At 70.7% G+C, this 56453-nt stretch carries 53 protein-coding genes and 4 pseudogenes (1 of these 57 running past the window's edge); 19 read left to right on the top strand and 38 right to left on the bottom strand.

Features of this window, described 5'->3' with window-relative positions; translation table 11 throughout:
* Window positions 1-35: 35 nt before the first annotated feature.
* Both ACI2L1_RS27830 and ACI2L1_RS27835 read right to left on the bottom strand, forming a co-directional pair.
* Window positions 36-1241 (bottom strand): cytochrome P450, encoded by a 1206-nt coding sequence (locus ACI2L1_RS27830; protein ID WP_404742113.1) that lies wholly within the window; start codon window positions 1239-1241, stop codon window positions 36-38.
* Between the two features lie 9 nt (window positions 1242-1250).
* Window positions 1251-1409, bottom strand: a complete 159-nt coding sequence (locus ACI2L1_RS27835) for a DUF397 domain-containing protein (RefSeq protein WP_404742114.1) — start codon at window positions 1407-1409, stop codon at window positions 1251-1253.
* Between the two features lie 70 nt (window positions 1410-1479).
* Here ACI2L1_RS27835 and ACI2L1_RS27840 point away from each other — a divergent pair.
* From ACI2L1_RS27840 to ACI2L1_RS27850, 3 genes and pseudogenes are all read left to right on the top strand, one after another.
* A pseudogene (locus ACI2L1_RS27840) lies at window positions 1480-1722 on the top strand (ATP-binding protein); the annotation flags it as partial.
* Window positions 1723-1815: 93 nt separating this feature from the next.
* A complete protein-coding gene (locus tag ACI2L1_RS27845; protein ID WP_404742115.1) occupies window positions 1816-2118 on the top strand; it encodes a hypothetical protein in 303 nt (100 codons plus the stop codon).
* Entirely contained in the window at window positions 2115-2366 is a 252-nt protein-coding gene (locus ACI2L1_RS27850) for a hypothetical protein (protein ID WP_404742116.1), read from the top strand. Before ACI2L1_RS27845 ends, ACI2L1_RS27850 begins: the two co-directional genes overlap by 4 nt.
* Window positions 2367-2392: 26 nt before the next feature.
* Here the strand turns inward: ACI2L1_RS27850 and ACI2L1_RS27855 are convergent, their stop codons facing one another.
* From ACI2L1_RS27855 to ACI2L1_RS27885, 7 genes and pseudogenes are all read right to left on the bottom strand, one after another.
* Window positions 2393-3058: a response regulator gene (locus tag ACI2L1_RS27855; protein ID WP_404742117.1), complete on the bottom strand. Its 666-nt coding sequence runs from the start codon at window positions 3056-3058 to the stop codon at window positions 2393-2395.
* Window positions 3055-4425 carry a histidine kinase gene (locus ACI2L1_RS27860; RefSeq protein ID WP_404742118.1) on the bottom strand — a complete coding sequence of 457 codons (1371 nt, stop codon included), beginning with the start codon at window positions 4423-4425 and terminating at the stop codon, window positions 3055-3057. The genes ACI2L1_RS27855 and ACI2L1_RS27860 overlap by 4 nt, the downstream gene beginning before the upstream one ends.
* A 98-nt stretch (window positions 4426-4523) precedes the next feature.
* Window positions 4524-5207: a response regulator gene (locus tag ACI2L1_RS27865; protein ID WP_404742119.1), complete on the bottom strand. Its 684-nt coding sequence runs from the start codon at window positions 5205-5207 to the stop codon at window positions 4524-4526.
* 647 nt (window positions 5208-5854) lie between these two features.
* Window positions 5855-7180: pseudogene (locus ACI2L1_RS27870) on the bottom strand (sensor histidine kinase); the annotation flags it as partial.
* 13 nt (window positions 7181-7193) lie between these two features.
* Window positions 7194-8414, bottom strand: a complete 1221-nt coding sequence (locus tag ACI2L1_RS27875) for an acyltransferase (protein ID WP_404742120.1) — start codon at window positions 8412-8414, stop codon at window positions 7194-7196.
* Window positions 8407-9459 carry an alpha/beta hydrolase gene (locus ACI2L1_RS27880; RefSeq protein ID WP_404742121.1) on the bottom strand — a complete coding sequence of 351 codons (1053 nt, stop codon included), beginning with the start codon at window positions 9457-9459 and terminating at the stop codon, window positions 8407-8409. The genes ACI2L1_RS27875 and ACI2L1_RS27880 overlap by 8 nt, the downstream gene beginning before the upstream one ends.
* Window positions 9460-9644: 185 nt before the next feature.
* Window positions 9645-10652 (bottom strand): alpha/beta hydrolase, encoded by a 1008-nt coding sequence (locus tag ACI2L1_RS27885; RefSeq protein WP_404742122.1) that lies wholly within the window; start codon window positions 10650-10652, stop codon window positions 9645-9647.
* 207 nt (window positions 10653-10859) lie between these two features.
* Between ACI2L1_RS27885 and ACI2L1_RS27890 the strand changes: the two genes are divergently transcribed.
* Window positions 10860-11468, top strand: coding sequence for a TetR/AcrR family transcriptional regulator (locus ACI2L1_RS27890; protein ID WP_404742164.1), 609 nt, complete (start codon window positions 10860-10862; stop codon window positions 11466-11468).
* A 49-nt stretch (window positions 11469-11517) separates the two neighbouring features.
* Here ACI2L1_RS27890 and kynU read toward each other — a convergent pair whose 3' ends face one another.
* From kynU to ACI2L1_RS27945, 11 genes are all read right to left on the bottom strand, one after another.
* On the bottom strand, window positions 11518-12720 hold the full coding sequence (gene kynU / locus ACI2L1_RS27895; protein ID WP_404742123.1) for a kynureninase: 1203 nt from the start codon (window positions 12718-12720) through the stop codon (window positions 11518-11520).
* Window positions 12713-13555 carry a tryptophan 2,3-dioxygenase family protein gene (locus tag ACI2L1_RS27900; RefSeq protein ID WP_404742124.1) on the bottom strand — a complete coding sequence of 281 codons (843 nt, stop codon included), beginning with the start codon at window positions 13553-13555 and terminating at the stop codon, window positions 12713-12715. Before ACI2L1_RS27900 ends, kynU begins: the two co-directional genes overlap by 8 nt.
* 148 nt (window positions 13556-13703) lie before the next feature.
* On the bottom strand, window positions 13704-14117 hold the full coding sequence (locus tag ACI2L1_RS27905; RefSeq protein ID WP_404742125.1) for a DUF3151 domain-containing protein: 414 nt from the start codon (window positions 14115-14117) through the stop codon (window positions 13704-13706).
* A 469-nt stretch (window positions 14118-14586) separates the two neighbouring features.
* On the bottom strand, window positions 14587-16056 hold the full coding sequence (locus tag ACI2L1_RS27910) for an MFS transporter (RefSeq protein WP_404742126.1): 1470 nt from the start codon (window positions 16054-16056) through the stop codon (window positions 14587-14589).
* A 66-nt stretch (window positions 16057-16122) separates the two neighbouring features.
* Window positions 16123-17154 (bottom strand): class II fructose-bisphosphate aldolase, encoded by a 1032-nt coding sequence (gene fbaA, locus ACI2L1_RS27915; RefSeq protein WP_404742127.1) that lies wholly within the window; start codon window positions 17152-17154, stop codon window positions 16123-16125.
* Window positions 17155-17343: 189 nt separating this feature from the next.
* Window positions 17344-17892, bottom strand: a complete 549-nt coding sequence (pyrE, locus tag ACI2L1_RS27920) for an orotate phosphoribosyltransferase (RefSeq protein ID WP_404742128.1) — start codon at window positions 17890-17892, stop codon at window positions 17344-17346.
* 10 nt (window positions 17893-17902) lie between these two features.
* The gene (locus tag ACI2L1_RS27925) at window positions 17903-18691 is read right to left on the bottom strand and encodes an aldose 1-epimerase (RefSeq protein WP_404742129.1); all 789 of its coding nucleotides are present in this window, start codon (window positions 18689-18691) and stop codon (window positions 17903-17905) included.
* 13 nt (window positions 18692-18704) lie between these two features.
* Complete coding sequence (locus tag ACI2L1_RS27930; protein WP_404742130.1) at window positions 18705-19457, bottom strand: SRPBCC domain-containing protein; 753 nt, start codon at window positions 19455-19457, stop codon at window positions 18705-18707.
* A 70-nt stretch (window positions 19458-19527) separates the two neighbouring features.
* Window positions 19528-21162 (bottom strand): polyamine aminopropyltransferase, encoded by a 1635-nt coding sequence (locus tag ACI2L1_RS27935; protein ID WP_404742131.1) that lies wholly within the window; start codon window positions 21160-21162, stop codon window positions 19528-19530.
* Window positions 21163-21197: 35 nt separating this feature from the next.
* On the bottom strand, window positions 21198-21740 hold the full coding sequence (locus ACI2L1_RS27940) for a DUF2617 family protein (RefSeq protein ID WP_404742132.1): 543 nt from the start codon (window positions 21738-21740) through the stop codon (window positions 21198-21200).
* A gap of 391 nt (window positions 21741-22131) precedes the next feature.
* A complete protein-coding gene (locus tag ACI2L1_RS27945) occupies window positions 22132-22452 on the bottom strand; it encodes a hypothetical protein (RefSeq protein ID WP_404742133.1) in 321 nt (106 codons plus the stop codon).
* A gap of 129 nt (window positions 22453-22581) precedes the next feature.
* Here ACI2L1_RS27945 and ACI2L1_RS27950 point away from each other — a divergent pair, with 129 nt between their 5' ends.
* A complete protein-coding gene (locus ACI2L1_RS27950; RefSeq protein WP_404742134.1) occupies window positions 22582-23772 on the top strand; it encodes a pyridoxal phosphate-dependent aminotransferase in 1191 nt (396 codons plus the stop codon).
* A 90-nt stretch (window positions 23773-23862) separates the two neighbouring features.
* On the opposite strand, the gene ACI2L1_RS27955 is transcribed toward ACI2L1_RS27950, so the two are convergent.
* On the bottom strand, window positions 23863-24417 hold the full coding sequence (locus ACI2L1_RS27955) for a Uma2 family endonuclease (protein ID WP_404742135.1): 555 nt from the start codon (window positions 24415-24417) through the stop codon (window positions 23863-23865).
* 173 nt (window positions 24418-24590) lie between these two features.
* Here ACI2L1_RS27955 and ACI2L1_RS27960 point away from each other — a divergent pair.
* Window positions 24591-25028: pseudogene (locus ACI2L1_RS27960) on the top strand (aminotransferase class I/II-fold pyridoxal phosphate-dependent enzyme); the annotation flags it as partial.
* A gap of 169 nt (window positions 25029-25197) precedes the next feature.
* Here ACI2L1_RS27960 and ACI2L1_RS27965 read toward each other — a convergent pair.
* Window positions 25198-25461, bottom strand: coding sequence for a type II toxin-antitoxin system RelE/ParE family toxin (locus ACI2L1_RS27965; RefSeq protein ID WP_404742136.1), 264 nt, complete (start codon window positions 25459-25461; stop codon window positions 25198-25200).
* Window positions 25454-25723, bottom strand: a complete 270-nt coding sequence (locus ACI2L1_RS27970) for a type II toxin-antitoxin system Phd/YefM family antitoxin (protein WP_247486646.1) — start codon at window positions 25721-25723, stop codon at window positions 25454-25456. The genes ACI2L1_RS27965 and ACI2L1_RS27970 overlap by 8 nt, the downstream gene beginning before the upstream one ends.
* Window positions 25724-25834: 111 nt before the next feature.
* Here ACI2L1_RS27970 and ACI2L1_RS27975 point away from each other — a divergent pair.
* A pseudogene (locus tag ACI2L1_RS27975) lies at window positions 25835-26474 on the top strand (hypothetical protein); the annotation flags it as partial.
* An 11-nt stretch (window positions 26475-26485) separates the two neighbouring features.
* Here ACI2L1_RS27975 and ACI2L1_RS27980 read toward each other — a convergent pair.
* Window positions 26486-27010 (bottom strand): YbjN domain-containing protein, encoded by a 525-nt coding sequence (locus ACI2L1_RS27980; RefSeq protein WP_123990645.1) that lies wholly within the window; start codon window positions 27008-27010, stop codon window positions 26486-26488.
* Window positions 27011-27150: 140 nt separating this feature from the next.
* On the opposite strand from ACI2L1_RS27980, the gene ACI2L1_RS27985 reads away from it, so the two are divergent.
* Complete coding sequence (locus tag ACI2L1_RS27985; RefSeq protein ID WP_404742137.1) at window positions 27151-27639, top strand: hypothetical protein; 489 nt, start codon at window positions 27151-27153, stop codon at window positions 27637-27639.
* A gap of 33 nt (window positions 27640-27672) precedes the next feature.
* Here ACI2L1_RS27985 and clpB read toward each other — a convergent pair whose 3' ends face one another.
* A complete protein-coding gene (gene clpB, locus ACI2L1_RS27990) occupies window positions 27673-30270 on the bottom strand; it encodes an ATP-dependent chaperone ClpB (protein ID WP_404742138.1) in 2598 nt (865 codons plus the stop codon).
* A gap of 130 nt (window positions 30271-30400) precedes the next feature.
* Between clpB and ACI2L1_RS27995 the strand changes: the two genes are divergently transcribed.
* Entirely contained in the window at window positions 30401-30814 is a 414-nt protein-coding gene (locus ACI2L1_RS27995; RefSeq protein WP_404742139.1) for a pyridoxamine 5'-phosphate oxidase family protein, read from the top strand.
* 128 nt (window positions 30815-30942) lie between these two features.
* Here ACI2L1_RS27995 and ACI2L1_RS28000 read toward each other — a convergent pair whose 3' ends face one another.
* Both ACI2L1_RS28000 and ACI2L1_RS28005 read right to left on the bottom strand, forming a co-directional pair.
* The gene (locus ACI2L1_RS28000) at window positions 30943-31278 is read right to left on the bottom strand and encodes a hypothetical protein (RefSeq protein WP_028807949.1); all 336 of its coding nucleotides are present in this window, start codon (window positions 31276-31278) and stop codon (window positions 30943-30945) included.
* A gap of 5 nt (window positions 31279-31283) precedes the next feature.
* Entirely contained in the window at window positions 31284-31490 is a 207-nt protein-coding gene (locus tag ACI2L1_RS28005) for a hypothetical protein (RefSeq protein ID WP_404742166.1), read from the bottom strand.
* Between the two features lie 152 nt (window positions 31491-31642).
* On the opposite strand from ACI2L1_RS28005, the gene ACI2L1_RS28010 reads away from it, so the two are divergent.
* The 3 genes from ACI2L1_RS28010 to ACI2L1_RS28020 all read left to right on the top strand — a co-directional run bounded on the left by ACI2L1_RS28010 (window position 31643) and on the right by ACI2L1_RS28020 (window position 34821).
* Window positions 31643-32617 (top strand): helix-turn-helix transcriptional regulator, encoded by a 975-nt coding sequence (locus ACI2L1_RS28010; RefSeq protein ID WP_404742140.1) that lies wholly within the window; start codon window positions 31643-31645, stop codon window positions 32615-32617.
* A 216-nt stretch (window positions 32618-32833) separates the two neighbouring features.
* Window positions 32834-33832, top strand: a complete 999-nt coding sequence (locus ACI2L1_RS28015; protein WP_404742141.1) for a helix-turn-helix transcriptional regulator — start codon at window positions 32834-32836, stop codon at window positions 33830-33832.
* On the top strand, window positions 33829-34821 hold the full coding sequence (locus ACI2L1_RS28020) for a helix-turn-helix transcriptional regulator (RefSeq protein ID WP_404742142.1): 993 nt from the start codon (window positions 33829-33831) through the stop codon (window positions 34819-34821). Before ACI2L1_RS28015 ends, ACI2L1_RS28020 begins: the two co-directional genes overlap by 4 nt.
* On the opposite strand, the gene ACI2L1_RS28025 is transcribed toward ACI2L1_RS28020, so the two are convergent.
* The gene (locus ACI2L1_RS28025; RefSeq protein WP_404742143.1) at window positions 34784-35812 is read right to left on the bottom strand and encodes a LuxR C-terminal-related transcriptional regulator; all 1029 of its coding nucleotides are present in this window, start codon (window positions 35810-35812) and stop codon (window positions 34784-34786) included. The two genes, ACI2L1_RS28020 and ACI2L1_RS28025, sit on opposite strands and share 38 nt — an antisense overlap.
* Before the next feature lie 306 nt (window positions 35813-36118).
* Here ACI2L1_RS28025 and ACI2L1_RS28030 point away from each other — a divergent pair, with 306 nt between their 5' ends.
* The 3 genes from ACI2L1_RS28030 to ACI2L1_RS28040 are packed head-to-tail and all read left to right on the top strand — an operon-like array spanning window position 36119 to window position 39434.
* Window positions 36119-37660: a circularly permuted type 2 ATP-grasp protein gene (locus ACI2L1_RS28030; RefSeq protein WP_404742144.1), complete on the top strand. Its 1542-nt coding sequence runs from the start codon at window positions 36119-36121 to the stop codon at window positions 37658-37660.
* Complete coding sequence (locus ACI2L1_RS28035) at window positions 37657-38595, top strand: alpha-E domain-containing protein (RefSeq protein WP_404742145.1); 939 nt, start codon at window positions 37657-37659, stop codon at window positions 38593-38595. Before ACI2L1_RS28030 ends, ACI2L1_RS28035 begins: the two co-directional genes overlap by 4 nt.
* Entirely contained in the window at window positions 38592-39434 is an 843-nt protein-coding gene (locus tag ACI2L1_RS28040) for a transglutaminase domain-containing protein (RefSeq protein WP_404742146.1), read from the top strand. Before ACI2L1_RS28035 ends, ACI2L1_RS28040 begins: the two co-directional genes overlap by 4 nt.
* Before the next feature lie 46 nt (window positions 39435-39480).
* On the opposite strand, the gene ACI2L1_RS28045 is transcribed toward ACI2L1_RS28040, so the two are convergent.
* Window positions 39481-40584, bottom strand: coding sequence for a sugar ABC transporter substrate-binding protein (locus ACI2L1_RS28045; protein ID WP_404742165.1), 1104 nt, complete (start codon window positions 40582-40584; stop codon window positions 39481-39483).
* Window positions 40585-40824: 240 nt separating this feature from the next.
* Between ACI2L1_RS28045 and ACI2L1_RS28050 the strand changes: the two genes are divergently transcribed.
* The gene (locus ACI2L1_RS28050; RefSeq protein WP_404742147.1) at window positions 40825-42480 is read left to right on the top strand and encodes a PA14 domain-containing protein; all 1656 of its coding nucleotides are present in this window, start codon (window positions 40825-40827) and stop codon (window positions 42478-42480) included.
* A gap of 69 nt (window positions 42481-42549) precedes the next feature.
* Here ACI2L1_RS28050 and ACI2L1_RS28055 read toward each other — a convergent pair whose 3' ends face one another.
* The 5 genes from ACI2L1_RS28055 to ACI2L1_RS28075 all read right to left on the bottom strand — a co-directional run bounded on the left by ACI2L1_RS28055 (window position 42550) and on the right by ACI2L1_RS28075 (window position 47820).
* On the bottom strand, window positions 42550-42996 hold the full coding sequence (locus tag ACI2L1_RS28055; protein WP_404742148.1) for a heat shock protein transcriptional repressor HspR: 447 nt from the start codon (window positions 42994-42996) through the stop codon (window positions 42550-42552).
* A 6-nt stretch (window positions 42997-43002) separates the two neighbouring features.
* On the bottom strand, window positions 43003-44187 hold the full coding sequence (dnaJ, locus tag ACI2L1_RS28060) for a molecular chaperone DnaJ (protein WP_404742149.1): 1185 nt from the start codon (window positions 44185-44187) through the stop codon (window positions 43003-43005).
* Window positions 44188-44223: 36 nt separating this feature from the next.
* A complete protein-coding gene (gene grpE, locus ACI2L1_RS28065; protein WP_404742150.1) occupies window positions 44224-44865 on the bottom strand; it encodes a nucleotide exchange factor GrpE in 642 nt (213 codons plus the stop codon).
* Window positions 44862-46706, bottom strand: a complete 1845-nt coding sequence (gene dnaK, locus ACI2L1_RS28070; protein WP_404742151.1) for a molecular chaperone DnaK — start codon at window positions 46704-46706, stop codon at window positions 44862-44864. The genes grpE and dnaK overlap by 4 nt, the downstream gene beginning before the upstream one ends.
* A gap of 94 nt (window positions 46707-46800) precedes the next feature.
* Window positions 46801-47820, bottom strand: coding sequence for an MraY family glycosyltransferase (locus ACI2L1_RS28075; protein WP_404742152.1), 1020 nt, complete (start codon window positions 47818-47820; stop codon window positions 46801-46803).
* Between the two features lie 196 nt (window positions 47821-48016).
* Here ACI2L1_RS28075 and ACI2L1_RS28080 point away from each other — a divergent pair, with 196 nt between their 5' ends.
* Window positions 48017-50299: a (Fe-S)-binding protein gene (locus tag ACI2L1_RS28080; RefSeq protein ID WP_404742153.1), complete on the top strand. Its 2283-nt coding sequence runs from the start codon at window positions 48017-48019 to the stop codon at window positions 50297-50299.
* Between the two features lie 66 nt (window positions 50300-50365).
* Here ACI2L1_RS28080 and ACI2L1_RS28085 read toward each other — a convergent pair whose 3' ends face one another.
* Entirely contained in the window at window positions 50366-50542 is a 177-nt protein-coding gene (locus ACI2L1_RS28085; protein WP_404742154.1) for a hypothetical protein, read from the bottom strand.
* Window positions 50543-50544: 2 nt separating this feature from the next.
* Window positions 50545-51504: a hypothetical protein gene (locus ACI2L1_RS28090; RefSeq protein WP_404742155.1), complete on the bottom strand. Its 960-nt coding sequence runs from the start codon at window positions 51502-51504 to the stop codon at window positions 50545-50547.
* Window positions 51505-51614: 110 nt separating this feature from the next.
* Between ACI2L1_RS28090 and ACI2L1_RS28095 the strand changes: the two genes are divergently transcribed.
* Together ACI2L1_RS28095 and ACI2L1_RS28100 are read left to right on the top strand one after the other, a co-directional pair.
* Entirely contained in the window at window positions 51615-52931 is a 1317-nt protein-coding gene (locus ACI2L1_RS28095) for an FG-GAP repeat domain-containing protein (protein ID WP_404742156.1), read from the top strand.
* A gap of 35 nt (window positions 52932-52966) precedes the next feature.
* Window positions 52967-53956, top strand: a complete 990-nt coding sequence (locus ACI2L1_RS28100) for a YIP1 family protein (RefSeq protein ID WP_404742157.1) — start codon at window positions 52967-52969, stop codon at window positions 53954-53956.
* Between the two features lie 69 nt (window positions 53957-54025).
* Here the strand turns inward: ACI2L1_RS28100 and ACI2L1_RS28105 are convergent, their stop codons facing one another.
* Together ACI2L1_RS28105 and ACI2L1_RS28110 are read right to left on the bottom strand one after the other, a co-directional pair.
* Window positions 54026-54502: a hypothetical protein gene (locus ACI2L1_RS28105; protein WP_404742158.1), complete on the bottom strand. Its 477-nt coding sequence runs from the start codon at window positions 54500-54502 to the stop codon at window positions 54026-54028.
* Window positions 54499-56453: the final stretch of a polymorphic toxin-type HINT domain-containing protein gene (locus ACI2L1_RS28110; protein WP_404742159.1), read on the bottom strand. It continues 1990 nt past the right edge of the window; the window shows 1955 of its 3945 coding nt (coding positions 1991-3945); its start codon lies off the right edge, out of view; its stop codon occupies window positions 54499-54501. Before ACI2L1_RS28110 ends, ACI2L1_RS28105 begins: the two co-directional genes overlap by 4 nt.

Raw genomic sequence — 56453 nt, forward strand, 5'->3', positions numbered from 1 at the left:
ACGCCTGATCACCTGGTGACCAGCCGAACGAGTGATCACATCACCTCGACGCCCAGCCCCTCCAGCCCCCGGATCACGAAGTTCGGCTTGCGCTGTGGCTCGGACGCCAGGGCCAGTGTCGGGGCCTTCTCCAGTACGGCCGTCATGGAGGCGGCGAGTTCGATACGGGCCAGGGGGGCGCCGATGCAGTAGTGGATGCCGGCGCTGAAGGAGATGTGCGGGTTGTCCGTGCGGGTGAGGTCGAGGTGCTCGGGGTTCTCGAACACCTCCGGGTCGTGGTTGGCGGAGCCGAAGAGCATGGCAATCTCGGCGCCCCTCGGGACGGTCGTGCCGTCGATCTCGATCTCGTCCAGGACCCAGCGTTCGAAGAGCTGGAGCGGGGTGTCGTAGCGCATGAGCTCCTCGACGGCGCGGGGCACCAGGGAGTGGTCCGCGCGCAGCGCGGCCAGCTGCTCCGGATTGCGGAACAGGGCGTACCAGCCGTTGACCGTGGCGTTCACGGTGGCCTCGTGGCCCGCGTTGAGCAGCAGGACGCAGGTGGAGATCATCTCCTGCTCGGTGAGCCGGTCGCCCTCGTCGTACGCGGCGATGAGCCCCGAGATGAGATCGTCGCCGGGCTGCTTGCGCCGCTCGGCGATGAGGTCGCGCAGGTAGTCGGAGAACTCGACGGACGCCCGTACGGCTCTTTCGGCCACGTCCTCCGGCGGGTTGAGCTCGTACATCCCGCAGATGTCGGCCGACCAGGGCCTGAGCGGAGCCCGGTCCGCCTCCGGAATCCCCAGCATCTCGGCGATCACCGCGACGGGGAGGGGCTCGGCCACGTCGGTGAGCAGATCACCGCCGCCCTCCGCGACGAGCCGGTCCACCAGCTCACCGGCCAGCTTGGTCACGTACGGCTTGAGCCGCTCGACCGTGCGCGGGGTGAACGCCTTCGACACCAGACGCCGGATCCGGGTGTGGTCCGGTGGCTCCAGGTCGAGCATCCCGTGGTCGTTGAGCGTGTGGAACGGCTCGTGCGCGGCGGGCGGCGCGGTCCGCCCGAAGTCCTCGTGCGTGAACCGGTGCTGATACGTCCGCCCGAGCCTGCGGTCCCTGAGCAGCGCGGAGACGTCCGCATGGTGCGGTACGAGCCACTGGTCCGTCGGCTCGAAGTAGTGCACACGGCCCTTGGCACGCAGCTCGGCGTAGGCGGGGTAGGGGTCGGCGAGAAACGCCGGGTCCCAGGGATCGAAGGCTGCCATGCGGGGACGCTAGCCGCTGATACGGGCGTCTGACCAGGGGTGTTCCTTCAGGTGCTCGACGAGCGCGGCGAAGGAGGCCGTCGGGAAGGAGAGGGTGGCTCGGGTGGGGGCCTTGGAGTCGCGGACGGCTATGCGGGTGGGGAGGGGGGCGATCTTCAACTTGGGCACAGGACCTCCCAGGTACATCATTGACGCACCGGTACCACCGAAGCCGTCCTGGTCGATGGGGATGACACGGACGGTGGGCCCCGCCGCCCTACGAGTGCACTGGTCGCCCCCGGGAACACTCCGCCTCGGCGCGTGGGACGCGGACCCCGAGCCACCCGAGTCACCCAAGTCACCGAGGCCCCTGACCCACCTCACCGAGAACGGCCGCGGCCTCGCCCTGGTCCGCGCCTGCGCCGACGTATGGGGCTGGCAGCCGCTGTCCAGAGACGGCAACGACGGCAAGTACGTCTGGTGCGAACTGGCCGCGGCATGAGCCGGCCGCGACGAACGCGGTACGCGAGCCGGAGCCGGTGGAGGAACCGTCCGGGTACGGTGAAAGCGCCACTGCGAAAGGGAGCCGAGCGCCATGACCACCCGCCCGGCGGGGTCCGGCCAACCCCACCTCCCCCCCATGCGCACCATCGGGGAGCTTCGTGCCGCCCTGACCATGGGCTACGGCTTCCCCGGCGACGCCGACGACTTCGAGGCCGAGCTGGCCCGTGAGATCAACCACGCCGATCCGGCGGACCTCTCCGGGGTCGTCCGCCTCGTCGAGGAGTTCCGCGGCCGGGTCGCCGCCCGTCAGGATCCCGACTTCGACTCGGCCGTCGCCGCGGCCGTCGCCGCGGCCGTCGCCGAAATCCGCACGGCCCGGGGCAACGATCGGTGAACGACGACCAGCAGACGGTCGTCGCCGAGATCACTCGCGAGGCCCGCACCCGCTGCCTCGGCCTCGGCCTCGGACACGGAACGCTCGAAGCCGTCGAAACCCTCCGAGCCGAACTCGAAAAGAACCCGACACTCGGCCGACGAGCACAGAGTGCCGTCGGAGACCTGAAGGTCTATACGACGCGCCTCGAAGGTACGGACGCACTCGTGTCACCCGTACGTTTCGCCGGTGGCGGCACCGAGTTCTGACTCGGTGGGTGTGACAGTCGTCCTCGTCAGCCCGGTGTCACCAGTCGCGCTTCGTACGCGAACACCGCCGCCTGGGTTCGGTCTCTCAGGCCCAGCTTGACCAGGATGCGGCTGACGTGGGTCTTGATCGTGGACTCGGCCACCACCAGGCGTTCGGCGATCTCCGAGTTCGACAGGCCCTGGGCGATGAGGATCAGGACCTCCGTCTCGCGGTCGGTCAGGTCGCCGTAGGCCGCGTGGGCGGAGGTCATGAGGCGGGGGGACTCGGAGAGTTTGGAGAACTCCGTGATCAGGCGGCGGGTGACGGAGGGGGCGAGGAGTGCCTCACCGGAGGCCACCACCCTTACCCCGTCGGCGAGTTGGCGGGCCGAGGCGTCCTTCAGGAGGAAGCCCGAGGCTCCCGCGCGCAGTGCCTGGTAGACGTACTCGTCGAGGTCGAAGGTCGTCAGGACCAGGACCTTCGCCGTGCCGTCCGCCGCGACGATCTCCCTGGTCGCCTCGATGCCGTTCAGCTCGGGCATGCGGATGTCCATCAGGACCACGTCGGGGGCGAGTTCACGGACCCGGTCCACCGCCTCGCGGCCGTTGACGGCCTCGCCGACCACCTCGATGTCCGGCATCGCGTTCAGGAGGACGGAGAAACCCTCGCGGACCATCATCTGGTCGTCCGCGACCAGGACACGGATCGTCATGCCTCACCTTCGTCCATGAGCGGCACCGGCAGGAACACCACCACCTCGTACCCTCCCTCATCCGTGGCCCCCGCCGTCATCTCGCCGCTCAGCATGGAGACCCGCTCCCGCATGCCCGTGATGCCATGGCCCGCTCCCGGCGACGGCTTCACCAGCGACGGCTGGGGCAGCGGGCCGTTGACTATGCGCAGGCCCAGGCCGCCAAGGACGTATCCGATCTCGACCCGTGCGCTCGCCCCGGGGGCGTGGCGCAGGGTGTTGCTCAGGGCCTCCTGGACGATCCGGTACGCCGACAGCTCGACGCCCTGCGGGAGTTCGCGCACCGCCCCGGTGACCGCCTTCTCGACGCTCAGGCCCGCTTCCCGCACATTGTCGAGCAGCGCGTCGAGGTCGGCCAGGGTGGGCTGCGGGGCGTCCGGCGCCTCGTAGTCCTCGGCGCGGACCACTCCCAGGACCCTGCGCAGCTCGGTCAGGGCCGCCACCGCGTTCTCCCGGATGGTGGCGAACGCCTTCTCCAGCTCCGGTGGCGGGTTCTCCACCCGGTAGGGCGCGGCCTCCGCCTGGATGGCGACGACCGACATGTGGTGGGCGACCACGTCGTGCAGCTCCCGGGCGATGGTCGTGCGCTCCTCCAGCAGGGTGCGGCGGGAGCGTTCGTGCGCGGTCACCGTCTGCTGGGCGGTCACCGTCTGCTGGGCGTCCCGGCGTATGTGCCAGACGCTCACGACGAGCAGGGCCAGGGCGGAGATGAACAGCAGCTCGATGGTGTTGGAGCCGTAGTAGTGCGGGCCGCCCAGCCCGCCTTCCCACAGCAGGCTGTACGCCCCGGTCAGCAGCCACATCCAGGCCGCCGTGCGCGGGCGGGTGCGTATCGCCACGACCGTGAGCACCACGAGGTGGCAGGCGAAGCTGCCGGCCATCCACGGCCATTCGTCGGACGCGCCGTTCAAGAGCTGGTAGGTGATCGCGGTCCCGCCGAGCGACAGCCAGAAGGCGAGCACCGGCCGCACCATGGTCAGCAGGATCGGGGCGAGGGCGAGCACACCGACGAAGAGGTTGGTGACCGCGCCGTGCCCGGAGTTGTCCGAGGCGATGAGCATCGCGAGCAGGCCGGCCGCGGTGATCAACGCATGGGGTGTCCAGGCCGCGTACTCCCGCAGTCGGCCGGACAGGCGGCGGGAGAGCCCCTTGTCGACGCGCATGGGAGGCAGCGGGTGGTAGGCGAAGGCTTCGCTGATCAGGTCCTGCCGCAGGCCGCGCAGGGCGTCCACGGCGGCCCTGAACTCCGGGCTGTGGGGCATGTACGCGTCGTACCCGCCGCTGCCGCCCCGCGGAGGTGTCGTGTGCGTCTCGGTCGTATCGGTCACAGTCAAAACGGTAGGTGTGGGCGAGGGTCACCGTCGTCACCAGTGAGAGGGGTCCTTCGGTATCCCTCTCAGGTACTACGGGTCTGCGGGGGGGGTGATCAGTAGCCGGACGGCCGCACCAGGCCCGACTCGTACGCGAACACCGCCGCCTGCGTCCGGTCTCTGAGCCCCAGCTTCACCAGGATGCGGCCCACATGGGTCTTCACCGTCTGCTCGGCCACGACCAGCCGCCCGGCGATCTCCGCGTTCGACAGGCCCTGTGCGATCAGGGCGAGGACCTCCGTCTCCCGCTCGGTCAGCACCCCGACCCGGCTCTTGAGCGGGGCCCGGGGCCGGTCGCCGAGACGGGAGAACTCGGCGATCAGCCGACGGGTGATACCGGGCGCGAGCAGTGCGTCCCCGGCCGCCACCACCCGCACGGCCTCGGCGAGCTGCTCCGCGGAGGCGTCCTTCAGCAGGAACCCGGACGCTCCGGCCCGCAGCGCCTCGTAGACGTACTCGTCGAGGTCGAAGGTGGTCAGCACCAGGACCCTGATCTCCGGACGCTCGCCCGTGATGCGGCGGGTGGCCTCGATACCGCCCAGCTCGGGCATGCGGATGTCCATCAGGACGACGTCCGGGACGAGTTCGGCGACCTTGGCGACGGCGTCCAGTCCGTCGACCGCCTGCCCGATCACCTCGATACCGGGCTGAGCCCCCAGCAGCACGCTGAAGCCCTGCCGGACCATCTGCTGGTCGTCGGCGATGAGTACGCGGATGCTGCCGTTCGTCCCGCTCGTCATGCGTTGTCGTCCTTCGGGTCGTGGGCCGGTGCGGTGGCCGGGGGTGCGGGGGCGGGGGTCCCGGGCGTTGAGGTCTCGGGCGTTGAGGTCTCGGGTGCCGGGTTGGGGGATGCAGGGGCCTCAGGTGCGGGGGTCGCGGATGCGGGGGCCTCAGGTGCGGGGGGCGCGGATGCGGGGGCCTCAGGTGCGGGGGGCGCGGACGCGGGGGCCTCAGGTGCGGGGCTCGGGTATACGCCCGTCTCCGCTCCCGCGTCCTCGTCGGTCGGGGTCTCGGGTGCAGGGGCCTCAGGTGCGGACGCCGAGCTCCCTGGCGCCGGGGTCCCGGACGCCACGGTCTCGGGTGCGGGGCTCGGGTATGCCGAGGTCCCAAGCGCCGGGCTCCCGGGCGCCGGAGTTTCGGGTGCAGGCGTCTCGGACGCCGAGGTCCCAGGCGTCCGAGTCGCAGCTGCAGGGGCCTCAGACACGGGGGTCACGGACGCCGGGATCCCGGGGGCAGGCGTCGCGGGCGCCGAGGTCCCAGGCGCCGGGGTCCCGGACGCCGGGGGCTCAGGCGCAGGCGCCGCGGACGCCGAGGCCCCAGGTATCGAGGCCCCCGGCACCGAGGCCCCAGGCATCGCGCTCTCCCCCGCCGCGCTCCCGGATGCGCCCGGCTCCGCTTCCGCGTCCTCGTCGGTCGGGGACGCCGGGAGGTAGGCGTACACCTTGTAGCCGCCCTCCTGCTGAGGGCCCGACAGCAGGGCGCCGCCGAGCATCGTCGCCCGCTCCCGCATGCCGAGCAGCCCGTGGCCCGTGCCCTGGGACGGCGGTGCGGGGCCCGTCGGCCGGGTGTTGGCGACCTCCACGACCACGCCGATCGACAGGTACTTGATGTGGACGCGGGCCTGCGCGCCCGGTGCGTGCCGCAGGACGTTGCTGAGCGCTTCCTGCGCGATCCGGTACGCCGACAGCTCCACGCCCGACGGCAGCGACCACCGCTCACCGCTGACCTGGAGCGTCACGACCAGTCCCGCCGCCCGGGTGTTCTCCACGAGCGCGTCGAGGCGGTCGAGGGTGGGCTGCGGGGCGTGCGGGGCGGTGCCGGTGGCGGGGTCGACGGACTGCTCCACCGCCTCGGGGTGCTCGGCGCGCAGCACACCCAGGACCCGGCGCAGCTCGGTCAGGGCCTCCAGCGCGTTCTGCCGGATGCCGGCGAGGTTCTCCTGGAGTTCGTCGGAGGGGTTCTCCACGAGGTGCGGGGCGACCTGCGCCTGGATCGAGATGACGGACATGTGATGGGCGACGACGTCGTGCAGTTCGCGCGCGATACGGCTGCGCTCCTCCAGCAGGGTGCGCCGGGCCCGCTCCTCCGTGGTGAGGGTGGTCTGCTCGACGAGCGCCTTTCTGGCCTCACGGCGACCGCGCAGGGCGGTGCCGAGCACCACCACCACGGTGAACAGGGTGACCGCGAGGACCCCGGTGGGCTGGAAGGCGGCCGCACCCAGCACCCCCTCGATGAGATACGTGAGCAGCAGGGTCACCGCCAGCGCCTCGACGGCCACCCGAGTGGGCACCCGCAGGGCGAGCAGCAGCAGCACGGCCATGTGCCCGATGAGTCCGCCCGCGCTCCACGGCCAGGTGAAGCCGTGCGCGGCACCGTCCAGCAGCTGTCGGCGCACCTCGATGGCGCCGACCACCATCGCCGCGGTCGAGAACCACCACGCCGGAATGGGCCGCCACAGCGCGAACACGACGGCGGCACCCTCGGCGAGAGCGATCACGAAGGCGAGTGCGCTCCCCACCCCGTTGTCCATGAGCAGCCCCGCGTCGCCGGCCGTGACCCCGAAGGCAACCAGGCACAGCACACCGTGCGGCAGCCAGCGCAGCCAGACCGACGGGGGCAGCGGATCGGCCCGCAGCGTGCACAGGTCCTCGCGCAGTACGTGCAGCCACCGCCGTACGCGGTCGGCCACCACCCGCTGGATCCCCGTCTCCATCACGCCGACCACCCTAGGCACGACGCACCTCCTCCGCTGCCGCCTGATCCGTACGACGGTGGACGCGGATCACCCGTGACGGGCGGCCCCCGACCCTGCGCGGCCCCTGTTCGAAGGACCGGAAGGCCGCCCAGCAGACCACGAGGACGAGGGCGAACACCGGCAGCCAGGCCAGCCGGACCGCCACCCAGCCCAGTCCGTCGGGAACGGTGTGCAGACCGAGCAGCCGGCCCACCGCGAGACCCGTGGCCGTGGTGGCCATCAACGCCGTCTGGTGCCACAGGAAGACGGTCATCGCGGAGAGGTTGACCAGCGCCACCGCCGCCCAGGCCAGGGGCCGTCGCATGCCGCGGCGCAGCCGGTCGCGCAGCAGCAGCGCGAGGCCGCACTGGGCCAGGCCGAAGGTGACCGCGGCCAGCGTCGGCGGGTTCAGGTTGGAGACCTGGGCGCCCGGCACCCCGACCATCGACGCCGGATAACCCGCCCACAGGACGAGCACCGCGGTCACCGCCGCACCGCCGCCGAACAGCACCCACCCCGCGCGCCTCCCCTCCAGCCCGCCCCGCGTCCAGGCCGCACCCAGGGTGTACGGCACCAGCCAGCCCGCCGCCAGGTTCACCCAGCCGAGCCAGTCCGGACCGCCGAACCCGAAGCGCACGACGTCCACGTGCAGGACGACGGCCAGCGGCCACAGCGGGTGGAGCCGCCGCACCAGCGGGGTCGCCGCCGTCAGCGCGCCGAAGACCAGAAGGAACCACAGCGGGGACAGCGCGAGCTTGACCAGCGTGCGGACCGTCGCGAACGGGGCGCCCGTCAGCAGCAGGGCCGTCGCCGCCACCGCCCACAGCGCGAGAACGGCTGCGACCGGCTTGAACAGCCGCGACAGACGGGCCGTCAGCCACTGCCGGTACGTCGTCCCGCGAGCGCGTGCCGAGGTGCAGCCGCGGGTCGCCACATGGCCGCCCACCAGGAAGAACACGGCCAGTGTCTGGAAGGCCCAGGAGATCGGGGCCAGCCACGGCATGTGCTGCAGCGGGCTCGCGGTGTGCAGTGCGCCGCCGTCGGCGACCAGGGCCGTCACCAGCCAGTGGCCGAGGACGACACCGAGGATCGCGAAGGCGCGCAGGGCGTCGACGGCACGGTCCCGTCCGGGAGGTGTCGCCTCGTCGACCTTGGCGGCTGCCCGGCGTATGCCGTCGCGCACGCCGCCCCGGGTGTGGTGGGTCTCAGGCACGGGTCACCTCCGCGGAGTCTCCGAGGACGATCCGGGCGAGGTTGGTCAGGGAGACCGAGCCCGGCGTGAAGTAGTCGCTGTGGCCGCCCTTGCCGGCGGCGAAGACATGGGCGCCGAAGGCCGGGGAGACCGGGTCGGTGCCGAAGCCGACGGTGACGCCGAAGAGGTTGGTCCGCGCATGGGGGACCTCGGCGACCCAGTCGTCCTGGCCCCTCGCCGCCCAGACACGGGCGGTGGTGTGCAGGCCCGCGGCGGTGTGGGAGCCGGTGCCGGGGCTGCCGATGAGAGCCAGGTCGTCGATGTCCAGGTGGGCGACGGCACGAGCGCAGACGACCGTGCCGTAGGAGTGGCAGAGGAGGGAGACGGGCGCCGCGGGGCCCACGATGCCGTGGAGCCGGCGTATGAACGCGCGCAGGTGCGGGGCCGCTTCGTCGGCTCGGTCGGTGGTGAGGACCGTGGTGCTGATCGTGTCTGGGGTGCGGTAGCCGAGCCAGGCGACCACCGCGGTGCGGGTGCCTCGGGCGGCGGTGCTCGTGAGTTGCCGGTGGAGGGCCTCCGCGGCCGCCCGGAAGCGGGGGTAGGTGTCCAGGGAGGTGTCGGAGCCGGGGACCAGGACGGCCACGTGGTCGGCGTGGGCGAGGTCGCCGAAGACCTCCGTCGCCATGCCCTGGCCTCGGCCGTCGAAAGCGAGGAGGTGACGGGCGGGGTCGGCCATCTCCCGGTCCGCCCGGGCGCGGTGGGTTTCGCCGTGGGCCGCGGCCATGCGGGCGGCGGCCGCGGCGTTGGCGCTGTTGGCCGCATAGGCCCAGTCGAGGGTGGAGGCGGTGGGCTTCGGGAGGGCGGCGGGGAGTGGGGCGGGAATCTCCGGACGGGCCGCCGCGGAGAGCGGGGCCACCACCGCGGTGGTGATCAGGGCGGCGAGGAGAGCCCGGCGCCACTTGTGAGTGCGGCGGCGCGGACCCTTCTCACGGTCGTCCTCCGCATGCTGCCCCGCGTCACCGCGCCCCTCGCGCCAACCCCTCCGACCCCTCCCACTGCTCCCCACGTCCCCGTCCCTTCCAGTCCGCCCGGCCATCGGGCTTGTCTGGAAAGGAAGTTACGGAGCGTGCCTCGTCGTCCGCGTCACGCCAGGGAGCTCTTCCGGTTGGTAGCTCTCAGGTATTACGGGTATCACCGGGAGGGGCAAAACAGCCGCCGTAACCGAGGCATCAAGCCACCGAAGCACCGAATTCACCACGCCAGCTGTGCGATCTCCTCCGCCACCACCGCGCACGCGTCCGCCGCCGGGTCGATCAGCGGAAAGTGGCCGACGTCCTCCAGCAGCGTCAGACCCACCACCTCGCCCGCCTTGGCCGCCGCATCGGCGTAGGCCTCGGCGACCGCCTGCGGGACGACCGTGTCGGTGCGGCCCTGGACCAGGGTGGTCGCGATGCCGGTGGGGAGCAGGAGCGCGGGGTCGGCGTACGGCAGCCGCGCCGCGAACCCCTCCTCCCCTCCCAGGAGTTGACGGCACGCCCCACCGCACACGTCCAGTTTCTCGGCGACCGTGAAGTCGGCGATCGGGGCGAGGGCGACGACTCCGCGCAGGGGCGCCGGACGGCCGGTGCGCCACGCGGCGTCGGCGGGCAGGAGATGACGCGCCGCGGCCCACAGCGCCAGGTGGCCGCCCGCGGAGTGACCGGTGACCACCATGCGGCGCGGGTCGGCCTGCGGGAGGGACTCCCGTACGAGCCCGGGAAGCGCGTCCATCGCGGCGGCCACGTCATCGAAGGTCTCCGGCCACCGCCCGGCAACCGGCCCCACGCCAGCACCGACGCCCGGACCGACGTCAGCACCGGCCACCGGCCCGGCGTCACCACCGACGCCCGGCCCCACGCCACCACCACCAGCGACCGCGTCAACAGCCTTACCCTGCACCGGAATCGATGCCCCGCCCCGCCGGTACTCCACATTGGCCACAGCGAACCCCCGCCGCGCCAGGAAGTCCGCGAACGGCGTCACATGGCGCCGGTCGTACGGCGCCCGCCACGCCCCGCCGTGCAGGACGACGACGAGGGGCGCGAGCACGCCACCCGGCGCGCCCTCCCCGCGCGGGGCGTAGAAGTCGATCACCTGGTCGGGGTCTTCGCCGTACGAGACGGTGACGTCGGGGTCGACCGCCGGGTGCGAGAAGGCCGACTCCTCCTCGGCCGCGGCGCGGGCTTCTGCGGCGGCTCGGGCTGCGGCGTCGTCCGGCATGCTCCAACCTCTCAGCGATGAAACGGATTTGACGGACCGGCAAAGCATCCTGGAAGAGAATTCGGCCGTTGGCCGGGACGCTATCAGGCCGATGACGTGCGCGGACACGGGGATGTCACGCTCGGTGAGGGTTAAACGGTTCTGCTGTTTCGTTACGCTGGCGAGGTGTCCGCTTCCGCGGATCCGGAGCGCACCGAGGAGGCCGTCATGTCCGCCGATCCCGGCACCGTCCGTCCCGGAGGGCGTACCGCGCGTGTCCGTACGGCCGTGCTGCGGGCGGCGGGAGATGTGCTCGCCGAGCAGGGGTTCGACCGCCTCGACCTCGCGGAGGTCGCCCGCCGCGCGGAGGTCGGCAAGACGACCGTGTACCGGCGCTGGGGGACGGTCACCGCGCTGGTGGCCGATCTGCTCGCCGACATGGCCGAGCAGTCGCTGCCCCGCACCCGCACCGGCTCGGTCCGCGACGACCTGCGGGCCAACGCCGCCCTGGTCCGGCGGACGCTCGCCGATCCCCGGCAGGGCGCGCTGTTCCGCGCGGTCATCGCCGCGGCGACCTGCGACGACCGTACGGCCGAGGCGCTGCGCCACTTCTACGACGTACGGGTCGCCGAGTGGGCCCCCTGCGTCGCGGAGGGCGTCACCCGCGGGGAACTGCCCCCCGGCACGGACCCGGCGACCGTCGTACGGGCGGTCTCGGCCCCCCTCTACTACGGCCTCCTCAGCACCGGGACCACCCCCGACCCCGCCGCCGCCGAACGCGCGGCCGACGCGGCGCTCGCGGCGGCGAAGGCGGGGGTGTACGTCACCCGGGACTGACGGCCGGCCGGACCGACCACTGGACTCCAGGACCCGGACCGCTTCCGCATCACCGAGCGTCCCCGAGGACCTCCCCCAGCACCCGCGCCGCCCGCTCCACGTCCGCGAACCCGACGTACAACGGCGTGAACCCGAACCGCAGCACGTCCGGATGCCGGAAGTCGCCCACCACACCCCGCTCGATGAGCCGCTTCATCACCTCACCGGCGTCGTCGCAGCGCAACGCGACCTGGCTGCCCCGCTCGGCGTGCGCCAGGGGTGTCACACACTCGACGCGGCCCTCACCGACGTACGACGAGACGCACTCCAGGAAGAAGTCCGTCAGGGCGAGGGACTTGGCGCGCACCGCCTCGACCGACACCCCGTCCCAGACCTCCAACGCCGCCTCCAGAGCGAGCATGGAGAGGATGTCCGGCGTGCCGACGCGCCCCCGCAGCGCGCCCGGCGCCGGCTCGTACGACGGTCGCATCCCGAAGGGCTCCACATGGGAGTTCCAGCCGGGCAGCGGGGAGTCGAAGCGGTCCTGGAGTTCGCGGCGCACATACAGGTACGCCGGTGAACCCGGGCCGCCGTTCAGGTACTTGTAGGTGCAGCCGACCGCGAGATCGACGCCGTGCGCGTCCAGCCCGACCGGCAGGGCACCCGCGCTGTGGCACAGGTCCCAGACGGCGATCGCGCCCGCGGCGTGCACGGCGGCGGTGAGTCCCGGCAGGTCATGGAGGCGGCCGGTGCGGTAGTCGACGTGGTTGAGCAGTACGGCCGCCGTACGGTCGCTCAGCACGTCCGGCACCTCCGCCGGAGTCACCGCGCGCAGGGTGCAGCCCGTCATCCGGGCCGCGGACTCGGCGATGTACCCGTCCGTGGGGAAGGTGGTCGCGTCGACCACGACCTCGTCCCGACCGGAATCCGGACCGCCGGCGAGCCGCACCGCCCCCACAAGTGCCTTGAAGACATTGACACTTGTCGAGTCGCCGACCACGATCTGCCCGGCCGCCGCCCCGACCAGCGGGGCGATCAGGTCACCGATCCGCTCGGGCGCGGTCCACCAGCCGCTCTCGTCCCAGGACCGGATCCGCAGGGCCCCCCACTGGCGCCGTACGACATCCTCGACACGCCCCGGTACGGCGGCCGGAAGCGCGCCGAGCGAGTTGCCGTCCAGGTACACCACGTCGTCGAGCACGAACCGGGAGCGCACGCCCGCCAGTTCATCACCGGCGTCCAACTCCTGTGCCTTGAAAGCGAGTTCAGACATGGGACCGTGCCGTCCACAGCTCCGGGAACACGTTCTTCTGCGCGCGCTTCTCCAGCCAGGCCACCCCGGCGGAGCCGCCCGTGCCGGCCTTGGCGCCCATCGCGCGCCGGGTGGCGACGAGATGGTCGTTGCGCCACCGCCACACCAGCTCGGCCACATCGGTCAACGCCTCGCCGAGACGGGCGAGTTCGTCGTCCTCCGGGCCGGAGTAGAGGGCCGTCCAGGCCGCCTCGACCTCCTCCGACGGCTCGTACCGCCGCGAGACGTCCCGCTCCAGCACAGCGACCGGAATCGCGTGCCCGCGCCGCGCGAGCAACCGCAGCACCTCGTCGTACAGACTCGGCTCGTGCAGCGCCTTCGCCAGCTCTGCGTGGACGCGGGGCGCGCCCCGGTGCGGGACGAGCATGGACGCGGACTTGTCGCCGAGCAGGAACTCCAAACGCCGGTACATCGCCGACTGGAACCCGGAGCCCTCACCGAGGGCGCCGCGATACGCGTTGAACTGCGCCGGGGTCAGCTGGCCGAGCGGCTTCCAGGAGGCGTTCAGCGCCTCCAGCTCCCGTACGGATCGTTTGAGCGCGGCGACCGCCGTCGGCACGTCGTCGCAGCGCAGCGCCTCCGCCGCGGTCTCCCACTCGTGGACGATGACGGTGAACCACAGCTCCATCACCTGGGTCGTGACCAGGAAGACCATCTCTCCGGGGTCGTCGGAGAGGGTGTGCTGGAGGTGGGTGAGCACGTCCGCCTTGACGTAGTCCTCGTACGGCGTCGTGCCTTGGAAGTCGAGATGCGGGGTCTCGGGCTCCTGCGATTCCTGAGCCTCATGGGACGACATCGCTGTCTCCTGTATTACTCCGGGTAGCGGTCCGCCCCTGCCGTCATCGACAGGGCGCCCCGGTCCCCGCGGCAAATCCTCTTCGATGGTCCCGCGAAATGGCAAGGTCCGCCTGCGCAGTCAGACGGACCTCACACCGGTCCGACGCTCAGCCCAGCGTCTGGGCCGCCGTAGCCGAGGAGTCCTTCAGGAACTGCGTGCAGCGCTCGTACTCCTCCTGCTCGCCGATGGCTCCGGCGGCACGGGCGAGGGCGTGCAGGGCACGCAGGAAGCCGCGGTTCGGCTCGTGCTCCCACGGGACCGGCCCGTGGCCCTTCCAGCCGCTGCGGCGCAGCGAGTCCAGGCCGCGGTGGTAGCCCGTACGGGCATACGCGTACGACTCCACGACGCTGCCCCGCTCGAACGCCTCGTCGGCCAGCTGCGCCCAGGCCAGCGAGGAGGTCGGGTACTGCGCGGCGACATCCGCGGGCGCGGTGCCGTTCGCCAGGAGCTCACGGGGCTCCGGGTCGTCGGGGAGGTGAGTCGGGGGCGGGCCCCCGAGGAGGTTTTCGTGAATCGACATGGGTCCAGTCTCCCTCGCCTGGGGCATGGTTTCGTCTGCGGGCCGGTGGGGGCCGGTCGCGCAGTTCCCCACGCCCCTGTGTGGGTGCGGTCACGGATGCCTGGCAGTGACCGTCTTGAGGGGCGCGGGGAACTGCGCGACCAGCCACAACGCACCCGCAGCCGCCCCCGTGCGCGGGCACAGCTCAACCCGCTTCACCACACCCACCCAGGCGGCGCGGGGAACTGCGCGACCAGCCCCCACCGGCCCGCGGACGCACCACGACAACCGCCCCCGTGCGCGAGCACAGCCCAACCCGCTTCACCACACCCACCCAGGCGGCGCAGGGAACTGCGCGACCAGCCCCCACCGGCCCGCGGACGCACCACGACAGCCGCCCCCGTGCGCGAGCACAGCCCAACCCGCTTCACCACACCCACCCAGGGGCGCGGGGAACTGCGCGACCAGCCCCCACGCACCCGCAGACGAACTACGACACCCTCCCCCGAGCCCTCTCCCCCTCCAGCGGCGGCGCCACCACCGCCCCGTGCGTCCGGCACTCCGGCCGACGGCACCCCGCCGGCAGCGCCCGTACCGTCGCGAAAGCCACCACGGAACCCACCACCAGCACCCCCGCACACACCGTCATCGCCCGCCCGAACGCACTGTCGAACGCCGTAGGCGACCGGTACGCCTCCTCGCCCATCCCCGTGACCAGCGGCAGCGCGGCCACCGCGATCAGGCCCGCCGCCCGGGCCGCCGCGTTGTTGATGCCGCTGGCCAGGCCGGCCCGCGAGGCGTCCACCGAGCCCAGCACCGTCGCCGTCAGCGGCGCGACCAGCGTGACCATGCCGGCGCCGAGGACCAGCAACGCGGGCAGCACATCGGTGAGATACGACGCCCCCGCCCCGACCCGCAGCATCAGCAGCATCCCCGCCGCGCACAGCAGCGGGCCGACGGTGAGCGGGATGCGCGGCCCGATGCGGTCGGCGAGGGCGCCCGAGCGGGCCGAGAACAACAGCATCAGGGCGGTCGTCGGCAGCAGGGCCGTACCGGCCTGGAGGGCCGAGTAGCCGACGACGACCTGGAGCTGGAGCGCGGCCAGGAAGAAGAACCCGCCGAAGGCCGCGTAGACGCAGAGGGTGACCAGGTTGACCGCGGTGAACTGCCGGGACGCGAAGATCCCGAGCGGCATCATCGGATCGGGTCGCCGCTTCTCCACGGCGACGAAGGCCACCCCGGCGGCCACGCCCGCGACCGCCGTGACGGCGACCACCAGGGAGCCGGAGCGGGCCTCGATCAGCGCGTACGTCACCAGCGCGAGGGCAAGCGCGCCGAGGACCGCGCCGAGCACGTCGAAACGTCCGTGGTCGGACCGTCCGTCCGCCGACTCCGGCACATGCCGTACGGCGATCGGCGCACACACCAGCGCCAGCGGGACGTTGAGCAGGAACACCCACCGCCAGCCCGGACCGTCCACCAGCCAGCCGCCCACGAACGGCCCGACGGCCGCCCCGATGCCGCCGAACCCGGACCACAGGCCGACGGCCCGGCCCCGGTCGTCGGGATGGAAGGAGGCCTGGATCAGGGCCAGCGACCCGGGCGTGAGCAGTGCGCCGCCCACCCCTTGGAGGGCCCGGGCGGCGACGAGGACGCCGGCGCCGGGGGCGAGGCCGCACAGCAGGGAGGCGGCCGCGAACCACACCACCCCGATCACGAAGACCTTGCGGCGGCCGTACCGGTCCCCGAGGGAGCCGCCGATCAGGATCAGCCCGGCCAGCGTGAGCATGTACGCGTTGACCGTCCACTGCAGGGCGGCGAGGTCGGCGTCCAGGTCGCGGCCGATGCGCGGCAGGGCGACGTTGACGACGGTCGAGTCCAGCATCGCCATGCTGGAGCCGAGGACGGTGGTGAGCAGGATCCACTTGCCCTGCGGTGAGGCCAGCCTGACGTCGGGCATGACCCCAGATATACAACGAGCCCGGTGCCGTGGCACCGGGCTCATCGCAAACAGCCGTGACGAGGCCTACTTGATCTTCGTGCCCGCCGAGCGCAGGTTCTGCGTGGCCTCGACGACACGGGCGGCCATGGAGGCCTCCGCGAGCTTGCCCCAGGTGCGCGGGTCGTAGGTCTTCTTGGAGCCGACCTCGCCGTCGACCTTCAGGACGCCGTCGTAGTTGCGGAACATGTGGTCGGCGACCGGACGCGTGAAGGCGTACTGCGTGTCGGTGTCGATGTTCATCTTGACCACGCCGTTCTCCAGCGCGGTGCGGATCTCGTCCTCCGTGGAGCCGGAGCCGCCGTGGAAGACGAAGTCGAACGGCTGGGAGCCGGCCGGCCTGCCGAACTTGGCGGCCACGCCGTCGTTCAGCTCCTTCAGCAGGTCGGGGCGCAGGACGACGTTGCCCGGCTTGTACACACCGTGGACGTTGCCGAAGGAGGCGGCCAGCAGGTAGCGCCCCTTCTCACCGAGGCCGAGCGCCTCGACCGTGCGCACCGCGTCGTCGACCGTCGTGTACAGGGAGTCGTTGATCTCGTGCGAGACGCCGTCCTCCTCGCCGCCGGTCGGGGTGATCTCGACCTCAAGGATGATCTTGGCGGCGCGGGCGCGCTCCAGGAGCTCCTGGGCGATGGAGAGGTTGTCGGCGAGGGTTTCCGCCGAGCCGTCCCACATGTGCGACTGGAACAGCGGGTTGCCGCCGGCCTTCACGCGCTCCTCGGAGACGGCCAGCAGCGGGCGTACATACCCGTCCAGCTTGTCCTTGGGGCAGTGGTCGGTGTGCAGGGCGACCGTGACCGGGTACTTCTCGGCGACGATGTGCGCGAACTCGGCGAGGGCCACGGAGCCCGTGACCATCTCCTTGCTGTACTGACCGCCCAGGAACTCGGCACCGCCGGTCGAGATCTGGATGATGCCGTCGCTCTCGGCCTCCGCGAAGCCGCGCAGCGCAGCGTGCAGGGTCTGGGTCGAGGTCACGTTGATGGCCGGGTAGGCGAACTTGCCTGCCTTCGCCCGGTCGAGCATCTCGTTGTAGACCTCGGGGGTTGCGATCGGCATGTGTCCGCTCCTTGTGTCTGCGGGTTGGCGTACTGCGTGCTTACGGCCCTGACCTAGACCTTGTGTGGGGGTTCGACGTCATCGTCGGCCCCATCTTTCCAGACGTACCCGGATGCTTCGCCCGAGGTGTCCAGCCTGTGGGCTGCGCTCCCTGGGGGATAACCCCCAGAGCCCCAGCAGAAAAGACTGTCAGTCGAGCCCCAGCTCGTCCTTCGAGTACGCGAAGAGGTACGGGACGCCCGCGCCCTGTTCGATCTTCTCGGCGGCGCCGGTCGCCCGGTCCACGATCGTGACGACGGCGACGACCTCCGCGCCGGCCTCGCGCACCGCTTCGACCGCGGTGAGCGGGGAGCCGCCGGTGGTGGAGGTGTCCTCGACGACCAGCACCCGGCGGCCGGCGATGTCGGGGCCCTCGACCCGTCGCTGCATGCCGTGCGCCTTGGCCGCCTTCCGTACGACGAAGGCGTCCAGGCGCTGCCCGCGCGCGGCGGCGGCGTGCAGCATGGCTCCGGCGACCGGGTCGGCGCCCATGGTCAGCCCGCCGACCGCGTCGAACTCCAGGTCCGCGGTCAGGTCCAGGAGCACCTGCCCGACCAGCGGGGCCGCTTCACCGTCGAGGGTGACGCGGCGAAGGTCGACGTAGTAGTCGGCCTCAAGGCCCGACGACAGGGTCACCTTGCCGTGCACCACGGCCTTGTCGAGGATCTGCTGCTTCAGGGCGGCGCGTGCGTCAGTCATGCCTGCCAGCTTAGAGGCGCCGCCAGCTCCAGGTCGTCGAGGCCTCCAACGGCTCCAGCGGCGTGACCAGGCGCGGCAGTGTGTTCAGGCCGTTGGGCGGCCCGGTCTGCGGCTCCACGCAGACGGCGGCCTCCTGCTCGTCGTAGACCACGACCCATTCCTCGCGGCTCGCGACCTTCAGCTCCAGCTGCCTGGGCCAGGTGAGTGTGACGTCCACACCGTCGGGCATGCCGAAGCAGTCGTCCCAGGGGCTCGGCTTCGGGTCGACGCGGTTGCCGGTGGGCAGGTGGTCCTCGCCGCGCTCCTCCTGCCAGGCGGGGGTGAAGTCGAGCTGTACGCCCTCGCCGCCGAGGTTGCGGTTGAACCAGGGGTGCCAGCCGATCTGGGCCGGGAAGGAGGAGTCGTACGTCTCCACGGACATCGTGAGCGTCAGGGCGTCCGGGGTGAGCAGCGCGAGCTGGGTGATGCGGCCCTGGTAGGGCCAGGGCTCGACGAGGTCGTACGTGAGGACGGCCTCGTCGGTGGTCGTGCGGGCGACGCTCCAGGCGCCGTCGCGGGCCGTGCCGTGGATGGCGTGGGGCGGGGAGTTGAGCGGCATCTGGTGCAGGTCGGCGCCGTCGCGGAACCGTCCGTCACGGATCCGTCCGCACCAGGGGACCATCGGGAAGCAGCCGAAGCGCTCTCCCTGCCGCAGCAGTTCGACACCCCCGACCCGAAGTCCCCCGACCCGTCCGCCGTTTCCCGGCTGCAAGGTCACTTCCGCGTCGCCCGCGGTCAGTGTGATGTCTTCGTGGCTCACGGGATGACAGTACTCAACGGCGTTTTCTCAGTACCCGGGTCACCACGATCGCCGACGCCAGGACCACTGCCGCCGCCGGTGCCGCCCAGCGGAGGGTCGCGCCCGAGGCCACCGTCTGGGGGGCCGGGACCGGGGCGTAGCGGCCCCTGGGGGGTGCGTGGTCGACCTCCTCGGCGCTGCGGCCGATCATCGTGCGGCGGGCGTGGGCGGCTTCGGCCGGGGGGCCGGCGGGTTCGGTGAAGTCGTCGGCGACGGGTGCCGGGAGCTCCTCCGGGGGCTCCGCCACCTTCGGGGACTCCACCGGGGGCTCCACCGCCTCCGGGATCTCCACGGGCTCCGGTTCCTCCTCCGTCTCGGCCAGGGCCTCCGCGAAGCGGTTCAGCAGGCGTACGACCGCGGAGCCCACCGCGTCCTGGGGGAGTTCCGTGACGCGGCCGTCGGCCGTCGCGGTGCCGTCGAAGGTGAGGGTCGTGCCGCCGTCCGTGTCGCGCAGGCGAAGGGCGAGGGCGAGCTTGACCGAGCCGGTGCCGCGGGTCTCGGTGGCGTCGCCCTCGACGGCGTAGGAACCGTCGTCCCGGCCGGAGACGTGGACCGTGCCCCGGTAGGTGATGGAGTGGCTGCCGACCCGCACCTTGAGGCGCCCGGTGATGGGTTCCGCGCCGGCGTCCTGCTGGAGCCCGGGAACCGCCCGGGCGACCCTGACGGGATCCCCCAGCGCCTCCCTCAGCCGCTCGACCGGAACCGGAACGAACACCTCATGCTCCATGGTTGCCGAGCCTACCCAGGGGCGACCGCCGTGCACGCCCGTTGGTGGAAAGTGACCGCGCCCGTCCGTCTCAGTACCGCGGATGCACCAACGTCGAGGCCGTCAGACCCTTGATCCTCGTCGCCTCCGCCGCCCTCTGCGCCGCTCGCAGCGACTCCTGGGTCAGGGTCGCCGGTCCGGGCCCGCGGGGGTCCAGGCCGGGCTCCGGGCTCGCTCCCCGCGCCGCCAGCACGAAGCCCCAGTCGCGCGGGGCGCGGGACGCCGTGCGGTCGGGGCCCGCGGCGAATCCGGAGTCGCGGCCGCCGACGCTGTAGGGCGTGGTGTGCAGGCCGGCCGCGCGCATGGTCGCGTCCACGGTCCAGAAGGCGCGGCAGCGGGAGGTGACCGGCCCTGCGCGCACGACGAGGCGGCCGTCCGGGGTCAGGAGGCGGCGGACGAGGCCGTAGAACTCCTCCGAGTACAACTTGGTGCTCGCGGTGATGCCGGGGTCGGGCAGATCGGCGATCACCACGTCGTACGCCGGCACGGTCGCCGCCGTCCGCAGCCACCAGAACGCTTCCGCCGTGGTGACGTGCAGGCGCGCGTCGCCGTACACATGGCCGTTGAGCCGGGAGAGCGCCGGGTCGCGGCGGGCCAGGTCCACCACCGCGGGGTCGAGTTCGACGACGTCGACCCGCCGTACGCCCCGATGGCGCAGCACCTCGCGAGCGGCGAGGCCGTCACCGCCGCCGAGGACGAGCACACGCGCGTGGAGGCCGTTCATCGCGGGGTGGACGAGGGCCTCGTGGTAGCGGTGCTCGTCGCGGCCGCTGACCCTGAGGCGGCCGTCGAGGAAGAGGGAGAGGGGGCGGCCGTGGGTGCCGCCGGTGAGGACGACCTCCTGGAGGCCGGTCTGCATCGCGACGCGTACGTCGTTGCCGTAGACCGCCTCCCGCGCGGCCCGTTCGAAGTCGTCGACGAGGACGGCGGCGGTGGCGAGGACGCCGAGCACGGCAAGGTTGGCGGTCAGCAGCAGCCAGCGGGCCCGGCGGGTGAGGTCGCGTCGGAACAGGCCGAGGACCAGGGCGCCGCCCGCGACCGCATTGACGGTGCCGGTGAGTATCACGCCGGTCAACTGGCCCAGCAGGGGCAGCAGAAGGAAGGGGAAGGCCAGGCCGCCGACCAGCGCGCCGACGTAGTCCGCCGCGAACAGGTCGGCCACCGCGCCGCCCGCGTCCTGGCGGCGGATGCGCTGGATCAGTTCCATCAGCAGAGGGACTTCGGCGCCGATGAGCAGGCCGATGGCCAGGGAGAAGGCGACCAGGAGCCAGCGCGGGCCGCTCGCCCACAGACCGTCCCAGTCACCGGTCCACGCGAAGACGGCGTACAGCGCCATCGCACTGCAGCCGCCGACCAGGGCGAGCAGCGCCTCCAGCACGCCGAAGGCCGCCGCCGCCCGCCAGCGCAGCCCCTTGGCCGCGAGCGAGCCGATGCCCATCGCGAAGACCATGACGGACAGCACCACCGAGGCCTGGGTGACCGAGTCGCCGATCAAGTACGAGGCGAGCGCGACCAGTTCGAGCTCGTACACCAGTCCGCAGGCCGCGCAGACGAAAACGCAGGCGAGGACCATGAACCGCCCCGTCCCCTGCCGGAGCGGCAGCCGCGCGGGCCCGGCCCAGGGCGGCGGAGCGCCGGGCGGGGCGGGAGCGTGCGGCTCGATCACGTTGCGACGTTACGTCACGGCTACGGCACGCTTTGTCACCCACACGTGTGGAACTGACCCGTGCACTCCACCGGAACCCGGACCCCGACCCGAGTCCGCGTGGCCACCAACTGCCCGTCCTGCGGGTACGCATGCCAGGTCCGCCAGTGCACCTGCCCCTCGTACCGCTGAGCCAGCATCGCCGTGAAGGCGTGCGGGCTGCCCGGAAAAACCCCGGCAAGCCCGTTCGGATGATCGGACACCAGCGCCAGCAACTCCTGTGCCCGTCCGGCGAACTGCCCCGGCGACAACCGCTCAAGCCGGGCGGCGAACTCGTACTCCCAGTCCCCAGACCGCTTGGCCACGCCCAGCGGCAACGGCGTACTGCTGCCGGCGATGCACGCCACCGTCTCCGAGCACGTGCCCCGCTCCTCCTCCAGAAGTACCTGGTGGGAGGCGCCGAGGAGTCTCAACTGAAGCTTCGTCCCGGCGAGTTCGAGGTCGAGCGTGGCGAGGGCGGGCAGCGGCTCGCGCCCCAGGGCCCAGGCGAGGTCGGCCGCGCGCGTGTCGGTATAGGAAGTGTTCAGGGTCGTGAGCATGGGTCGGCTCCGCTGGCACGCAAAGAAAGGGTGGAGTGGGGTTCCGGCACACCCGGGCGACTGTGGGGGGATCGGCCCGGTCAGCCCAGTCGGGACGTCAGGAGGTGTCCGTGGGACGTCCGAGGGGCTGCGTTGGTGACTTAGAGGGAATCATGAACGGTGGCGCCACCACAGCGCTTTTACCCAACTTCGTGGGGTTTCCACCCCTCCGTGGGCTCCACAGCTCAACTGTTCAACCACGGCGTGCGCCACGGCGGCCGGAGCGTACACCGGAGCACCGGAGTGAAGAAGCGACAAACGGGGGCGTGGGTCCCGACCCAGGCCCGGACCCACGCCCCCGCTCCCCCGTCTCCGGATGCGGTTCCCCCTGCCGGAGCTCAGCTGCCCCGTGTCAGCTGCCTCCCCCGCATCCGCCCCCGCCGCCGCACGACGACCCCCCACCACAGGACGACCCACCACCACAGGACGATCCACCACCGCAGGAGTGACCGCCATGGTGTCCGCCGCCCCCGGAGTGACCGCCATGGTGGCCGCCGCCCCCGAAGTCCGATCCCCCTCCGCCGTCACCGACCCACCAGCTGCCGCTGCCCGCGGCGCCGCCACCGCCGGCGGCCCGCACACGCCGACGCACCGAACCGTTCCTGAACACGACGGCCGCCACACCCACCAGGAACACGACCACGAAGACCACCAGGATGATGCCGATGACCATGGCTCACCCTCCTTCCTTGACCCCCCGAAGCGACCCCCCGTGGGCGCCTCGCTGGTTGCGTGAGCTGGAGATGCCCCTCCGCCTCACACGCCAAAGCAGAGTTGAGGAACTCCAGAGCTTGGGCGCAGGATGACCGGCATGACCTCCAGCGCGCGCCCCCTGCTCAACCGCCGTCTCACCGAGTTCGGGACGACGATCTTCGCCGAGATGTCCGCCCTGGCTCTGCGGACCGGTTCGATCAACCTGGGCCAGGGCTTCCCCGACACCGACGGCCCCGAAGAGGTCAGGGAGGCGGCCGTGCGGGCGCTGCGCGACGGGCGCGGCAACCAGTACCCGCCGGGCCCGGGCGTCCCGGAACTGCGCACCGCGATCGCCGCGCATCAGGAACGCCGCTACGGCCTGTCCCACGACCCCGACACCGAGGTCCTGGTCACGGCCGGCGCCACGGAGGCCATCGCCGCCGCGCTGCTCGCCCTGGTCGAGCCGGGTGACGAGGTCGTGGCCCTGGAGCCGTACTACGACTCCTACGCGGCCTGTATCGCGATGGCGGGCGGGACCAGGGTCCCGGTCACCCTGCGGCCGCACGACAGCAGTTTCCGCCTGGACCTGGACGAACTGCGCGCCGCCGTCACCGACCGGACCCGGCTCCTCTTGATCAACACCCCGCACAACCCGACCGGCACGGTCCTCACCCGCGGGGAACTCACCGCGATCGCCGAACTGGCCGTGGAGCGGGACCTGCTGGTGGTCACGGACGAGGTGTACGAGCACCTGGTGTTCGACGAGGCCGAGCACCTGCCCCTCGCCACCTTCCCGGGGATGCGCGAGCGCACGGTCACGATCGGCTCGGCCGGCAAGACCTTCTCCTTCACCGGCTGGAAGGTCGGCTGGATCACGGCGGCGCCCGGACTGGTCTCGGCGGTCCGCTCGGCGAAGCAGTTCCTGACGTATGTCTCCTCCGGGCCGTTCCAGTACGCGGTCGCCGAGGCGCTCGCCCTCCCCGACAGCTACTTCACCGCGTTCCGCGAGGACATGCTGGCCAAGCGCAACCTGCTGGCGAACGGCCTGGCGGAGGCCGGTTTCGAGGTCTTCAGGACCGCCGGCACCTACTTCATCACCACCGACATCCGCCCCCTCGGCGAGAGCGACGGTTTCGCCTTCTGCCGCGCCCTGCCCGAACGCTGCGGGGTGGTGGCGATCCCGAACGCCGTCTTCTACGACCACCGCGAGCAGGGCGCGCCCTTCGTACGGTTCGCCTTCTGCAAGCAGACGGCGGTGCTGGAGGAGGCGGCCGCCCGGCTCAAGAAGCCGACCGCATGACAGCCGACCGGCGTACCGGCGACACGTACGCGGCTGCCCCGAGCGGCCACGCACCCACACCGCCGGCGCTGCCGCACCGGGGATTCTTCGTCAGCGGGCGTCTGCCTCGGGCTCCGGGCGCGGGAGCTCGTCGAGGTCGAGGGTGAAGGTGCGGCCGTCGGCCAAGGTGATGGGGAGCTTGCCCGTGCCGTACTTGTGCGTGTGTGCCGCGATGTACCCCGTGGCGGTCGGCTGGGTGTGGAGGACGACTTCCTGCGCGTACGGGTCCACGATCAGATAGATCGGGATGCCGTAACGGCCGTACTTCGCGGTGCAGTCGTCATAGTCCTTGCGCGCGGAGGAGGTCGAGACGACCTCGGAGATCAGCAGGACGTCCTCGAAGCTGTAGCGCTTGCCTTCCTTGCTTGCGTCCTCGCGCAGGATCGCGAGGTCGGGGGCGGAGTTCTCGTCGGCGGGGAAGTCGATGTAGACGTCGGAGGTGACCTTCGCGTGACGGCCGAGGGCGAGAGCGGAGTCGATCTGCATCGACCTGATGGTGCTGGAGTGCTCTTCGCTCTGCGGGGTCATGATCACCTTTCCGTCGGCCCCGAACAGGACCGTGTACCCCTTGGGGAACTCGGTGTGCACGATCGCGTCGACGCTCATGGACGGCTCCTTCCCGTGTGTGGTCAGGATACGACGGACAGTGCCGCGTCACCGAGCCCGGCGGTACGGCCGGAGGACCGGTCCGGACGGGTTGCCCGGCTGGCTCACCGGCGGAGCCGGAAATCCGCGGCCGGGCCTGTCACACGACAAACGAATGGGTAGGCCAACCAGGTGTCGGCTGGATCACGGCGGCGCCCGGACTGGTCTCGGCGGTCCGCTCGGCGAAGCAGTTCCTGACGTATGTCTCCTCCGGACCGTTCCAGTACGCGGTCGCCGAGGCGCTCGCCCTCCCCGACAGCTACTTCACCGCGTTCCGCGAGGACATGCTGGCCAAGCGCAACCTGCTGGCGAACGGCCTGGCGGAGGCCGGTTTCGAGGTCTTCAGGACCGCCGGCACCTACTTCATCACCACCGACATCCGCCCCCTCGGCGAGAGCGACGGCTTCGCCTTCTGCCGCGCCCTGCCCGACCGCGCGGGCGTCGTCGCCATCCCGAACGCCGTCTTCTACGACCACCGCGAGCAGGGCGCGCCCTTCGTACGGTTCGCCTTCTGCAAGCAGACGGCGGTGCTGGAGGAGGCCGCATCCCGGCTCAAGTCGCTGGCCGCGTAACAGCCGTACGGTCTGGGCTCCTCCGTGGACCTCACCCCCGCACCGGAGGAGTCACGTGTCAGCAGACACCATCGCGGCGCATGGCCACGACGCCGGCAAGTGCTTCGGCAACACGAAACTGCAACCTTCTGGATCGGTGCTGGACATTCTGACCCGATGTCAGGAGTGCTCAGGTGTCGTAGACGGTGGAGCGATGCCCGACGTGGACGACCCACACCACCAGCTCGCCGTTGTCGAGCGTGTAGATCACGCGGTAGTCGCCTACCCGTAGGCGGCGCCGGTCGGGCTGGGAGACGAGGGCCGTGGTGTTGAACCCCATCGGGTCGCTCTCCAGCTCAGTCAGCTTGGCCAAAATGCGGAGGGCCATGTCCCGCGGGACCTTGCGGAGTTCGGCCTGAGCCTCGGCTCGGAAGACGGTGCGGTACTCACTCACTGCGCGCCAGCGTCTCCCTCATGATGTCCTCGATCGGGATGCCGGGCGCCGGGTTGCTCATGCGCTCGTCAATGATCCGGTTGATCTCGCGCTCTTCCCACTCCTGGTATTTGCGCAGCACCTCGATGGACACCACGGCGGCGACCTGCTTGCCGCGCCGGGTGATGACGGTAGGTACGTCGTCCCGGTCGGCCCGCTCAACCACCTCGGCCAGGTGTGCCCGGACATCGCGGATGGACTCTATGGGCATTGGCTGTGTCATGCACCAAGGGTACCGAGTGTCCCATGTGTACACAATGGCTCGCTTGGAAGTGCAGCCCTGTGGGCCCGGCATGCGAATGAGTGCGCGAACGGGGAGCGGGCTGGATCACGGCGCTGGGTCTGGGCGGGCATCCTGGCCACCCTCGCGGTCCTGTCCCGGCCCAACGGTGTCGCGGTCGCGGCGGCGGTCCTCGTGACGGCGGCGTACGAGCTCGTGCGGCGCCTTCGGCGGAATCGAAAAGTTACCCACAGGCTGTGGACGGGCGCCGCGCTCGCCCCGCTCGGCTGGCTCGGGTACGTGCTGTGGGCCGGTCACCGCAGGGGCGACCCGCTCGGCGGCTACTTCGAGGTGCAGCGCCGGTGGGGCTCCCGCTTCGACCTCGGCCGGGGCTCCCTGCGCTTCGTACGGCACCTGGTGCTGCAGGGCGACCGGCTGGTCTTCCCGATGGCGATACTGCTGGTCGCCGCCGCCGTACTCCTGTACGCCCTGCTGCTGGTCCACCCGCGCCCCGCTCCCCCTGCTGGTCCACACCGGCGTACTCCTGCTGATCGCGCTCGGCGGGTCGGGGTTCTTCGCGTCCAAGCCGCGGTTCCTGCTGCCCGCCTTCCCGCTGCTGCTGCCGCTCGCGCGGGCGCTGGTGCGGACGGCGAGAGCCCGGCCCTGGCACGCGGCCGTGGGGGCCGGCGCCCTGGCCGGGCTCTCGTTCGGCTATGGGGCGTACCTGGTCGTGATCGCCGAGACGCCCCTGTAGCGGGAGGACGCCTACTCGTCGTCCTCGGGCTTCTCCGCGTCGTTGACTTCCTCCTCAAGGCCGAGCTGCTCGACGAGCCACTTGTCGAACTCGATGGCGGCGCGCACCCAGCTGACGGTCGACGAGACGAAGTGCTCCAGGCTGACGCCAGTGCCGATCAGCATCTGCGCCTCGCCGATCAGACGGACGGTGCCGTCGTCGTGCGTGTGGCTGTAGACCTTGGGCCACAGGGTGCGCCGGTTCCAGTCGTCGATGGACTCCAGCAGCTGCGGCTTCTCGTCGATCTGGTGGGGCCGGTCGTAGAACGTCCGCACCGAGAAGACCTGCTGGTCACCCTCGCCACGGAACATGAAATACGTACGGAACTGCTCCCACGGCGCCGCGAGGTCACCCTCGTCGTCGACGACATACTTCAGCTCCATCTGGTCGAGGAGCTGCTTCACAAGATCCTGATCCGGGACGACGGGGCCCGCCGGTCCTTGCTGCGGCTCGGGCTGGCCCCCGAAGTTCGGAATCGAGGACGGGTCGATGGTCACCGTGAATTTCCCTTCGTACGGATTCCGCCATCCTCCCCCATCCGGGGAGGGGGGTGGCAAGCCCGGACGGAACCTGTCCCCCCAGGGCTGACATGATCCGGTCAGCCAGATAGAACCGGTGCCGGGGAAACGGGGAAGACATGACCGAGCCGCTGACCGAAACGACGCCGGAACAGGTCGTGCCCGGCAGGACCAGATGGGGGGTGGTCGCGGCGATCCTGGCCGTGCCGACGCTGGTGGTGGCGGGCCTGATCGCGCTGCTGGTCGCCTGGCTGTTCACGGACGACTCGACCGACACGGGCTTGCGGACGACCTCGTGCACCCGGGCACTGGCCTACGGCGGGGCGAAGACGCCGGCCGGGGCGCACGACGCCGCGTGCGAGCTGCGGGCCGGGCTGATACCCCGGTACGAGGCCGCCTTCCGCATGCCGCGCGACGGAGTGCACCAGTGGCTGGCGGCCTCGTACCCCGGCGCGCCCGAGCCGCGGACCAGTCAGTGCGGCGGCGGGGCGGTGGACGAGTGCCTGGACCTGGACGGCGGGGACACGGCCGCTGCCGTCGTACGGGTGGAGGTCACCTACGACGGACCGATCTGGTCCCGGGTGCGGTTCGTGGCGTTCAAGGAGTGAGGAGGAGGCGGGGCCTCCTCCTCACCGGGCTCCTCAGAGCGTCTTGCCGCTCGCCGGTCCCACGATCAGGCCGTCCCCGAAGGCGTCCACCCGGACCGTGTCGCCGTCCTTGACCTCGCCGGACAGGATCTCCTTGGCGAGTCGGTCGCCGATCGCGGTCTGGACGAGGCGGCGCAGCGGGCGGGCGCCGTAAGCCGGGTCCATGCCCTCGTCGGCGAGCCAGGCCAGGGCCTCGTCGGTGACCTCCAGGGTGAGCCGGCGCTCGGCGAGCCGCTTCGCGAGCCGGTCGATCTGGAGCCGGGCGATCCGGCCGAGCTCCTCCTTGTTCAGGGCGGAGAAGACGACCAGGTCGTCGAGCCGGTTCAGGAACTCCGGCTTGAACGAGGCCCGCACGACCTCCAGGACCTGCTCCTTCTTCTCGCTCTCGCTGGTGATCGGGTCGACGAGGAACTGGCTGCCCAGGTTGGAGGTCAGCACCAGGATGGCGTTTCGGAAGTCGACCGTACGGCCCTGACCGTCCGTCAACCGGCCGTCGTCCAGCACCTGGAGGAGCACGTCGAAGACCTCCGGGTGCGCCTTCTCCACCTCGTCGAGGAGTACGACGCTGTACGGCCGCCGCCGCACCGCCTCCGTCAACTGGCCGCCCTCTTCATAGCCGACGTAGCCGGGAGGCGCGCCGACGAGCCGGGCGACGGTGTGCTTCTCGCCGTATTCCGACATGTCGATGCGGACCATCGCCCGCTCGTCGTCGAAGAGGAAGTCGGCGAGGGCCTTGGCGAGTTCGGTCTTGCCGACGCCGGTGGGGCCGAGGAAGAGGAAGGAGCCGGTGGGCCGGTCGGGGTCGGCGATGCCGGCCCGGGTGCGCCGTACGGCGTCGGAGACGGCCCGCACGGCCTCGCCCTGGCCGATGAGCCGCTTGCCCAACTCCTCCTCCATGCGCAGGAGTTTCTGCGTCTCGCCCTCCAGGAGACGGCCCGCCGGGATGCCGGTCCAGGCGGCGACGGTGTCGGCGATGTCGTCGGCGCCGACCTCCTCCTTGACCATGGTGTCCTTGGCGGCCTCCTCCTCGGCCTCGGAAGCCGCCTCCAGGTCCCGTTCCAGAGTGGGGATCTCGCCGTACAGCAGCTTGCTGGCGGTGTCGAAGTCGCCGTCGCGCTGGGCGCGTTCGGCCTGACCGCGCAACTCGTCCAGCTTCTCCTTCAGTTCACCCACCCGGTTGAGGGACTGCTTCTCCTTCTCCCAGCGGGCGGTCAGGCCCCGCAGCTCCTCCTCCTTGTCGGCGAGGTCGCGGCGCAGCCGCTCCAGGCGCTCGCGGGAGGCCGGGTCGGTCTCCTTGACCAGTGCGAGCTCCTCCATCTTCAACCGGTCGACTCCGCGCTGGAGTTCGTCGATCTCGACGGGCGAGGAGTCGATCTCCATACGGAGCCGGGAGGCCGCCTCGTCGACGAGGTCGATGGCCTTGTCGGGCAGGAAGCGGGAGGTGATGTACCGGTCGGAGAGGGCCGCGGCGGCCACCAGCGCGCTGTCGGCGATCTGCACCTTGTGGTGGGCCTCGTAGCGCCCCTTGAGTCCGCGCAGGATGGCGATGGTGTCCTCGACGGTGGGCTCGGCGACCAGCACCTGCTGGAAGCGGCGCTCCAGGGCGGGGTCCTTCTCGATCCGCTCCCGGTACTCGTCGAGGGTGGTGGCGCCCACCATCCGCAGCTCACCGCGCGCCAGCATCGGCTTCAGCATGTTGCCGGCGTCCATGGAGGAGTCCCCGCCGGCGCCCGCCCCCACGACGGTGTGCAGCTCGTCGATGAAGGTGATGATCTGGCCGTCGGAGTCCTTGATCTCGGCGAGGACGGTCTTCAGCCGCTCCTCGAACTCACCGCGGTACTTGGCACCGGCGACCATGGCCCCGAGGTCCAGCGCGACGAGCCGCTTGTTCTTGAGCGACTCGGGCACGTCCCCCTTCACGATCCGCTGGGCGAGTCCTTCCACGACGGCGGTCTTGCCGACGCCCGGCTCACCGATGAGGACGGGGTTGTTCTTGGTGCGGCGGCTGAGCACCTGCACGACCCGGCGGATCTCCTGGTCGCGGCCGATGACGGGGTCGAGCTTGCCGTCCCGTGCGGCGGCGGTGAAGTCGGTACCGAACTTCTCCAGGGCCTTGTACTGCCCCTCGGGGTCGGCGGTGGTCACCCTGCGCCCTCCTCTGGCCTTCTGGAAGGCGTCGAGCAGCTTCTTCGGGGTGGCCCCCTGCTGGGTCAGCACCTCACCGGCCGGTCCGCCCTTGGCGGCGATGCCCACGAGCAGGTGCTCGGTGGAGAGGTACTCGTCACCGAGGTCCTTGGCGCGGGCCTGCGCGTCGGCGATGACGGACAGCAGCTCGCGGTTGGGCTGCGGCGGCGCGACGGTGGACCCGGTCACGCTGGGCAGCCCGCCGAGGACCTTCTCGGCCCCCGACCGCACGGCGGCCTGATCGGCGTCGACGGCGGCCAGCAGATCGACGATGTTCGCGTTGTCCTGCCCCTGGAGCAGAGCGAGGAGCAGGTGGGCGGGGGTGAGGTCCGGGTGTCCCTCGGTCACGGCCCGGTTGCTGGCCGCGTTGATCGCGTCCCGGCTCCGGTTGGTCAGCTCGGCATCCACGTGTCCGTACTCCTCCTCGGTGTCAGCTCTCCGGTACCGACTCCTGCACTGACTCAGTCAGCGTACATAAAGTTGAGTCTATTCCACTCAAGGCGATGTCCGGGAAAGATGGGGGGACTAGCTTCCCGGCATGACCTCCTACGCCCAGGACCCGGGTGCCCCGGACCCGTCGTTTCTCAGCTTCTGGCGGGAACGGCATCTGTGCACACTGACCACCCTCCGCCCGGACGGGAGCCCGCATGTGGTGCCCGTCGGGGTGACATACGACCCGGAAGCCGGTCTCGCTCGGGTGATCGCGAGCCGGACGAGCGCGAAGGTACGGCATGTGCTGGCGGCCGGGGAGGGTGGGGCACGGGTTGCGGTGTGCCAACTGGAGGGGCGGCGGTGGGCGACGCTGGAGGGGCGGGCGGTCGTACGCACGGAACCGGAGCGGATCGCGGAGGCGGAGCGCCGGTACGCCGAGCGCTATGGGCGGACACCTCGGCCGAACCCCTCGCGGGTGGTCGTGGAGATCTCACTGACGACGGCGATGGGGCACTTTTGAGCCACCGCCCGATCACCCGATACCCGGAAATGTCCCCGGAAAATGCAGCGGCGTCACCGTGTTCAGGTCACGGTGACGCCGCTGCGGGGGGAAGCACCTGAGCGATCTGTTACGACGGGGGAATCGCGTCAGGCACTGCGGGGGGTGGCTGAGATGGTCCGGGGGGTGGGGGTTTCCGGTTCCACCAGCCGATGGTCTCGTTGGTCCAGGTTCACAAAGATCATTCCGTACCGGATGGCACACCGAACGGGCTGCGGCGCCCCTCGGGGCCGCCGCAGACACCGGTACGCCCGTACGTCCTCGTCCTCGTCCCGCGTGACGACCACCGGTTCGCCGAAGACGGTCACCATCAACGAGTCACCGGAGTGGGGGATCGCGGTGACCAGATCGATGAAGTGCCAGCCGGAGCGGTAGGCGGTGGCCATTTCTCTGCGGAAGGAGCGGTCGTCGGGTGGGGTGGTCATCGGCCTCAGTCCCACTTGCTGTCGGCCGGAACCACAACCACGTCGACCACGTCGTCGTCCGCAACGACGACAGACTGCGCACCACCCGTCTCGCGCGCATCGCTCTTCGCACCGGATAGGCCACTCAGAGCTCCGAAGGCCACAACGGTGGAGAAGGCGGCGACAAGCACCGAGCGAAGCATTCTCTTACGCATAGTCGGCTTCGTCCTCACTTGAAGGTCCCCTCTTCCCCCGTCGAGTAAGACGATGGCTCATTCAGGCACGTCATGGCCACACGATCGGTGCATCATGTTCCTGCATGTTCAGGACCCTGGGGGGTGGAGATTTGGCAACAAATGGGATTAAGGCGACACATCCCCATGCGATGACCGAGTTGTGCGAAGAGGGAAGCCGCCTCTACGCGAACGCTCTGCGCACGGGACGGATCCTTCGGGCGGACATCAGGCCCGCCCCCTGTCTGATGGAGTTCGCCCTTCTGCACCCCGATCCCGACGACGCGAACTGGCTGCGACCCGTCTCACCCGCCGTCGCCCTGGCGCAGCGCCTCCACCCCATAGAGCATGAGATCAGCGAGAACCGGCGGCTGTCGATCGCGCTCACCGAGGCCTTCGAACCGTTCATGGCCCTCAGCACGCAGGAGACCACCTCCACCCACTCGATCACCGTGCTGGAGGGCCTCGACCGCATCAACGCGGCGCTCGACCTGGCCACCGCCCAGTGCCAGACCGAGATGCTCACGGTCCAGCCGAGCGGTGGCCGCAGCTCGGAGACCAGGCTCATGGAGGCACTGGAACGCGACAAACCGCTCATCGAACGCGGTGTACGAATCCGGACCCTCTACCAGCACACGGCCAGATACAGCCCGGAGCGGCTCGCCTGGGTGGACCAGTTCGCCGACGGGAAGGCGGAGTACCGCACCATCGACGAACTGGTCGAGCGCCTCATCATCCTCGACGAGACCGTCGCGTTCATCCCCACCCGTGACGACCGGCAGGTTGCCCTGGAGCTCCGTCATCCCGGCCTGGTCCGGTACCTGATCAAGGTGTTCGAGTTCATGTGGACCCGTGCCGTCCCCCTGAACGCCGGCGCCCCCTACGAAACGGCTCCCGACGGCATCACGGACATCCAGCACTCCATAGCCAAGCTGCTCGTGGAAGGCCACGTCGACGAGGCGATCGCCCGGCGCCTGGGAATGAACGTACGCACATGCCGAGCCCACATCGCCAAGCTCGCGACCGCTCTTGGCAGCGGCAGCCGCGCCCAGCTCGGCTTCCTCATAGCACAGTCGGGGATCCTCAAGCCCGACGAGCCGATACCAGGGGGAGACGACCACCCGTGACCGGGGCTCATACGCACGGAGCCGAGGAACTGTGCGAGGCGGGCCTGAACCTGTACACCCGTGCGCTGCGGGAAGGACGGGTGCGTGCCGCGGAAGCGGACGACACGCCGTGTCTGGTCGATCTCAGTCGCTCCTCCACCTCGGCAGCGACAGTCGCGCCCAACTCGGCTATCTCATCGCCGAGTCAGGAATCCTCAAGCAGGAGGGAGTGACCGAGTGACCCCGGTGCCACATCCGGAGCACGGCGTGGAAAGCCTGTGCGCGGCGGGGACGGAGCTGTACGCACGTGCCCTGCGCGAGGGGTTCGTGCTCGGTGTCGATGCCAAGGAGGCGCCCTGTCTGGTCGACTTCGGCCTTCTGCATCCCGCCGTCACGGACCTGGACCGGCTGGAGCCGGTCGCCCCGGCGGTCGCCCTGCACCGCATGCTGCGGATCGCGGAGGAGCGCATCGCGGACGAACGGCGGCGCGAGGCCCGGCTGGCCGAGACGTTCGAGCCCCTGATGCGGATCGAAGGCCGCCGTACGGGCGCCGACGACTCCTCGATGATCAGTGTCCTCAGTGGACTCGACCTCATCAGCCGGGTCATCGGTCAGGCCATGGCCGCGGGCTCCGAACTGCTGGCCATCCAGCCGAACACCAGCGACAGACACACCCAGCCACCGCCCCCGGTGCATGTCGACGCCTTCGACCGCGACCAGGCCCTGCTCGACCGGGGCGGCCGTATCCGTACCCTCTACCAGCACACCCTCCGCCACGCCCCCAGCGTCGTGGCCCGTTACGAGCGTCTGCGGGGCGACGTGGAGGCCCGTTCCATGGACGAGGTGACGGAACGCCTGATCGTGGTGGACCGGACCGTGGCCTTCATCCCCGCCAGCAAGGACCGCACCCTGGCCCTGGAGGTCCGCCACCCCGCCCTGATCTCCTTCTTCGTCACCGCCTTCGACCGGCTGTGGCGACTGGCGACCCCGATGTACCCGGAAGCGGTACAGCCGCCCACCCGAAACGGCATCACCCCCCGTCAGCAGGCCATCGCCGCCCTCCTCGTCGAGGGCCACACCGACGCCGTGATCGCCGACCGCCTCGGCATGAACATCCGCACCGCCCGCGTCCACATCGCCAAACTCGCCGCCACCCTCGGCAGCGAGAGCCGCGCCCAACTCGGCTATCTCATCGGGCAGTCCGGCATCCTCGGCCAGGAGGACTCGGGCGAGTGACGACGACGGCCGCCCATGTGCCGCACGGTCCGGATGACCCCTGCCCGGCAGGCATCGAGCTCTACGGACGTGCCCTGCGCGAGGGCGGAATCGGCAGGCGGGACGCCTCGCCCGTCCCCTGTCTCAGGGAGACCGGGCTGCTCCGGGCCGACCCTCGGGACCCCGCCCGGCTGGAAGCCGTCTCCCCCGCCCTGGCCCTGCACCGGATGCTCCGCGCCACCACCGACCGCGTGGTGCACGCACGGCAGCGGGAGGCGCGGCTGGCCGAGGCGTTCGTACCGCTGCTGCGGATCGACGGAAGGGGTGCGGCGGCCGCGGAGCGTCCGGCGATCAGAGTCCTCAGCGGGACCGGCCCGATCAACGAGGCCATCACCGAGGCCATGACCGGCGCCGTGCGCGAACTGCTGTGTGTGCAGCCCAACGTCCACTACAGCGACAGCCGGGGCGCCGCGGCGCAGGTCGTCGCGATGGGCCGGGACCAGGCGCTCCTCGACCGCGGCGGCCGTATCCGCACCCTGTACCAGCACACCCAGCGCCATATGCCGCTCGTCCTCGCCCGCTACGAGCAGCTTCGCGGCGATGCCGAGGCCCGCTCCCTGGACGAGGTGACCGACCGGCTCATCGTCGCCGACCGGGACGTCGCCTTCGTGCCCGCCGGCGAGGACGGCACGCTCGCGCTGGAGGTCCGGCATCCGGCCCTGGTGGAGTTCCTGGCCGACACCTTCGACCGGCTGTGGTGGCAGGCCACGCCGATGTACCCGCAGACCGTCCACCGGCCCAGCCTGAACGGGATCACCCCCCGCCAGCGCGCCATCGCCGGACTGCTCGTGGAGGGCCACACCGACGCCGTGATCGCCGACCGCCTCGGCATGAACATCCGCACCGCCCGCGTCCACATCGCCAAACTCGCCGCCACCCTCGGCAGCGACAGCCGCGCCCAACTCGGCTATCTCATCGGGCGGTCCGGGATTCTTGACCGGGGAGCGTGAGGGGGGTGACGGGCGTCCGGCCGTCCAGGCCCACCTGCGCTATCCGGACGCCCAACTGGGTACGGCTCGCCGCCCCCAGCGTCTCCGAGAGCCGCGCGATATGAGCCCTGCAGGTGCGGACGCTTATGCCGAGGCGTTCCGCGATGACCGCGTCCTGGTGGCCCTCCGCGAGCAGGGCCGCGATGGACTGCTCGCGGTGGGAGATGCCCTCGATGCCGGTGTCGGGGAGGGGGGCGGTGAGAGGGATCGCCAGGCGCCACAGGCGTTCGAAGACCGTCACCAGGTACTCCACCAGCGCGGGATGGCGCAGTTCCAGGGCGAGCGTGCGGTCGGCGTTCGCGGGGATGAAGGCCACCGTGCGGTCGAAGAGGATCAGTCGGTCGATGACCTCGTCCAAAGTGCGGGCCTGGACGGAACCGCCCATCAGTTCCAGGTAGTTCAGCAGGCCCTGGCCGTGACGCGCCACGTGGGTGTACAGGTCCCGCATGCGCACGCCCCGGCCGCGGAGCGCGAGCGCCCGGTGCAGGCCCTCCGTCAGTTCGTGCTCGGGGCGGATGCCGCCCGGCTGGACGGTGATGACCTCCGTGGTGCACGCCTCGGTCGCCTCGTCCATCGCGGCCTGGATGCGGGAGAGACCGTCCAGGACACGGATCGCGGTGCCCTCCCCGGCGCCCGCGACGACACTGGGTCCCAGGCCCGCGTACCGCTCCACCGCGGCGACCGCCGCGCCGACCCGGCGCTGGCTCGCGCTGACCTCGTCGTGGACCCCGCGCAGCAGCCGGGTCATGACCTCCTGCGGTGCCGTCGGCACCAGCCAGTCCATGTCGTCGGGGTCCGGGTGCAGCAGGGCCAGTTCCAGCAGACAGGGCACCGCTTCGGCGTCGGCGCGCGGCACCCGCCCGCGTCGTACGGCCCGGGAGTACACCCGGTCCCCGACCTCGCACAGCCGGTCAGCACCGTGTGGATGGTCGTCCGCCCCGTACCCGGCCATTGCCCATCCCACCCCCGGTTCCAGGTCTACCGCCCTCTTGTCCTGTTTCCCCATCGAGGCGTCGAAGCCTCCTCGGCCCCGCAACTATGCGCGGCCCCGACCGGCTCCGCAACACGGCTCCTCGGGCCAAGGCCCGGGAATACGGCCGGTATGCACCACTACATACGGGCCTCCCCACACCCGGTTGCAACAAGCTGCGGCCCCGCTCGGCCGGGAACGACCCACGCGGAACAACCCGCTCCGCGTGTCAACTCCCGGAAATCCCGCAGTGATCAGTCTGTTACGTGCCGCACTTAACGTCGGGCCATGGCGGACATATTTGACGCATACGCGTTGGCCGAGGCGTGGGACGAGATGTTCGAGCGGCCGGGTGAGGTCAGGACCGCCTATGAGCCGGTGCTGGCCGCACTCCAGCCGATCGAACCGAGTGAACTGAGGTTCCGGGCCGACCAGATGGCCCGGGCGTTCACCGACAGAGGCGTGACCTACGCCTTCGCGGGCGAGGAACGCCCCTGGCCGCTGGACCTCGTGCCCAGGATCCTCGACGCCCTCGAATGGGATCTCGTCCAACGCGGGGTGAGCCAGAGAGTCAGGGCCCTTGAGGCCTACCTCGCCGACGCCTACGGACCCGCCTGTGCCTTCGAGGACGGGGTCGTGCCCTGGCGGCTGCTCCTGAACTCCCCGCACTTCCACCGCGCCGCCCACGGGATCGAGCCGGTGGGCGGTGTACGCATCCATGTCGCCGGTATCGACCTCGTGCGGGACGAACAGGGCGACTTCCGGGTCCTGGAGGACAACGTCCGGGTGCCCAGCGGAGTGTCGTACGTCATCGAGAACCGGCGTGCGATGACCCGCGTGTTCCCGTCCCTCTTCGCCGAACAGCATGTGCTCCCCGTCGACGGTTACGCGCAGAAGCTGCTCGCCGCCCTGCGTGCCGCCGCCCCCGACGGTGCCCAGGACCCCCGGGTCGTCGTCCTGACCCCCGGGCCCAACAACGCCGCCTACTTCGAACACGCCCTGCTCGCCCGGCTGATGGGTGTGCAGCTGGTCGAGGGCCACGACCTGGTGTGCCGCAACCACCGGGTGTGGATGCGGACCACCCGCGGTGAGGTCCCCGTCCATGTCGTATACCGGCGCCTGGACGACGACTTCCTCGATCCGCTGCACTTCCGGCCCGACTCGGTGATCGGCTGCCCGGGCATCCTCGGCGCGGCCATGGCGGGTCATGTCACCCTCGCCAACGCGGTCGGCAACGGCATCGCGGACGACAAGCTGCTCTACACCTACGTCCCGGACCTGATCCGCTACTACCTCTCCGAGGAACCGATTCTCCCCAACGTGGAGTCGTTCCGCCCGGACGAACCGGGGCAGCTGGAAGCCGTCCTCGACCAGATCGACCAGCTCGTCGTGAAGCCCGTCGACGGGGCCGGCGGCCAGGGCATCGTCATCGGCCCGAAGTCCGACCGCGCGACCCTGGAGAAGACCCGCGAGGCCGTCCGCAAGGACCCCCGCGGCTTCATCGCCCAGCGCCCCGTCGCCCTGTCCACCTCCCCCACCCTCGCGGGCGAGCGCATGGCACCCCGCCACATCGACCTGCGCCCCTTCGCCGTCAACGACGGCGACGACATCTGGGTCCTGCCCGGCGGGCTGACCCGGGTCGCCCTCCAGGAGGGCAACCTGATCGTCAACTCCAGCCAGGGCGGCGGCTCCAAGGACACCTGGGTGCTCGCCGAGGGCCCCGCCGAACCGCCCACACCCGCGAACGGGGCCGCCCTCCTGGACATCGCCCCACGTCAGCACGGTCCCGACGGCACCCCCACCGTCGTACAGGAAGGGGCACAGCAGTGAACGACGTGATCCTCTCCCGGATAGCCGAGGCACTGATCTGGACCGGCCGGTACGTCGAACGGGCGGACAACACCGGCCGGATCCTCGACGCCTACCTCCACCGGATGCTGGAGGACCCGTGGCGCGACGAGGACGTGGCCTGCCGGTCGCTGTACGCGATCCTCGGCGTCGACGCGGGCGGCACCCGGGTCGACATGCAGCAGGTTCTCGATCAGCTCGCCTTCGACGCCCGCTCGACCTGCTCCATCGAGGGAGCGCTCGGCGCCGCCCGGCTGAACGCGCGAAGTGCCCGCGAGGCCGTCTCCTCCGAGATGTGGGAGTGCCTCAACTCCACCTGGCACGCGCTCGCCGACCAGCGCCTGGCGGCGCGCCGTACGGGTCCCTACGCCTATCTGGAACTCGTACGGCGGCGCGCGGCCCTCTTCTTCGGGCTCGCCGACTCCACCATGAGCCGCGACGACAGCTGGCGTTTCGTCGTCCTCGGCCGGAGCCTGGAGCGGGTGGACATGACCGTACGGCTGCTGTCGGTCCGGGTGCTCGACGCGGCCCACGCGCCCGACTGGCCGACCCTGCTGAGCGCTTCGGGCGCCGACGAGGCGTACGCGCGCGTGTACGGCGGCTTCGGCGACACCCCGCGCGTGGCCGAATTCCTGCTCCTGGACCGGGACTTCCCACGCTCCGCGCTGCACGCCCTGACCACGGCGGAGGACTGCCTGACCGCGCTCGGCCGCCCCCGCCAGGACCCCGCGCGCCGCCCGATCGGCCGGATGCGCACCCGCCTCGAATACCTCGACCTGCCCGCCCTGGAGGATCAGCTCCCCGTTCTGCTCAGGGACTTGCAGACGGCCTGCATGGCCTCCGCGGAGGCGGTGGCGGAGCGGTTCTTCCCGTACCAGGGGCCCGTCGAGTGGGCCCAGGAAGGAGCCGGACGATGACCCGCCGCCTCCGGATCAAGCACGTCACCAAGGTCGCGTACGCCCAGCCCGCGGCCTCGTCCCACAACGAGGTCCGGATGACCCCGCTGACCCTGCCGGCCCAGACCACCCTGGACGCCCGGGTCACCGTCAACCCGACGACGCCGACCTGGTCGTACTGGGACTACTGGGGCACCCAGGTCACCGGCTTCGACCTGATGGACCCGCACGGCCATCTCACCATCACGGCCTCCAGTCTGGTCGAGACGACCCCGCAGGAGCCGCTGCCGACCGCGCCCACCTGGGCGGAGGTGGCCGAACGCGTCGCGCACTCCCGTCTGTTGGAGTTCGCGAGCCCGACGGGCCGTACGACGGTCCCGCCCAGGCTGGCCAAGAAGGCCCGCAAGGCGGCGGCCGGGCTCGACCCGCACGGGACGGCGGTCGCGGTGTCGGCCCTGGTCGCCGACCGGGTGTCGTACCTCCCCGGCGCGACCAGCGTGAACACCTCCCCGGCGGAGGCCTGGGAGCAGGGTGCGGGGGTCTGCCAGGACATCACCCACCTCACCATCGCCATGCTGCGGGGCGTCGGCCTCCCGGCCCGCTACGTCTCCGGCTACCTCCACCCGGAACGCGAGGCCGAACTCCACCGGCCCGTCGCCGGGCAGAGCCACGCCTGGATCGAGTACTGGGCGGGCGACTGGTGCGGCTACGACCCCACCAACCGGGTCCGCGCCGACGAGACCCACGTGGTGGTGGCCCGCGGCCGTGACTACGACGACGTGACCCCGCACAAGGGGATCTACCGGGGCGTCCCGGGAGGGCCGCCGGAGGTGACGGTGGAGTTCACGCGGGTGGCGTGAACGGCGGGGAGCGGTCGCCGGGGCGGGGTCGGCGGGGCGGGGTCGGCTACTTCAGGCCCGCCGCCTCGCAGGCGCTCTTGTACTCCGAGGTGCAGATGTCCTTGACGGTGTAGATGCCGTCCTTGACGACCGTGCTCTCGATGTTGTCCTTCGTCAGGGCGACGACCTGGACGAGCTGGGCCGGAATGTCCTTGTTCGTGGGGCTGTCGACGCTGTCCGTGGCGAGGGCGTCGAACTGGATGCCCTTGCCCTGGATCTTCGTCACGGCCATCTCCGCGGCGGCCTCCGCCTCGCCCGGGTACGGCTTGTAGACGCTCATGTACTGCTCGCCCGAGACGATCCGCTGCACCGCGGACAGCTCCGCGTCCTGACCGGTGATCGGCGGGATCTTCGTCATGCCCGCGTCCTCCATCGCCTGGATGGCGGCGCCGGCCATGGCGTCGTTGGCGGAGTACACGGCCTTGATGTTGTCCTTGCCGATCGCGCTGATCGCCTCGGCCATGTCCTTCTGGGCGATCTCCGGCTTCCAGCCGTCGACGTCGTACGTCCCGGCGATCGTCACCTTGCCGTTGAGCTCGGACATCGCGCCCGCCTTGAACTGTCCGGCGTTCGGGTCGGACGGCGAGCCGTTGATCATGACGATCTTGTCGGAGGTGTCGATGCCGGAGCCGATCGCCTCGACGAGGGAGCGGCCCTGGACCTCGCCGACGAGTTCGTTGTCGAAGGAGACGTACGCGTCGATCGGGCCCTCGGCGAGCCGGTCGTAGGCGATGACCGGGATGCCGGCGTCCTTGGCCTTCGTCACCATGCCGGCGACGGCGTGCGAGTCCACCGCGTCCAGCAGGATGACGTCGACCTTCTCATCGATCATCTGCTGCATCTGCGCGGCCTGCTTCTTGGCGCTGGCCTCGCCGTTGGCGTAGATGGTCTTGCCCTGCTTCTTGGTGAGCTCGGCGACCTTCTTCTGGATGATCGGGTAGTCGAACTCCTCGTAACGGGTGTTCGTCTTCTCCGGCATCAGCACACCCACGGTGATGTCGTTGCCCTTGGCCGGGCTCGCCTCGCTCCCGCTCGCGGCGCCGAGCGCCCCGCAGCCGGCCAGCGAGAGGGTCATCGTGGACGTGACCACGGCTATGGCGATACGACGCATGGGGCTGCTCACTTCTGGTGCCTTCCGGACGTGGGCGCGGCATTGCGGCCCATGTGACTGAAAAGCCAACGCGGCGGCGGCCATCGGCGTCAAGCGGAATAGCTTAACGAGTGCGCAACGCCACTCTCCGCAGATGGCGTGAAGACTTCGCGCGAACATCTGTACAACCAACTTCACACCTCGTGAGTCGTGATCACAGCAGCCTCACAACTGCTGTTCCACATCCGACCAGAGGATCGAATGAAGTCAGCCAGACGCACGACCGCCGCGGCCGCCACCGCCGTCGTGCTCGCCACCGCCGGCACCCTGCTCACCGTGACGACGGCCCCCGCCTCCGCGGCCGTGTCGTGCACCTCCCCCGTGTTCAAGCGCCAGTTCTTCTCGAACACGAGCCTGTCCGGCACGCCGAAGAAGACCGACTGCGACAACGCGGTCGACCAGAGCTGGAGCGGCGCCCCCGCTTCCGGTCTGCCGAAGGACAACTTCGGCGTCCGGTGGACCGTGACCCGCGACTTCGGTTCCGGCGGACCGTTCGCGCTGAGCGCCACCGGCCTGGACGGCATGCGGGTGTACGTCGACGGTGTGCGCAGGATCGACCTGTGGAAGAACGTCTCGACGACGGTGAAGAAGACCGCCAACGTGACGATCCCGTCCGGCAAGCACACCCTCCGCATCGACTACGCCAACTGGACCGGCGCCGCCAAGGTCAAGGTCACGTACACGCCCCGCACCTCCGCCGACGTCGACAAGGTCAAGCCGCTCGTCCCGACCGGGACTTCGGTCTCGTACGACCAGGCGACCGGCAAGGCCAAGGTCACCTGGGCGAAGAACAAGGAGATGGATCTCGCGGGCTACCGGGTCTACCGGCGCCTGAAGGGAACCTCCTTCGGCAGCCAGCCGCTCACGACGACCACCTCGACCTCGCACACCGACAGCACCCTGCCGGTGACCGGCGACACGTACTACTACGAGGTCCGCGGCTACGACAGGGCGGGCAACGAGTCGGGCGGCACCGCCGACCAGGCGGTGACCACGGTCGACCGCACGAGGCCGGCGGCGGCCACCGGTCCGACCGCGCTGGGCACCACGGCGGGCAACTCCCTTACGTGGCAGGCGTCCTCGTCGAAGGACGTCGACCACTACGAGGTGTGGGGCGCTCCCGTGGGACAGGACGACCCCGACGGGCCCCACCCGGTCTGGGGGACCTCCTGGGCGGACGTGACGGCGGACGCCGGGACTGCGTACGTGTACAAGGTGCAGGCCGTGGACACGGCCGGGAACTTCGCCCCGGTCTCCGACCCGGTCATGGTCACCCGCCCCGTAGCGTCGGACATCGCCGCCCCGGCGGGCGTCGAGGGCACGCCCTCCGACGCGTCCACCAAGGTGACGTGGACGGCGGCCGGCGACACCGGCCACCGCGTCTACCGCCGCACCGCCGCCAACGGCGCCTGGAGCCTCCTGGGCACCGCGTCCGGCACGTCGTACGAGGACACCTCCGCCCCCAAGGGCAAGGCCTACTACTACGTGGCCGCCATCGACGCCCAGGGCGCCGACTCGGTGCCCTCCGCCGAGATCACCGTCGACCGGCTCACCCCGGCCACCGCGACCGGCCCGGCCGCGCCGAAGCTGACCCTGGTCACCAACGGGGTGCCCGCGCGCTCGCCCATCCAGGTCACGGCCGCGCCCGGCACCGGTGACGAGGCGCGGGTCCTGAAGGGTTACTCCTGGGAGATCTCGGGCGCCTGCGGCGACAGCGGCACCCAGTTCTCCACCACCGGCACACTCACCTGGACGGCCCCCTGGAACGGCCCCTGCCTCGCCGAGGTGTACGCCGTGGACGCCTACGGCCGCCAGGGCACCCAGAGCGCCTCGGTGGAGTTCTTCAGCGGCCGCTGACGGCACACCGGTCACCGCATGGGAAAGGGGCCCGGAGAGATCTCCGGGCCCCTTTCCCATGCGTGCCGTCTAGTCCTTGGCCTTCTTGGGCCGCCACACCACCAGCGCGCTGGTCTGCTGCACCTCCTGGTACGGCACCAGGTCGCGGCGGTACGACGCGTGCACCGCCGCCTCGCGCTGCCGCATGGCCGCGGCGGCACCCTCGACGGCGGCCTGGAGCTCCGCCACCCGGGACTGCAGCGCCACGACCTGGTTCTCCAGTTCGATGATGCGCTTGATACCGGCGAGGTTGATGCCCTCGTCCTGCGACAACGCCTGCACCTGGCGGAGCAGTTCGATGTCGCGGGCCGAGTAACGGCGGCCGCGGCCCGCGGTGCGGTCCGGGGAGACCAGGCCCAGACGGTCGTACTGACGGAGGGTCTGCGGGTGCAGGCCGGAGAGCTGGGCCGCCACCGAGATGACGTAGACCGGGGTCTCCTCGGTCAGTTCATACGGGTTGCGCCGACGACCGTCCATCTCGAATCATGCTCCCTTCGCGGCCTGGAACAGCTCCGCCCGCGGATCCTCACCCGCGGTCGCCTCGCGATACGCCTCCAGCGCGTCACGAGCCTTCCCCGACAGCTCGGTCGGGACACTCACCTCGACGGTGACCAGCAGATCGCCCCGGGTGCCGTCCTTGCGGACCGCTCCCTTGCCCCGCGCCCGCATGGTGCGGCCGTTGGGCGTGCCCGGGGGCAGTTTCAGCGTGACCGAAGGGCCGTTCAGCGTCGGCACCTTGACCTCGCCGCCGAGCGCCGCCTCCGAGAAGGTCACCGGGACCGTCACCGTGAGGTTGTCGCCCTTGCGGCCGAAGACGGGGTGCGTGTCCACGTGCACGGTGACGTACAGGTCGCCCGCGGGGCCGCCGCGTTCACCGGGCGCCCCCTTCCCGCGCAGCCGGATCCGCTGGCTGTCCGACACCCCCGCCGGGATGCGGACCTGCATGGTCCGGGAGGACTTGGCCCGCCCGGAGCCCTTGCAGATCTCGCAGGGGTTCTCCGCGATCAGGCCGCGGCCCTTGCAGTCCGGGCAGGGGTCCGTGAGGGAGAACCCTCCGCCGGAGCCCCGCGCCACCTGGCCGGTGCCGACACAGGTCGGGCACACTCGCGGGTTGCCGTTGGCGTCACCGGTGCCCGAACAGGCCTTGCAGGGGGCCTGCGAGGACATCCTGAGCGGGACCGTCGCGCCCTCGATCGCCTCGGTGAAGCTGAGGGTGACCTCGGTGTCGATGTCCTGCCCGCGCCGCGGCTGCACCCGCGTGGTGCCGGAGCTGCCGCGGTTGAACAGGCCTCCGAAGACGTCTCCGAGTCCGCCGCCGAAGCCACCGGCTCCCTGCTGACCCCCGCCCTGGGCACCGCCTCCGAAGAGGTCGCCCAGGTCGAAGTTGAAGGAGCCGCCCGCACCGCCGGGCCCCGGACGGAAGCCGCCGTTGCCGAAGAGCGTGCGCGCTTCGTCGTACTCCTTGCGCTTCTTGGGGTCACCGAGGATGTCGTTCGCCTCGGAGATCTCCTTGAAGCGCTCCTCGGCCTTGACGTTGCCCTTGTTGGCGTCCGGGTGGAACTCGCGGGCGAGCTTCCGGTACGCCTTCTTGATCTCGGCCTCGGTGGCGTCCTTGGGGACGCCGAGGACCTTGTAGTAGTCCTTCTCGATGAAGTCCTTGGTGCTCATCCCCGACGTCCCTCCTTCCGGTCTGTCTCTACGACGTCAGCCCTCCTCAGGGCCGTTGTCCTTGTCGTCGTCGGCCTCGGACTCGTCCTTGACCGTCTGCGCGCCCGGCTGCGGTTCGGCCACCGCCACCCGCGCGGGGCGGATGGTGCGCTCGCCGATGCGATACCCCGGCTGGAGAATCGCCACGCACGTCGTCTCGGTGACGTCGGGCGCGTAACTGTGCATCAGGGCCTCGTGGATCGTCGGGTCGAAGGGCTCGCCCTCCTTGCCGAACTGCTGCAGGCCCATCTTGGCCGCGACGGTCTCCAGGGACTCCGCGACGGACTTGAAGCCGCCGAGAAGTTCACCGTGTTCCCGGGCGCGGCCGATGTCGTCGAGCGTGGGCATGAGCTCGGTCAGGAGGTTCGCGATGGCGATCTCCTTGACCGCGACCCGGTCCCGCTCGACCCGGCGGCGGTAGTTCTGGAACTCGGCCTGGAGCCGCTGGAGGTCCGCGGTGCGCTCTTCGAGCGCCTTGCGCACCTGGTCCAGCTGGGCCGTCAGGCCGGCGATCTGGGCACTAGCGTCCCCGGCCGGGGCCGCCCCTTCCTGGGGGGCGGCCTTCGGCTCGGCGTCGTCGGGGGTGGCGCCGGAGGGGACGTCGGGCTTCTCGTCGAAGCCCGGGGTCTCCTCCGTCACGCGGCACCGTCCTTGCGCTCGTCGTCCACGATCTCGGCGTCCACCACGTCGTCGTCCGCCTTGGGCGCCTCGGCATCCGGGGCGTCGCCGCCCGCGGCCTGCGCGGACTGGGCGTCGGCGTACATCGCCTGGCCGACCTTCTGGGAGACGGCGGCGACCTTCTCGGTGGCGGTGCGGATCTCGGCGGTGTCCTCGCCCTTGAGCGCGGCCTTCAGCTCCTCGACGGCGGCCTCGACCTCGGTCTTGACCTCGCCGGGGACCTTGTCCTCGTTGTCCTTGAGGAACTTCTCCGTCTGGTAGACGAGCTGCTCGCCCTGGTTGCGGGTCTCGGCGGCCTCGCGGCGACGGTGGTCCTCGTCCGCGTACTGCTCGGCCTCCTGGCGCATCCGGTCGACCTCGTCCTTCGGCAGCGAGGAGCCACCGGTGACGGTCATCTTCTGCTCCTTGCCCGTGCCCAGGTCCTTGGCGGTCACGTGCATGATGCCGTTGGCGTCGATGTCGAAGGACACCTCGATCTGCGGGACACCGCGCGGGGCCGGCGGCAGACCGGTCAGCTCGAACATCCCGAGCTTCTTGTTGTACGCCGCGATCTCGCGCTCGCCCTGGTAGACCTGGATCTGCACGGACGGCTGGTTGTCCTCGGCGGTGGTGAAGATCTCGGACCGCTTGGTCGGGATCGTGGTGTTCCGCTCGATCAGCTTGGTCATGATGCCGCCCTTGGTCTCGATACCGAGGGACAGCGGGGTCACGTCGAGGAGCAGGACGTCCTTGACCTCACCCTTGAGGACACCGGCCTGGAGGGACGCGCCGATGGCGACGACCTCGTCCGGGTTGACGCCCTTGTTGGCGTCCTTGCCGCCGGTGAGCTCCTTGACGAGCTCGGCGACGGCGGGCATACGGGTGGAGCCACCGACGAGGACGACGTGGTCGATCTCGTTGATGGAGACGCCGGCGTCCTTCATGACGTTGAAGAACGGGGTCTTGCAGCGCTCCAGGAGGTCCGCGGTCAGCTGCTGGAACTGAGCCCGGGTGAGCTTCTCGTCCAGGTGCAGCGGGCCCTCGGCGGAGGCGGTGATGTAGGGCAGGTTGATCGAGGTCTCGGTGGAGGAGGACAGCTCGATCTTGGCCTTCTCGGCGGCCTCACGCAGACGCTGCAGCGCCATCTTGTCCTTGGCGAGGTCCACGCCGTGACCGGACTTGAACTGCTGCACCAGGTAGTCGACGACCCGCTGGTCCCAGTCGTCACCACCGAGGTGGTTGTCGCCGTTGGTGGCCTTCACCTCGACGACGCCGTCGCCGATCTCCAGCAGGGACACGTCGAAGGTGCCGCCACCGAGGTCGAAGACGAGGATCGTCTGGTCGTCCTTGTCGAGGCCGTACGCGAGCGCGGCCGCGGTGGGCTCGTTGACGATGCGCAGGACGTTCAGGCCCGCGATCTCGCCGGCCTCCTTCGTCGCCTGGCGCTCGGAGTCGTTGAAGTACGCCGGGACGGTGATGACCGCGTCGGTCACCTTCTCGCCCAGGTAGGACTCGGCGTCCCGCTTCAGCTTCTGCAGGATGAAGGCGGACATCTGCTGCGGGTTGAAGGGCTTCCCGTCCAGCTCCGTCTTCCAGTCGGTGCCCATGTGGCGCTTCACGGACCTGATGGTCCGGTCCACATTGGTGACCGCCTGACGCTTGGCGACCTCGCCGACCAGAACTTCGCCGTTCTTCGCGAAGGCGACGACGGACGGCGTGGTCCTGGCACCCTCGGCGTTGGTGATGACGGTGGGCTCGCCGCCCTCCAGAACGCTGACGACGGAGTTAGTCGTGCCCAGGTCGATGCCGACCGCACGTGCCATGGTGATTTCCTCCAGCTGACTTGAGTGGAACGGACTCAAGTGTGCACGACGCCCGCGACTCGGTCAACAGACCTGAGTCGCATGGGCTCAACTCTTATCCGTTCCTTACACGCAACTGGGATGTGACCTGCGGAGATGCGACCCGCTGCGGCTGCTGCGGCTTGAGACGAAGCAGTCCGAGTACGACGATCAGGGCGCCGCCGCCCACCCAGAGCACCCCGGTTCCGGCGATCCATCCGAGGTGCACGAGGACCCCGACGAGTACCCCGCCGAAGGCTCCGAGACCGAGGAGGACGATCACCCCCTGAGCGGTGAGCCCGAGCCGCCGCAGCCGGTGGGCGAGATGGTCGGGGGCGGCACGCAGCAGCGGCCGCCCGGACAGGCGCCGGGCGAGGACGACGAGGGCGACGTCGGCGGCCACGACCGCCGTCAGCGCGAACAACACCCCCGCGCCGGAGCCGAGTTCCTGCCCCGCGCGGGTCGTCACGGCCGCCGACGCCGGCACGAAGCCGGTGAACAGCGCTCCGCACGCGCCGAGTCCCACGCGCGCGGGATGCCAGTTGTGCATCAGGAACCCGGTCAGCGCGGCGGCCAGCACGCTCAGCAGCACGGCGAGCCCGTCCATCACCTCGGCCACCGCACAGGCCCCCGCTCCGAAGGCGGTGACGACCCCGACGGTCCCGGCGAGCCCGTCGGCGTGGTCCAGCGACTTGAACCCGAGGGTGACGAACACGATCCACCCGGCCGCGAGCAGCCCCGCGGGCACGCCCGTCTCCTGGTACGGCACCACACAGGCCGCCGCCACGGCCGTACCGCCGACGAGGAACCGCGCCTTGACCCGCCGTACGTCGGCGACGAACCCGAGGAGGGCGACGGCACCCCCCGCGACGAGCAGCCTCCCGACGTCCGGGCCCAGGGGTGTGACCTCCCGCCAGTCCCCCACGACCGCCACGAGACAGGTGGCGGCCACCACGGCCACGCCGCCGGACAGCGGCACGGGCCGCCGCGATCGCCGGTCGACGATTCCGAGGCGCAGGGCGGGCAGCCGCAGCAGGGCGGCGAGCACGGCGGCGAGGAGCAGGGCGGAGGTGGCGGCGAGGATCCCGTAGAGCACAAGCCCAAATTAGCGCTGTATGCACCAATTCAGCGTGAATAACACGATCGGGTCTTAAGGTAACCCTCAGCGATTCAGATCACCCCGCACCCGGCTACAGTGCGGCGGAGGATGGGGGTAGTCTCAGACGGACTGCATAAGTTACCGCTTAGTAATCTCGCTGAAAGAACCCCTCGCAGGCCCGAGGAGCCCCGAAATGCAACTCGCCGCGATCATCGTGTCGCTGGTTCTGATCGTGGTCGGCGTGGCCCTGTTCGCCCGCGCTATCCTTCAGATCTACAACTTCATGCGGCTCGGTCAGAGCGTGCCCGCGGGCACCCGCACCGACGAGCCCGTCCAGCGCACCGTCACCGTGGCCAGGGAGTTCCTCGGCCATACCCGGATGAACCGCTGGGGCATCGTCGGCATCGCGCACTGGTTCGTGGCGGTGGGTTTCTTCTCGCTGCTGCTGACGATCGTCAACGCCGTCGGCCAGCTGTTCCAGGCCGACTGGCTGCTGCCGGTCATCGGCGAGTGGGCGCCGTACAACGTGTTCGTCGAGTTCATCGGCACGATGACCGTGCTCGGCATCCTGACGCTGATCGTGATTCGGCAGCTGAGCAGGCCGGGCAAGCCGGGCCGCAAGTCCCGGTTCGCCGGCTCCAACTTCGGCCAGGCGTACTTCGTCGAGGCCGTCATCCTCATCGTCGGCGTCTGCATCTTCATGCTGCACGCCCTTGAGGGCGCCCAGCACCACGTGGACGGCTACGAGGCCTCCTTCTTCATCTCGTACCCGGTGATCTCGTGGCTGGAGGGCCTGGACGTCTCCACGCTCCAGAACCTCACCTACTTCTTCGCCGGCCTGAAGATCGCGACCTCCTTCATCTGGATGATCACGGTCGCCCTGAAGACCGACATGGGCGTGGCCTGGCACCGCTTCCTCGCCTTCCCGAACATCTGGTTCAAGCGGAACGCGGACGGCGGCACCTCGCTGGGCGCACTGCTCCCGATGACCTCCGGCGGCAAGCCGATCGACTTCACCGACCCCGGTGACGACGACGTCTTCGGCGTCTCCCAGGTCGAGCAGTTCTCCTGGAAGGGCCTGCTGGACTTCTCCACCTGCACCGAGTGCGGTCGCTGCCAGTCGCAGTGCCCGGCCTGGAACACCGGCAAGCCCCTCTCCCCCAAGCTGCTGATCATGTCGCTGCGGGACAACGCGCACGCCAAGGCGCCGTACCTGCTGGCGGGTGGCGGCAAGTCGATGGAGGGCGAGGAGAAGGCGTCTCCCGAGGCCCTCAAGGATGTACCCGCCGCCGCTCTCGCCGAGGCCGAGCGCCCGCTGATCGGCACTCTTGAGGACAACGGCGTCATCGACCCGGACGTCCTGTGGTCCTGCACCACCTGCGGCGCCTGCGTCGAGCAGTGCCCGGTGGACATCGAGCACGTCGACCACATCGTCGACATGCGCCGCTACCAGGTGATGATCGAGTCCGCGTTCCCGTCCGAGGCGGGCACGATGCTCAAGAACCTGGAGAAGAAGGGCAACCCCTGGGGCCTGGCCAAGAAGCAGCGCCTGGAGTGGCTCAAGGAAGTCGAGTTCGAGGTCCCGGTCGTCGGCCAGGACATCGAGGACCTCACCGAGGTCGAGTACCTGTACTGGGTCGGCTGCGCGGGCGCCCTTGAGGACCGCGCCAAGAAAACCACCAAGGCCTTCGCCGAGCTGCTGCACATCGCGGGCGTCAAGTTCGCGATCATGGGCGGCGACGAGAAGTGCACCGGTGACTCCGCCCGCCGTCTCGGCAACGAGCCCCTGTTCCAGGAGCTCGGCATGGAGAACGTCATGGCGCTGAACATGGCGTTCGGCGAGGAGCTGGACGACGACGGCAAGGTGGTCCCGGAGTCCGCCAAGCCCAGGTCCGCGAAGAAGATCGTCGCGACCTGCCCGCACTGCCTCAACACGATCGGCAACGAGTACCCGCAGCTCGGCGGCGACTACGAGGTCATCCACCACACCCAGCTGCTCCAACACCTGGTGGACGAGGGCAAGTTGATCCCGGTGACGCCCGTCGAGGGCATCATCACCTACCACGACCCGTGCTATCTGGGCCGCCACAACAAGATCTACACGCCGCCGCGCGAGATCATCGCGAACGTCCCCGGTCTCCGTAACGAGGAGATGCACCGCCACAAGGAGCGCGGCTTCTGCTGTGGCGCCGGTGGTGCCCGGATGTGGATGGAGGAGCGGATCGGCAAGCGCATCAACAACGAACGGGTTGATGAAGCACTGTCGTTGAACCCCGACATCGTCTCCACGGCCTGCCCGTTCTGCCTGGTCATGCTCACGGACTCCGTGAACGGCAAGAAGAACGAAGGCAAGGCCAAGGAGTCCATCCAGGTGGTCGACGTGGCCCAGCTGCTCCTGGAGTCGGTCAGGACGCCGGTCGCCCCGGAGGACGCGGCGGAGACGGAGAGCGAGCCGGAGCAGGCGCCGGTGAAGTAGCGCTCACGGAACGGCTGTTCGGCGCCCCCAGGTCCTACCGGTCCCGGGGGCGCCGTCGTCGTACCGTCAGCTCTCCCCGATGCTCCGCCCCGCCACGACCATCAGCACGGCGTAGACCGGCTGGAGCCGAGCCGACCAGGCAGGTCGCTGGAGCTCGCGCGGGTCTGCCGTGAAGGTGAGGACCAGACAGCACGGCTGTTCGGCGCCCCAGGTCCACCGGGCCCGGGGGCGCCGTCGTCCCACCGTCAGCTCTCCCCGATGCTCCGCCCCGCCGTGAACATGTGCGTCAGCACCAGGAGGACGAAGCCGCCCACCCCGGTCAGCCCCTCCGCCACGCTCGCCGAGCCGCCCAGCAGCAGCGGACGCCAGCCGGTGAGGACCGCGGCGATCAGCACGGCGTGGACCGTCTGGAGCGGCGCGGACCAGGCCAGTCGCTGAAGGGCCCGAGGGCCTGCCGTGAAGGTGAGGATCAGGGCGAAGACTCCGCCGACGACCATCACGAGGACGAAGGCGATCAGCGCGTCCCGGCCGTTCGCCCCGGCCGGGAACGCCTCCCAGCGCCCCGTGGCGAGCGTCCGCAGGCTCTCGCGCTCATGCACGTACCCGCCGAGCTCCGGCTCCGACCGCGCCCACAGCACCTCCACCTCGGCACCCTCGCGCGGCCTTTCGTGGGTGTACGCGCGCGTGGCCAGCCGCGCGGGGCCGTCGGGCACGGCGACCACGAGGCGGGACGTGTATCCCCGTACGACGTCCTCGCTCAGGTCCTCGCGGACGGCCCGCGGAGTCTCCACCACGGTCGCCACGCTCACCTCGGCGCCCGCGTCCCGCAGTTCGGCGATCCGCTCGTTCACCGTGGAGGCCGTCATGAGCCCGACGAAGAGCGCACCGGCCGCGAAGGTCACCAGCAGCCACACGGCACCGGCGCGGGCCCGGATCCAGCCCACCGAGTCGAACGAGAACCCCAGCGCCTCGTCGAGGGAGCGACGGCCCTTCTCCAGGTCCACACGACCGGACCCGCGCCGCATCCCCCACAGCGCCCCGGCCCGCACCACGGCGCACCCCGCCGCGACCGCTCCCCACCCCAGCGGTCCGGTCCACGGCCGCGGCGTGGACGCCACCCCCAGCAGCCACCAGCACGCCACCGCGGCGGCGACCCATCCCACCAGCCCGCTCAGCCGGACCGTCCACACCAGCACGAACCGCACGCCCCCGCCTCTCCCCCGTCGGCGACGCACACAGGGCTGTCGCCACATCTCGAACAAGTGCATCATTGCCGGGGTCGTTGTCAATGATGCTGACGAGGTGAACGGTGCGCGTGCGAAGAGACGTGAGGGGTACGGCACCCCACGGCGGCCCCCTGATCGCCGCCGTCACCGCCGCCCTCACCACCACCCTCCTCCTGACCGCCTGTGGCCCCACCCAGCACACCGAGTCCGCCGACCGCACCCCCGTCCCGATCGCCGGGGCTTCCGCCCAACTCCCCGTCCCCGAAGGCAAGGGCAGCAAGACCCCCGACGACTTCAACGGCGACGGCCATCGCGACCTCGTCCTGGGCGACCTGGTCAAGGCGCAGGCCCACGCCGACGACCCCGGCATCGGCATCGTCTACGGCGGCGAGCACGGACTCGTGCCGGGGGCCCGGCAGTTGATCGCCCCTCAGAGACAGGGTGCGGCCACCAAGGGCCAACTCCCCGCCGTCTTCGACGCGGAGGCCACCTGCGACCTCGACGGCGACGGCTTCACGGACCTCGTCGTCTCCACCGACCCGCCCTACGACGGCCAGGGCCGCCCCCCGGTCCCGCTCCAGATCCTCTTCGGCTCCCCGACCGGCCTGACCGGCAAGGCCGTTCACCTCACGGTCCCTTCCACTGCCCGCGTCGGCAACGACTGGCCCGACCAGCCGGTGTGCGGCGACTTCGACGGCGACAACGCCCAGGACCTGGTCCTGCACGCGACCGGCGGCAAACTCACCTATCTGCGCGGCCCGTTCACCAGGAAGGGCGCCCCGAAGAAGGCCGCCGACCCGGTCCGGTCACCGGGCGAGGTCCCCACGGGCCCGGCCGCCGACGTGAACCGCGACGGCTACGACGACCTGGTCGTCCGTGCGGCCCAGGGCACCGGCCCCTCCGCGGTCGTCCTCGGCGGCCCGTCGGGGCCGACCCGCACCGGGACCGCCCTGCCGGCCGGAATCGACGTGGCCCTCGGCTCCTTCGGCCGCGGCAAGGCCCTGGACGCGGCGGTCGGCGCCATGGGGGAAACGTCTCTGCGCTACGACCTCCCCACCGCCGTACGCGGAACCCTGGACGCGGCGGGCTCGGTCCTGGACGCCGCCGACTTCGACGGCGACGGCCTCTTTGAACTGGTCTCAAGCGGCTCACGACTTCGGGTCTTCCAGGGCCGTACGACAGGCCTGTCAGCGAAGGCGACGGTGACCGTCGAGCCGCCCGCCACCGGCACCACGCGTGTCGTCGCGGTCGGCGACTACGACGGCGACGGCCGGGCGGACCTGGCCGTACGGACGTACCGGAGCGAGACGAAGGACACCGTGGCGGTGTACCCGGGCGCGAAGAAGGGCTTGGTCGCGGCGGAGCCGTCGGTGACGTTCTCCACGTCGGCGTTCCTGACCGCCTGAGGCCCCTAGGTACTTGCTGAATCTCCCCTTAGGGGATGTCACAGCTCGGCCGCAAAGCCGTCCCCGAAACGTCGGCCCCCGCACACCACTCTCCGGGACCAGGTACGTTCGAAGGCGTGGCTGGATTCAGGATCGGACGCGGCCGGGACAACGGCGCTCCTCACACGCGACCGCAACAACCTCCGTACGGGCAGCAGGCGCCCCAGGGACAGCCGTACGGCTATCCCCCCGCGCCGCAGCCCCACCCGGGCCGGCAGGCGCCGTACGGCACCGCGGGCGGCCAGGGCCAGTGGACCCAGGGCGGCGGGGGCTACGACGAGCCGGAGTACTTCGGCGCGGGCGACGGCGCCCCGCACCCGCAGGGCGACCACGACCCGTACGCGGCCAACAACCCCGGCCACACCCAGGCCTTCTCGGTCGGCGAGGACCCCTACAACCAGGGCGACACCTACCGCGCCGGCTCGGCTGCGGCGGCCCCCGCGGGCCCCCGTCTGCACTGGAAGGAGCTGCTGAAGGGGATCGTCATGTCCCCCAACCAGACCTTCCTCCAGATGCGGGACTACACGATGTGGGGCCCGGCCCTGATCGTGACCTTCCTCTACGGCCTGCTCGCGGTCTTCGGCTTCGAGGGCGCCCGCGAGGACGCGATCAACGCCACCCTGTCGAACGCGGTCCCGATCGTCCTCACGACCGCCGTGGCCATGGTTCTGTCGGCCTTCGTCCTTGGCGTCGTCACCCACGCCCTGGCCCGCCAGCTCGGCGGCGACGGCGCCTGGCAGCCCACGGTCGGCCTCTCCATGCTGATCATGTCCCTGACCGACGCGCCCCGTCTGGTCGTGGCCATGTTCTTCGGCGGCGACGCGTCCTTCGTCCAGATCCTGGGCTGGGCGACCTGGGTGGCGGCCGGCGCCCTGCTCACGCTGATGGTCTCCAGGTCCCACGACCTGCCCTGGCCGAAGGCGCTCGGCGCGTCGGCGATCCAGCTGATCGCGTTGCTGTCGATCGTGAAGCTGGGCACGTTCTAGGTTTTCCCGCGGCAGGACGACAAAGGGCTCCCGGCCGAGGCCGGGAGCCCTTCGCTTCGGTGCTCGCTGCTACCCCGGGAAATCCCGGTCCAGAACCGACCGTACGCCCCTGATCTCACGCTTCCATCGATCGCTCTTCATGGTCTCGCGATCCCAGACGACCACGGGCTCACCCCCGGCCACGCAGTAGCCGTAGACCTGATCCGCGATGTCGTCCGTGAAGAGGTGGTCGAAGTGGAAGGCCCCCTCGAACATCAGCCACGCGATTCCCTCCGCGTGCGCGGACGCCTTCCGCAGGCACTCCCGGAGGCAGCCGGGGAAATCCGGCTCGTCCAGCCGGTCCTCCTCGAAGGTGAGGTCGTACTCCCGGACCACCGCCCGCCCCTGGCCGGGCTCGGCGGACATCTCGAAGAACTCGACCTCGTCCGGAGGCGTGTCGAAGACGCCGAACCCGTCGTCCGGCAGGCGGGATCCGGCCCGCCCGGCCGTGAAGAGGAGGACGACCGCGGGGCCGCTCCAGGTGATGGCCTCCTTGAGGGAGCTCACAGCAGGCCCCACTTCGCGAGGTTCTTGGCACCGGGCACCATCGCGGTGATGATCTTGCCCTGGTACGGCCCTTCCTTCGCCACCATCACCACGATCACCTTGCCGTTGACCTTCTTGGCGAATCCCCTGGCCATTGTGTCACCGGTCTTCCAGTCGAACGTCCGGTCCGGTGAGGTAAGGATCTGCGAGTAGTTCTTCTTGAAGTACTCCAGCTGAGAGGCGACGCTCCCCTTGTTGGGAATCACTCCGTCCTTGATCAGGTGCCGCATGGCGTGGCCACCGCCCTTGTTCAGGTCGGTGAAGGCGTCCTCGACCGTGTCCTCGGTGAACCCGATGGGACAACTCGCGTTGTGCACCAGGACCGGGGTCCGGCCCGCCACCACGTAGTAGGTGTGGAAGTCGGCGATCGTCAGGTTGTGGACGCGCTGCTCGGGCGTGGCCCACGTCCTGGTCCCGCTGACCTGTGCGGAGGCGCCGGTCTCGGTCCGCAGCGCGTCACCCGGCTCCAGCTGTCCCGCGTCGGTCCAGGTGCTCTCGTCTCCCGCCACCCGGAAGGGGTGGTTGTCGGTGGCGGTCACCGTGCCCTTGGACCGCCCGTCGGGACCGGTGACCGAGACGTCGACGAGATTCTTCTGTCCGGTGCTGTTGATGGTCGCCCGGACCCGCTTCGCCTCGGTACGGCCGGTCTCCGGGTCGGTGGAGACGACCTGGTCGCCGATCCTGACGTCCTCGATCTCCTCGGTCCGGCCGTCGGGCAGCAGCACCCGGGTGCCGGGCACGAAGCTGCTCTTCCCGCAGTGGATCTTCTTGAGGAACTTGAGCTTGAGAGCACTGAGCGCGAGGCCCGACAGACACGACGGCTTCTTGGTCTGGAGACACTCCTCGATCTCGTCGGCGCCGATGTACCAGGCGATCAGACGGTCGAGCGTGGTGCTGGTGATGCACCCCATGCCGCCGGCCCCGTCACCACCGCAGACCAGCATCGTCTCGCCCGGCTTCAGGTCCCCGTTCTCCAGGACGATGGACCGGTAGTCGACCAGCCGTCGCTCCAGAGCCGCGCGCAGTTCGTTGTCGCTGAGCGGCTTGCTGGTCTCCAGCTCGGCCTCTTCCTGGATCTGCTGCTTCAGCTCCGCGACCAGCAGGTCGGCCGCGGTCTTCATCGCCTCGGTGGCCGCCTTCGCGGCGGCGGCCGAGTCCGCTTCCGCGGCCAGCTTGGAAAGACCGGCCTGGTAGGCGGAGTTGTTGGCCTCCATGGAGTAGCCGTAGGCGACGGCGGCGGAGTGCTGGGCGCGTTCGGCCGAGCGGGCCGCCGACTGCGCGTCCGCCTGTGCGGCGGCGGCCGCGTCACGGGCCGTCTTCGCGGACTCGGCCGCCTCGGCGGCGGAGTCCTCGGCCTGGTCGGCGGATCTGTCGGCCTGCTCGGCGTACGTGTTCGCCTGCTCGGCGGACTCGTTTGCCTTGTTGGCCCACTCAGTGGCCTTGACGGCGTCCTTACGGGCCTGAGCGGCGACCTTCTGCGCGTCGGCGGCGTCCTTCTGCGCGAGCGCCGCCGACTTGTAGGTGGCCTGGAGCAGGATGTTGACCTCGGCGAGGTGGGCGGCTGCGTTGGCGTCCCGCTGCCGCGCCTGGTACAGACCGATCTCCAGGAAGGGACGCAGCCCGGAAGCCGGACCCGACAGCACGGCCTGGGCCGCGGCCCGCACCTCGGGGCCGCCGGCGGCGAGGGCCTCGCTGACCGCGACGCGGTCGTCGTCCTCCTGCGCCTTGTACTGCCCGGTCTCCAGAAACTCCGCCAGATCGGCCGCGGTACCGTCGAGCGCCTTGCTCGCCGCGGCCTTCACACCCGGACCGCCCTCAGCGGCGATCTTGGCGACGGCGACCCGGTCGTCGTCCTCCTTGCCCGGATAGGCACGGGTGCGCAGCCAGGCACGCACCTGGTCGATCGGCTTGT

This window comes from Streptomyces sp. NPDC019531 (genome assembly GCF_044903305.1).
Classification (GTDB): Bacteria; Actinomycetota; Actinomycetes; order Streptomycetales; family Streptomycetaceae; genus Streptomyces.

Bases quoted from the DNA above. Each gene is read 5' to 3' on its own strand.
- ACI2L1_RS27830 (WP_404742113.1), bottom strand. From the start codon at position 1,241: ATGGCAGCCTTCGATCCCTGGGACCCGGCGTTTCTCGCCGACCCCTAC.
- ACI2L1_RS27845 (WP_404742115.1), top strand. From the start codon at position 1,816: ATGACCACCCGCCCGGCGGGGTCCGGCCAACCCCACCTCCCCCCCATG.
- ACI2L1_RS27855 (WP_404742117.1), bottom strand. From the start codon at position 3,058: ATGACGATCCGTGTCCTGGTCGCGGACGACCAGATGATGGTCCGCGAG.
- ACI2L1_RS27865 (WP_404742119.1), bottom strand. From the start codon at position 5,207: ATGACGAGCGGGACGAACGGCAGCATCCGCGTACTCATCGCCGACGAC.
- ACI2L1_RS27885 (WP_404742122.1), bottom strand. From the start codon at position 10,652: ATGCCGGACGACGCCGCAGCCCGAGCCGCCGCAGAAGCCCGCGCCGCG.
- ACI2L1_RS27890 (WP_404742164.1), top strand. From the start codon at position 10,860: ATGTCCGCCGATCCCGGCACCGTCCGTCCCGGAGGGCGTACCGCGCGT.
- kynU (WP_404742123.1), bottom strand. From the start codon at position 12,720: ATGTCTGAACTCGCTTTCAAGGCACAGGAGTTGGACGCCGGTGATGAA.
- ACI2L1_RS27900 (WP_404742124.1), bottom strand. From the start codon at position 13,555: ATGTCGTCCCATGAGGCTCAGGAATCGCAGGAGCCCGAGACCCCGCAT.
- ACI2L1_RS27905 (WP_404742125.1), bottom strand. From the start codon at position 14,117: ATGTCGATTCACGAAAACCTCCTCGGGGGCCCGCCCCCGACTCACCTC.
- ACI2L1_RS27910 (WP_404742126.1), bottom strand. From the start codon at position 16,056: ATGCCCGACGTCAGGCTGGCCTCACCGCAGGGCAAGTGGATCCTGCTC.
- fbaA (WP_404742127.1), bottom strand. From the start codon at position 17,154: ATGCCGATCGCAACCCCCGAGGTCTACAACGAGATGCTCGACCGGGCG.
- pyrE (WP_404742128.1), bottom strand. From the start codon at position 17,892: ATGACTGACGCACGCGCCGCCCTGAAGCAGCAGATCCTCGACAAGGCC.
- ACI2L1_RS27930 (WP_404742130.1), bottom strand. From the start codon at position 19,457: ATGGAGCATGAGGTGTTCGTTCCGGTTCCGGTCGAGCGGCTGAGGGAG.
- ACI2L1_RS27940 (WP_404742132.1), bottom strand. From the start codon at position 21,740: ATGCTCACGACCCTGAACACTTCCTATACCGACACGCGCGCGGCCGAC.
- ACI2L1_RS27945 (WP_404742133.1), bottom strand. From the start codon at position 22,452: ATGGTCATCGGCATCATCCTGGTGGTCTTCGTGGTCGTGTTCCTGGTG.
- ACI2L1_RS27950 (WP_404742134.1), top strand. From the start codon at position 22,582: ATGACCGGCATGACCTCCAGCGCGCGCCCCCTGCTCAACCGCCGTCTC.
- ACI2L1_RS27955 (WP_404742135.1), bottom strand. From the start codon at position 24,417: ATGAGCGTCGACGCGATCGTGCACACCGAGTTCCCCAAGGGGTACACG.
- ACI2L1_RS27970 (WP_247486646.1), bottom strand. From the start codon at position 25,723: ATGACACAGCCAATGCCCATAGAGTCCATCCGCGATGTCCGGGCACAC.
- ACI2L1_RS27985 (WP_404742137.1), top strand. From the start codon at position 27,151: ATGACCGAGCCGCTGACCGAAACGACGCCGGAACAGGTCGTGCCCGGC.
- ACI2L1_RS27995 (WP_404742139.1), top strand. From the start codon at position 30,401: ATGACCTCCTACGCCCAGGACCCGGGTGCCCCGGACCCGTCGTTTCTC.
- ACI2L1_RS28000 (WP_028807949.1), bottom strand. From the start codon at position 31,278: ATGACCACCCCACCCGACGACCGCTCCTTCCGCAGAGAAATGGCCACC.
- ACI2L1_RS28010 (WP_404742140.1), top strand. From the start codon at position 31,643: ATGACCGAGTTGTGCGAAGAGGGAAGCCGCCTCTACGCGAACGCTCTG.
- ACI2L1_RS28025 (WP_404742143.1), bottom strand. From the start codon at position 35,812: ATGGCCGGGTACGGGGCGGACGACCATCCACACGGTGCTGACCGGCTG.
- ACI2L1_RS28030 (WP_404742144.1), top strand. From the start codon at position 36,119: ATGGCGGACATATTTGACGCATACGCGTTGGCCGAGGCGTGGGACGAG.
- ACI2L1_RS28040 (WP_404742146.1), top strand. From the start codon at position 38,592: ATGACCCGCCGCCTCCGGATCAAGCACGTCACCAAGGTCGCGTACGCC.
- ACI2L1_RS28045 (WP_404742165.1), bottom strand. From the start codon at position 40,584: ATGCGTCGTATCGCCATAGCCGTGGTCACGTCCACGATGACCCTCTCG.
- ACI2L1_RS28050 (WP_404742147.1), top strand. From the start codon at position 40,825: ATGAAGTCAGCCAGACGCACGACCGCCGCGGCCGCCACCGCCGTCGTG.
- ACI2L1_RS28055 (WP_404742148.1), bottom strand. From the start codon at position 42,996: ATGGACGGTCGTCGGCGCAACCCGTATGAACTGACCGAGGAGACCCCG.
- dnaJ (WP_404742149.1), bottom strand. From the start codon at position 44,187: ATGAGCACCAAGGACTTCATCGAGAAGGACTACTACAAGGTCCTCGGC.
- dnaK (WP_404742151.1), bottom strand. From the start codon at position 46,706: ATGGCACGTGCGGTCGGCATCGACCTGGGCACGACTAACTCCGTCGTC.
- ACI2L1_RS28080 (WP_404742153.1), top strand. From the start codon at position 48,017: ATGCAACTCGCCGCGATCATCGTGTCGCTGGTTCTGATCGTGGTCGGC.
- ACI2L1_RS28100 (WP_404742157.1), top strand. From the start codon at position 52,967: ATGTCACAGCTCGGCCGCAAAGCCGTCCCCGAAACGTCGGCCCCCGCA.